Below are 44,761 nucleotides of genomic sequence, written 5' to 3'. Positions count from 1 at the left end.
CGAAGTCAGTAACATATACGTACGGCAAGGCAACGTTGACGCGGTTTGAAGAGATTCTCGAAGAGTTTCAAACATATGCAATTATTTCTGAAAGAGTACAGTTAGGAGAGGGTTATGCCGATTCGAATTGATAGAAAATTACCAGCTGTTGAGATTTTACGGACAGAGAATATCTTTGTCATGGATGATCAACGTGCGGCCCACCAAGATATCCGTCCTTTGAAGATTTTAATTTTAAATCTCATGCCACAGAAAATGGTCACAGAAACCCAGTTGTTGCGCCATTTGGCTAATACGCCCCTGCAATTGGATATTGATTTTCTCTATATGGAGAGCCATCGTTCTAAAACAACTCGTTCAGAGTACATGGAGACCTTTTATAAAACCTTTCCTGAAGTCAAGGATGAGTATTTTGATGGGATGATTATCACGGGTGCTCCAGTTGAGCATTTACCATTTGAGGAAGTGGACTATTGGGAGGAATTTAGCCAGGTGCTTGAGTGGTCCAAGACCCATGTCTATTCGACCCTTTATATCTGTTGGGGGGCTCAGGCTGGTCTTTATCTGCGTTATGGAGTGGAAAAATACCAGATGGACAGTAAGTTATCGGGTATTTATCCTCAGGACACTTTAAAAGAAGGGCACCTTCTTTTAAGAGGCTTTGACGATAGCTATGTTTCCCCTCATTCTCGGCACACGGAGATTTCTAAGGAAGAGGTCTTAAACAAAACCAATCTCGAGATTTTATCAGAGGGTTCTCAGGTTGGGGTTTCGATTTTGGCTAGTCGTGATTTGCGTGAAATTTATAGTTTTGGGCATTTGGAATATGACCGTGATACCTTGGCAAATGAATATTTCCGAGATCGTGATGCAGGTTTGGATCCTCATATTCCAGAAAATTACTTTAAGGATGATGATGTCAACCAGACACCTTGTCTTTGTTGGTCTTCATCAGCAGCCCTCTTTTTCAGTAACTGGGTGAATTATGCGGTCTATCAGGAGACGCCTTTTGACTGGAGAAAAATAGAAGATGATGCATCTACATTTGGGTATTTATAAGAGGAATTATGACATATTTAGACGCTTTTAAATCAGGGAACTTGGTTTTACCGAGTGCCCTTCTCTTGCATTTTAAGGAACTCTTTCCTTCCAGCGATGATTTTCTAGTCTGGCAATTTTTCTATTTGCAAAATACGACAGGCTTAGAAGAAATGTCGCCCAGCCAGATTGCTGAAAGGATTGGCAAGGAAATTTCGGAAGTCAATCAGGCTATTTCCAATCTGACGGAGAGGGGACTGCTTCAGTATCGAACGATCGAATTGAATGGCGAAATTGAATTGCTCTTTGATGCTAGTTTGGCTTTGGAACGTTTGGATGACTTGCTTGGAGCTATTGCTTCGAGTTCAGACCAGTTGATACCTCAAAATCAGCTTAAGGATTTGGTGGAAACCTTCCAGCAGGAGTTGGGACGCTTGTTGACGCCTTTTGAGATTGAGGATTTGATGAAGACACTAAAGGAAGATGGAACCAGTGCTGACTTGATTAAGGAAGCTCTTCGTGAAGCTGTTTTGAATGGAAAACCAAACTGGAAGTACATCCAGGCGATTTTGAGAAACTGGCGACATGAAGGTATCAAAAGTGTGGCTCAAATCGAGGCTAAGCGGGCAGAAAGAGAAGCAAGCAATCCTCAGTTGACACAGGTATCGGCAGATTTCAGAAATGCTATGGATCTCTGGAAGGATTAATCCATGTCAGCAGGCTTGAAATCCGAGTAAGATTTGCAAGCTGTGTCTAATTGTGATAAAATAAATAGAAAATAAATTGAAAAAAGAGGTATGTGAAATGTCACGTAAACCATTTATCGCTGGTAACTGGAAAATGAACAAAAATCCAGAAGAAGCTAAAGCATTCGTTGAAGCAGTTGCGTCAAAACTTCCTTCATCAGATCTTGTTGAAGCAGGTATCGCTGCTCCAGCTCTTGATTTGACAACAGTTCTTGCTGCGGCAAAAGGTTCAAACCTTAAAGTTGCTGCTCAAAACTGCTACTTTGAAAATGCAGGTGCCTTCACTGGTGAAACAAGCCCACAAGTTTTGAAAGAAATCGGTACTGACTACGTTGTTATCGGTCACTCAGAACGCCGTGACTACTTCCATGAAACTGACGAAGATATCAACAAAAAAGCAAAAGCAATCTTTGCAAACGGTATGCTTCCAATCATCTGTTGTGGTGAGTCACTTGAAACTTACGAAGCTGGTAAAGCTGCTGAATTTGTAGGTGCTCAAGTATCTGCTGCATTGGCTGGATTGACTGCTGAACAAGTTGCTGCATCAGTTATCGCTTACGAACCAATCTGGGCTATCGGTACTGGTAAATCAGCTTCACAAGACGACGCACAAAAAATGTGTAAAGTTGTTCGTGACGTTGTAGCTGCTGACTTTGGTCAAGAAGTTGCAGACAAAGTTCGTGTTCAATACGGTGGTTCTGTTAAACCTGAGAACGTTGCTTCATACATGGCTTGTCCAGACGTTGACGGTGCCCTTGTAGGTGGTGCGTCACTTGAAGCTGAAAGCTTCTTGGCTTTGCTTGACTTTGTAAAATAATCAGTAAGTAGCAAAAGCTAGGTGGAACAGCATTCAGATGTCTGTTCCATTTTTTATAGGAGAGGAAAGATTGAAAACAAAATTTGTATGTATAGGGCTAGCAAGCCTTTGCTTACTTGGCGTAAGAGTTTCAGGAATTGCGGCAGATGAAACAAGTGGAAGCACAGTTTCAGAAAAATCTAGTCTATCAACAGGAACTTCATCAACTAGTAGCAATGAACAGAGAAACAGTGTCTCTGCCCACTGGGATGGAGATTATTATGTAAAGGCTGATGGTTCTAAAGCTCAAAGTGAATGGATTTTTGATAATAACTACAAAGCTTGGTTTTATCTCAAATCAGACGGTCGTTATGCTCAAAATGAGTGGCAGGGCAATTACTACCTGAAATCAGGTGGCTATATGGCTCAAAACGAGTGGCTTTATGATAATAATTACAAGAGTTGGTTTTATCTCAAGTCAGATGGGGCTTATGCTCATCAAGAATGGCAATTGATTGGAAATAAGTGGTACTACTTCAAGAAGTGGGGTTACATGGCTAAAAGCCAATGGCAAGGAAGTTATTTCTTGAACGGTCAAGGTGCCATGATGCAAAATGAATGGCTTTATGATCCAGCCTATTCTGCTTATTTTTATCTCAAATCCGATGGAACTTATGCTAACCAAGAGTGGCAAAAAGTGGGCGGCAAATGGTACTATTTCAAGAAGTGGGGCTATATGGCTCAGAATGAGTGGCAAGGCAACTACTATTTGACTGGAAGTGGTGCCATGGCGACTGATGAAGTGATTATGGATGGCGCTCGCTATATCTTTGCGGCCTCTGGTGAGCTCAAAGAAAAGAAAGATTTGAATGTCGGCTGGGTTCACAGAGATGGTAAACGCTATTTCTTTAATAATAGAGAAGAACAAGTTGGAACCGAACATGCTAAGAAAGTTATTGATATTAGTGAGCACAATGGCCGTATCAATGATTGGAAAAAGGTTATTGATGAAAATGAAGTAGATGGTGTCATTGTTCGTCTAGGTTATAGCGGTAAAGAAGACAAGGAATTGGCGCATAACATTAAGGAGTTAAACCGTCTGGGAATACCTTATGGCGTCTATCTCTATACCTATGCTGAAAATGAGACTGATGCTGAGAATGATGCTGAACAGACCATTGAACTTCTGAAGAAATACAATATGAACTTGTCTTACCCTATCTACTATGATGTTGAGAACTGGGAGTATGTGAATAAAAGTAAGCGTGCTCCGAATGATACAGGTACTTGGGTTAAGATTATCAACAAGTACATGGAGACGATGAAGCAGGCGGGTTATCAAAATGTGTATGTCTATAGCTATCGTAGTTTATTACAGACGCGTTTAAAACACCCAGATATTTTAAAACATGTAAACTGGGTAGCGGCCTATAACAATGCTTTAGAATGGGAAAACCCTCATTATTCAGGAGAAAAAGGTTGGCAATATACCTCTTCTGAATACATGAAAGGAATCCAAGGGCGCGTAGATGTCAGCGTTTGGTATTAAGCGATGATTTGAAAGAGGGATGTGATAGTAGCACCCTCTTTTTCTTTGTTTTATGATAGTTTATCCTCGAGTAAATTCAAGAACTTGCTCGGAAATGAATCTTATACTCAATGAAANNAGGTTGTAGATAAGACTGATGAAGTCAGTAACTATATCTACGGCAAGGAGACGTTGACGTGGTTTGAAGAGATTTTCGAAGAGTATTATATAGTAGATTGAATATAGACCAGAACATTGCGGTTGCTAAAACATTTTTAGAAATTCATTTGTCTTTCCTAATCGACTTGGTTACATCTTATTTCAATCTATTATAGTCTTGGGGAATTTCTTCAAACCACATCAGCTTGGTCAGTTCTACCTGCGACCTCAAAACTTGTGCTTTGGTCAAGCTGGGTTTAGTTTCCTAGTTTGCTGATGGATTTCCATTGACTATAAGCATCCAACCCTCTTTTCGTCTTCTAAAGAATTCTTAAATTATCAGTCTATTGCAACTTTTCTCATGTGGGTTATTTTGCTTGCTATTGGTTTTCCTTAGTAGTATACTAAGGTAGTAATCATTAAGAAGTGGTTACATAAAAATAATGAATGAGGTAAAATAAAATGGTAGAATTGAAAAAAGAAGCAGCAAAAGATGTCGCAACATTAACAAAAGCAGCGCCAGTAGCATTGGCAAAAACAAAGGAAGTTTTGAATCAAGCTGTTGCTGATTTGTACGTAGCCCACGTTGCTTTGCATCAAGTGCACTGGTACATGCGTGGACGCGGTTTTATGGTATGGCATCCAAAAATGGATGAGTACATGGATGCTCTTGATGGTCATTTAGATGAAATCAGTGAACGATTGATTACACTCGGTGGTAAACCATACTCTACTTTGACAGAGTTCCTTCAAAACAGTGAAATCGAAGAAGAAGCTGGTGAATACCGCAATGTTGAAGAAAGTTTGGAACGTGTCCTTGTTATCTACCGTTACTTGTCAGAACTTTTCCAAAAAGGTTTGGATGTTACTGATGAAGAAGGTGATGATGTGACAAATGGTATCTTCTCAGACGCTAAAAATGAAACGGATAAAACAATCTGGATGCTTGCCGCAGAACTTGGACAAGCACCTGGTTTGTAAGAAACAAGGCAACATAGATAAATCTGTAGGAAATTTCTTACAGATTTTTTCTATTTTGTAAGCTATTCCAAACCAGTCTTTTTTTGAGTTTTTTGATAAAATAGTACTATCAGTAAAAAGGATGGAAGCATGACTAAGAAAATCGTAGCTATTTGGGCCCAGGATGAAGAGGGTGTGATTGGTAAGGATAATCGTCTGCCTTGGCATTTGCCAGCAGAACTGCAACATTTCAAGGAAACAACTCTGAATCATGCTATCTTGATGGGGCGGGTAACCTTTGATGGGATGGGACGTCGCTTGCTTCCACAACGGGAGACCTTGATTTTGACACGTAACACGGAAGAAAAGATAGATGGGGTTGCTACTTTTCAGGACGTCCAGTCTGTTCTCGACTGGTATCAGGCTCAAGAAAAGAATCTCTACATTATCGGTGGGAAGCAGATTTTTCAGGCTTTTGAGTCCTATTTGGATGAAGTGATTGTCACTCAAATTCATGCTCAGGTGGAGGGAGATACCTATTTTCCTGAAGAGTTTGACTTGTCTCTTTTTGAGACAGTTTCAAGCAAATTTTACGCCAAAGATGAGAAAAATCCTTATGATTTTACCATCCAATACCGCAAGAGAAAGGAAGTCTAATGGAACGGAGTTTATTTGGTTTATTCACGGCTTTTCTGTGTTTCATCTGCCTTCTGGCAGGAGCACAGGCTTTTCGTAAAAAGCGTTACGGGCTTTCTATCCTCCTTTGGTTAAATGCCTTTACCAATCTGGTCAATAGTATTCATGCTTTTTACATGACCTTATTTTAGATAGAATGACAGTATAGAATGGAAGGAAATCATGTCTACAAATAGAAAAAATGATATGATGGTTTATTGCTCATTTTGTGGCAAAAACCAAGAAGAAGTACAAAAAATAATCGCTGGCAACAATGCTTTTATTTGTAATGAATGCGTGGAGCTAGCTCAAGAAATTATTCGAGAAGAATTGGTTGAGGAAGTCTTGGCAGACTTGTCTGAGGTGCCAAAACCAATTGAACTCCTCCATATCTTGAACCACTATGTAATCGGTCAAGATCGTGCCAAGCGTGCCTTGGCAGTGGCGGTTTACAACCACTACAAACGTATCAATTTCCACGATACGCGTGAGGAGTCAGAAGATGTGGATTTGCAGAAGTCAAACATTTTGATGATTGACCCAACTGGTTCAGGGAAAACTTTCCTTGCCCAGACCTTGGCTAAGAGCTTGAATGTGCCTTTTGCGATTGCGGATGCGACAGCTCTGACTGAGGCTGGTTATGTGGGTGAGGACGTGGAAAATATTCTCCTTAAACTCTTGCAGGCTGCTGACTTTAATATCGAGCGTGCAGAGCGTGGGATTATCTACGTGGATGAAATTGACAAGATTGCCAAGAAGAGCGAGAACGTATCGATCACACGGGATGTTTCTGGTGAAGGGGTGCAACAAGCCCTTCTCAAGATTATCGAGGGAACTGTTGCTAGCGTGCCGCCTCAAGGTGGACGCAAACATCCGCAACAAGAAATGATTCAAGTGGATACTAAAAATATCCTCTTCATCGTGGGTGGTGCCTTTGATGGTATTGAAGAAATTGTCAAACAACGTCTGGGTGAAAAGGTTATCGGCTTTGGTCAAAATAATAAAGCAATTGATGAAAACAGCTCTTACATGCAAGAAATCATCGCAGAAGATATTCAAAAATTCGGTATTATTCCAGAGTTGATTGGACGCTTGCCTGTCTTTGCAGCCCTTGAGCAATTAACGATTGATGACTTGGTTCGTATCTTGAAAGAGCCAAGAAATGCCTTGGTCAAACAATATCAAACCTTGTTATCTTATGATGATGTCGAGTTGGAATTTGACGACGAAGCTCTTCAAGAGATTGCCAATAAGGCCATCGAACGGAAGACAGGGGCGCGTGGTCTTCGCTCCATCATCGAAGAAACCATGCTAGATGTCATGTTTGAAGTACCGAGTCAGGAAAATGTGAAATTGGTTCGCATCACAAAAGAAGCTGTCGATGGAACGGATAAACCAATCTTGGAAACAGCCTAGAGGTGACTATGGAAATCAATACACATAATGCTGAAATCTTGCTCAGTGCAGCCAACAAGTCTCATTATCCGCAGGATGAACTGCCAGAGATTGCCCTAGCAGGGCGTTCAAATGTTGGTAAGTCTAGTTTTATCAATACCATGCTGAACCGTAAGAATCTGGCTCGTACGTCAGGGAAACCTGGGAAAACTCAGTTGCTCAACTTCTTTAACATTGACGACAAGATGCGCTTTGTGGATGTGCCTGGCTATGGCTATGCCCGCGTTTCCAAAAAGGAACGTGAAAAGTGGGGGCGCATGATTGAGGAGTACCTAACGACTCGAGAAAATCTTCGTGCAGTGGTCAGTTTGGTGGATCTCCGTCATGACCCGTCAGCAGATGATGTGCAGATGTACGAATTTCTCAAGTATTACGAGATTCCGGTTATCATCGTTGCGACCAAGGCGGACAAGATTCCTCGTGGTAAATGGAACAAGCACGAATCAGCAATCAAAAAGAAATTAAACTTTGACCCAAGTGACGACTTTATCCTCTTTTCATCTGTCAGCAAGGCAGGAATGGATGAGGCTTGGGATGCAATCTTAGAAAAATTGTGAGGAAAAGAAAATGGCAAAAACAATACATACAGACAAGGCTCCAAAGGCTATCGGACCCTATGTTCAAGGAAAAATCGTTGGCAACCTTTTGTTTGCTAGTGGTCAAGTTCCTCTCTCTCCTGAAACTGGAGAAATCGTTGGAGAAACGATTCAAGAACAGACAGAACAAGTCTTGAAAAACATCGGTGCTATTTTGGCAGAAGCAGGAACTGACTTTGACCATGTTGTCAAAACAACTTGCTTTTTGAGCGATATGAACGACTTTGTTCCTTTTAACGAGGTTTACCAAACGGCCTTTAAAGAGGAATTCCCAGCTCGTTCAGCAGTAGAGGTAGCTCGTCTTCCTCGTGATGTAAAAGTCGAAATCGAAGTCATCGCAGAGATTGGATAAGCTAGTTGAAGTTTGGTGTTGCCAAACTTCTTTTGATATAAGGAGAAAAAGATGACAAAGAAACAACTTCACTTGGTGATTGTGACAGGAATGAGTGGTGCAGGCAAAACTGTAGCCATTCAGTCCTTTGAGGATTTGGGTTATTTTACTATTGATAATATGCCGCCAGCTCTCTTGCCTAAGTTTTTGCAGTTGGTGGAAACAAAGGAAGACGATCCTAAGTTGGCCTTGGTAGTGGATATGCGTAGCCGTTCTTTCTTCTCGGAGATTCAAACTGTTTTGGATGAGTTGGAAAACAAGGAAGAACTGGACTTTAAAATTCTCTTTTTGGATGCAGCTGATAAGGAATTGGTCGCGCGTTACAAGGAAACCAGACGGAGTCACCCACTAGCTGCAGATGGTCGGATTTTGGATGGAATCAAGCTGGAACGTGAGCTCTTGGCGCCTTTGAAAAATATGAGCCAAAATGTGGTGGATACAACTGAACTCACTCCTCGTGAGCTACGTAAAACCATTGCAGAGCAGTTTTCAGATCAAGAACAAGCCCAGTCTTTCCGTATCGAAGTCATGTCTTTCGGCTTTAAATATGGAATCCCAATTGATGCAGACTTGGTTTTTGATGTGCGCTTTTTGCCAAATCCCTACTACCTTCCAGAGCTGAGAAACCAAACGGGTGTGGATGAACCTGTTTATGACTATGTCATGAATCATCCTGAGTCAGAAGATTTTTATCAGCATTTATTGGCCTTGATTGAGCCGATTTTGCCAAGTTACCAAAAGGAAGGGAAGTCTGTTTTGACCATTGCCATGGGTTGTACAGGTGGACAACACCGTAGTGTGGCCTTTGCTAAACGCTTGGCGCAGGACTTATCCAAGAATTGGCCTGTTAATGAAGGGCATCGCGACAAAGACCGAAGAAAGGAAACGGTAAACCGTTCATGAGAAAACCAAAGATAACGGTGATTGGTGGAGGGACTGGGATCCCCGTCATTCTTAAAAGTCTGCGTGAAAAAGATGTGGAAATCGCTGCTATCGTAACGGTGGCGGATGATGGTGGTTCTTCAGGTGAACTCAGAAAAAATATGCAGCAGTTGACACCGCCAGGTGATCTTCGCAATGTCCTTGTGGCCATGTCGGATATGCCTAAGTTTTATGAAAAGGTCTTTCAATACCGCTTTTCTGAGGATGCTGGAGCCTTTGCTGGCCATCCATTGGGAAATCTCATTATCGCTGGCCTGTCAGAAATGCAGGGTTCAACCTATAATGCCATGCAGTTATTGAGCAAATTTTTCCACACAACTGGGAAGATTTATCCTTCCAGTGACCATCCCTTGACCCTTCATGCAGTCTTTCAGGATGGGACAGAAGTGGCTGGAGAGAGTCATATCGCAGACCATCCAGGCATGATTGACCATGTTTATGTGACCAATACCCTTAACGATGATACGCCTCTGGCCAGTCGTCGAGTAGTGCAGACTATTCTTGAAAGTGACATGATTGTCCTCGGACCTGGTTCTCTCTTTACCTCTATTTTGCCTAATATCGTGATTAAGGAAATTGGGCAGGCGCTTTTGGAAACCAAGGCAGAAATCGCCTATGTCTGCAATATCATGACCCAACGTGGGGAGACAGAACATTTTACAGATAGTGACCATGTGGAGGTCTTGCATCGTCACCTTGGTCGACCTTTTATCGATACTGTCTTGGTGAATATCGAAAAAGTTCCTCAGGAATACATGAATTCCAACCGGTTTGATGAATACTTGGTGCAGGTGGAACATGATTTTGCTGGTCTTTGTAAGCAAGTTCCGCGCGTGATTTCATCCAACTTCCTTCGTCTGGAAAATGGAGGCGCCTTCCACGATGGTTATTTGATTGTGGATGAATTGATGCGCATTATACAGGTGAGAAAATGAGTTTTACAGTAGCAGTAAAAGAAGAAATTCTAGGTCAGCACCATCTAAGCCGACATGAATTATCAGCTATTATCAAGATGTCTGGTAGCATCGGTCTCTCGACCTCGGGCCTAACCTTGTCTGTTGTGACAGAAAATGCCAAACTGGCTCGTCACCTCTATGAGTCCTTTCTCCATTTCTACGAAATCAAATCGGAAATTCGTCACCACCAACGGAGTAATCTTCGCAAGAATCGTGTCTATACCGTTTTTACAGATGAAAAGGTGCAGGATTTGTTGAGTGATTTGCACTTGGCTGACTCCTTCTTTGGTCTGGAAACAGGCATTGATGAGGCGATTTTATCGGACGAGGAAGCAGGACGTGCTTATCTTTGTGGAGCTTTCTTGGCAAATGGGAGCATTCGTGACCCTGAGTCAGGCAAGTACCAGTTGGAAATCAGTTCTGTTTATCTGGACCACGCGCAAGGGATTGCCTCCCTTCTCCAGCAGTTTTTGCTGGATTCCAAGGTGCTTGAGCGCAAGAAGGGGGCTGTGACCTATCTCCAGCGTGCTGAAGATATTATGGACTTCTTGATAGTCATCGGAGCCATGAAGGCGCGTGACGATTTTGAGCGAGTTAAGATTTTGCGAGAAACCCGTAACGACCTCAATAGAGCCAATAATGCCGAGACAGCTAATATCGCTCGGACAGTTTCTGCCAGCATGAAGACCATCAACAATATCAGCAAAATCAAAGATATTATGGGCTTAGAAAATCTGCCAGTGGATTTGCAGGAAGTAGCGCAGTTGCGGATTCAGCACCCAGACTACTCTATCCAGCAGTTAGCAGATAGCCTCAGCACCCCTCTGACCAAAAGTGGTGTCAACCATAGACTCAGAAAAATCAATAAGATAGCCGATGAATTATAACGATATAAAGCAACCCCTTGAATTATCAATATCTTCAAGGGGTTTTGTTGTGTTGTGAAATCAAAAAGGGGCAACCAAGGGGCAGAATTAAAAAATAGTATCTAATTTATTGACCAGTTTATCCTCCATATCCTCAGTAGTATGAGAATAGATTTCCAAAGTCATCTTTGCATTTGAGTGTCCAACTCGATCCATTATTGATTTTATTGGAAGGCCAGACTCTGCTAAAAACGAAATATGAGAATGCCTAAAAATATGGCTAGATAAGTTTTTTTCTATTTTAGCCTGTTTTCCATATTTTTTTAATATCTGTATGAAGCAAGCTATTGTTGTAGGTTGATTCCATTTTTCAAAACAGAAAATATAATCATCGCTTGACAATGGCTGGAAACGTTCGCTAAGTCGTACTATTTGTCTTTGGATAGCTTCTATGACACTCTCTGATACTTTGATTGTCCGTATTGAATTTGTAGTCTTTGGTAGCGTCTTGATTTTGTTTACTGAATCAAAATTACCTGTGATCTCAATTTTGTTGTTTTCAAAGTCTATATTCTTCAGTTGTAAGGCAGTTAACTCACCATATCTCATACCAGTTAATGCCAGCACAAGAACCATGTCAGCGTACTTTTGGTGATATTCTCGACGATTAAGGACATCGATAAGCGCTTTTATTTCTTGCATGGTGAGAAAGTTGTTACGCTTTTTTTCCAGTTCTTCTAAAGTCTTTGGTTTTTGAGGAATCGTAGTATAATCGACCTCGTTGTTTTCAATGTAAGAGTATTGAACAGCGTAATTAAAGATACCTCTGAGCCTATGCCGTACTTTTTTAGCTGTAATATATCCGTTGCTTTCAATAATTTTTTCAATAGCCTCTTGAAGAAAACGCCTGTCAAGATTAGCAAGTATGGTATCGGATGGTATGATTTCCTTCATCTTCTTATCAACTGATTTACAATTATGTTTTGTTGATTCCTTTACTGTTTGCGCCCATGATTTATAGAAAAGGTTATAGATTTCTTCAAATGTAATGCTTTCTACTTGTTTTGTGCTGAGTTTTTTATTTATCTTCTCTTGCAACAAGATAGCAGCTTGATTTCTTGCCTGGGGAGTTTTCTTCTCCATCGTGACTGAAACTTTTTTTAATTTCTCAGTATATGGATCTTTATATCGCTCAAAAAATTTGTATTTTCCGTTGGGAAGTTCTTCCATCCACATTGTATTTACCTCACTTTTTTGATAAAATGGGTATAGTAAAGAGGGCTTTTAATGCCTTTTACTATACTGGATATCCTCACACTCAGAGTCGCCAAACTTTGCGAGTGTGGGGATTTTTTTGAGTTGTTTCCAAAATGGAAACAGTTGGCAGCTCGTCAGATAATAAAATAAGGTGTACCTCTTAGAAGTACACCAGACGATTTTATCCTTGACGAACAAGGCTTTTTTACATTCTTAGTGTATTTCTTTTTTTAATTTCTGTCAAACGTCAACTTATTTTAACGACTTATGTTTACTAGAATATGAAAAGAAAAGTAGTCGTATCAAATACGGCTACCATCACGTTATGGATCTAAAATCCAAACCTAAACTTTATGGAGCTAAACTCCTGATAGCTGTATTGTAATATAATTTTCAAAAAATATCAATTTTGCACAATAGACCTATGGGATGAGGTTGCTATTGGCGAATATGGGGGTGTTTTTGTTTATTTCAAGTATTTATAACTCAAAAAGGGAAGTAACAATTAAGCTACTTCCCTGGAGCGCAAAGGCTCAAAGTTTAAAAATATGAGGGTAAACCTCTAAGTAACCTAATTATAGAGTAAACTTTTATAAATGTCAATTTTTTAAGTACAATTCTTTTAATTTTTCGTCAATTCTATCTAAAGTTTCGTCACTAACCTTGATTTTTCCGCAAGGATCCAGTTCGTTTATGTAAATAATTCTGTCTTTACTAATCGTTTTTATCTGATCACATTTTGCGTAGGAAATTTTATTAAATCGTTGATAATGGTTAACAAGATCTTTTAATTTTCTATTAGTGTTTTCCACTTTTTCCATCCCTGCACCGTTGTCATAGATTTCTTTAGCTGATTCTGAATTGTAAGCATCTCCGTATTGAATCAAAAATTCCTGATATATTTCTTCTGCACTCCCTAAATCAAAAGGAGTAATTTCTGTAAGTGCATAGTGAATGATCGAAAAATAATCAAAACCAATTTTGTCAAGAATAGGTAATAAGAATCTTTTGGATTTTTGCTGTATAACTTCGTCAATCATAACAGAAAACTTTTTTTCTTTTGAACTAATTGGAAGTACCGTCAGATTCCTTGATTTTGGAGAATCATTTTTATTTAGGACAACAGCCCAGTGTCTATTTGATAATTCAGAGCCAATATTGATTCCAAAATCTACAAAGATTAAAGAACCACGTTTCAGAACATTGTAACTCTTGCTAGTGTTTTGTGTTTCTGACAAGAATAGATTAGATTCTTTTTCTAGCCAATTAGGCAAAAATCGGAATTTATTATTATTTTTAAATGTTGAATGAACTTTCTCAAAGTTTTTTGAAGCCTTTAAAATCTGTTTATTTTGTATTGTCATTTATTCCCCTCTATACACCCCGATAACTGCATAAATCTTGATGTGTGTGTCTTCGGCTGGTGGGAAGTCTAGGGTGATGTCTTCGTACTTGTCATTGAGTGATACGAGGCGTAAGCGTCCGTTTTCGGTATAGATCTTTTTGAAGTAAGAACGGTCTCCGTATGCGATAACTGCTAGGTCTCCGTTGTAGGTGGTCAGTCCTTTGTCTACTAAATAGAGAATATCTCCGTCTTGGTAGTCAGGCTGCATGGAGTCTCCGCTGACCTTAGTCGCAATATCGTGATGTGGTGGTTGCTCGTCGACCTCTATAATCTCTCTGTCTGTATCGTCGTACCCAAATCCATAGTTAAATCCAGAAGCTGCTGCCGTCTCAGATACAACCTCAACTTGGTACAAGTCGATAACTTTCTCCGATACTTCGTTTATCTTCGTTTCTTCTTCGTTTTTCTGCTCGTCCAGTTGCCTCTTTGCATAATTCAGGACTTTGGCTTGTCTTGGAGGTTTTAGTTCGTCGTAGATGGTTTGGATTGGGGAAGTGGCTTTATCAACATGACTTGAAAAATCTTCACCGAGTAGCAGGGATTTTTTGATACCAAAAATAGCAGACATCTGCTCTATATTATTCATTAGAGGCTGGTTTCTACCAACTTCCCACGCCGATATAGCAGTAGGAGCCACTGACAGTTTCTTAGCCAATTCCTTTTGAGTAAGTCCAGATAGTTTACGATAGTACTTTATATTTTGAGCCAATGAATCCATTCGCTAACTCCTTTCTTTCCTTTGTTTTATACCCCTATTGTACACTTAAAGTGTAAAAAAGTAAAATTTTTTTAACAAAAAGGCAAAAAACACTTGCAACTACACTTGAAGTGTAGTATAATATAATCAAGCTTAAGGAAATAACAAAACAAACCGGAGGAAAACACCATGAACACATTAAACGAGAAAGCAATCAACATCTTTAAAGCAGTAGCTAAGGAAACTTTAATCCAAGGTACTTACGAGGGAAACTTCCTCTACAGCCAACTTGAAACATTCTGTACTAACTGCCGTCAATTCGCTTTTGGATGGACAGAGTTAGCAGAGGAGATTGAACGCCAAGAGCGTTACCTTCTTGATGCTGGTTTCACTCAAGAGGAAATCGATGACATTCGTTTTGATGCAGCATTTGCAGGAATGCTTGATAAAATGAATGTAGCCTGATTGGTATCACCAAGGTTCAAATCCTTGGCAGGTTGTTGCTCCAAGAGCAAAATAAAACAGGAGGTAAGGCGAATGATGGAACACATCATAAAAAGCCTAGCAACCAAGGACACCACAACCGTCATCTTGGTACTAGGCTTAGTAAACGAAGCTCGTCTTTGGCATAAGCAGTACTTAGCTTACAAGCTCAAAGACAAAGAGCTTAAGAAAAAGTAGAGAAAGGGGCAGAAGCCCCAACCTCTACTTGATAGTGTACCATCATTTGCCGTGAAAAGCAATGGATGAAAATGTTGGATTGATAATCCTAGCAGGATTTGTGATTGTATCTTTTACTATTCGTCAGATAGTGAAGTATCAATGTGATAAAAAAGATAAGGAGTAGGGAATGGAAAGTGTTGAAATTGTTGAATTGATAAAAATTACATTTAAACGAGGGAAAGGGACAGAAGATGACCCGGTTAGAGTTGTAACTCAGTATTGGGACAAAGAAAATGTATTAATCTTTGAGAAAGATTAATTATCTCTTCTTTCGATAGAATTTCGGTAGGAATCAGGTAATAGGTTATATATGTCTAGAATTTTTTTAGGTTGTGTGATTCGATTATCTACAATCAAGTTGATAAAACTTAACAATGATAAAGCTAACTCTTTGTTATCTTTTATGTCTATTTGACCTGGATGTACAGCATTATTCCCTATTACTCTAACACTGTCTAGCATTTGTTGGATTTCTATTGGCATTCCTTTAGAGACAAGACTTCCAATTTGGGTATTTAAATCTTTACCTTGTGCGTTTAAATGAGCAACAAGCTTTTCAATAGCTAGACGGGATAGAGCTGCAGAAGCTCTAGGCGATATATTTAGAACTTCTCCAGCTTCAATATAGATTTCTTTCACATCATCAGGCATATCATTATTAGGTTTAGGTACTCCTTCGGCAACATTTGGGAAAATTAATGTCGACGTTGCATCGCTTGTGTTTAATACTATCCTGGAGCCATACGTTATTTGGATTTCATTTGTTATCCAAATAGAAAATTGATTACAAGCCTGACATTGTGCAATTATAATAAATTTGATAGATTCTTTGTAATCTCTATTGATATCAATAGGATTATAAGTCCATAAATGGGAAGAGAAACCTGAACATACAGGGCATTGAAATGCTTTTGAATTGCCTGCGAAGCGACTGCCTAGGCTTAATTTAGAAAGATCAAATGACATATTTTTTCTCCAATCGTTTTATTTTGATTATACCACATTTGAAAGGGGGGTGAGAAAATGAGACCAAGACGATATCCGTATAGTGGGAAAAGAAAAAAGCCTATCGGACAATCGATAGACTTAGTAGCGAGACTTTTTAGACTTGAATCGCAAGTCATTAGTTTAGCTAATCATGAAATGTTTAAAATGCCATCTTCACGTTCTTCAACTGTATAACCAGCACTTATGCATTCTGCAATAATTTCGTCTTTAGGGATAGCATAAAGTGCAGGGTCTACGCAACAAACTTTGAACGATGGATCACTTAGAATATCCTGAATAAAACGATCTAAATCATCCCAGTTGTAGTTAGGATAATTCTTTTGAGGTCTAGGTTGTAAACGAGACATATAATTTTCTCCTTTCTATTGGAATTTTGACTAAAACGTGAGAGGTCTTAGTCAAGATATATTATAACCCAAACGTATTTGGTTGTCAACATATTGTATAAGAAAGGATTTAGTGTGCTTGAAAAGCACAACATATGGTGTTTTTTTGATGTGGGATAAAATTGAAAAACAATTAAAAATAAAAGGCTGGTCGATGTATCGTTTAGCTAAGGAATCGGGTGTCCATCCATCTAATTTTTCAAATCTGAAGGCTGGTAGGATGAAAGAGATGTCGTGGACGAATATGTGCAAAATCGCTGATGCACTGGAAGTCAGCTTAGACGAATTAAGATAAGGGGGTGAGTGCGTGCAAAAAATTAGCTTAAAAATGGCGAGAATAAAAACAGGAATGACTCAAGAGGAAATCGCTAAAAAATTAGGAATCTCTAGAAATACATACATGGATTATGAAAGATATGATACACCTATGAGAATAACTACAGCTATAGATTTCTGTCGTATAGTTGATATTCCACTGGATGAAATTTTTTTCGAGAAAAACTACACTTCAAGTGTATAGTTTCTGGGGATTTTTATAAATAGGAGGTGATTTAGTTGAATGGTGATACAAAAAGACGACATCGAAGATTTCCTTGACTTCATAAAAATACCAGTTGTTTTGATTAAAGACAAAGCGTTTTCAGAATTAAGTATGGAAGCAAAAGTTTTGTATTCAATTATGAAAGATAGGCTTAAATTGTCTTTGAAGAATAACTGGATTGATGAAAAAGGAGCATATATTCATTTATCGATTGAAGAGCTACAAAAAGATTATTTTGTTCAGTTATCAAAACCTACAATCATCAAGAGAAAAAAGGAATTAGTTGATTTTGGCTTGATTGAATTAAAAAAGCAATTTAACAAAAGCGACAAGATTTATGTAAATAGGTTATCTAGTTACATAAGTAAAAATTCTTTACCTACGGAAGTAAAAAACTTTGACCACATAAGTAAAAATTCTTTACCTACGGAAGTAAAAAACTTTGATTCTAATCAGAGTTACATTAATCAGAGTTACATAAACAGAATTACTGAACCAGATGGTGCTGGTGCTAATAATCTATATAGTATAGAGGACGCACCCGAAAATGACTTGGGGATTGTTCACGATTGGATTTTTTCAGAGTTTGGCAGATACCCAACACCGTTTGAGATTGAGGATTTGAAATACTTCTTGCAAGACCATAGTAAAGAGGTTATCAAGTTAGCAATCAAGGAATGTGTGGGCAATGGTAAACCTTACTTTAAGTATCTTGAGAGTATTTTGAGAGACTGGAAACAGAAAGGTCTAGTGACTGCTGAGTTGGTAGAGAATAGACAGAGACCGAAGCGGTCAAGTGGGAAGCCAAGCAGTGAGTTAAGATTGTCAGACGACGGTTACAACCCACGACTGGGATTCTAGGAGGGTGCTATGCGAGCAGTATCAAGAGATGAATTGCAGGGTAGATTTTTACAGATTGAAACCTTGAATACCCAATGCCCCAAGCATGAGGGAGTCTATATGTGGCGCTCAGTCAACCCTTGCACGCAGAATGTGCTGACTTATTGCCCTGAATGCGGACAGGAGAAAATCCACAGTCAAGCAGGAGAGCAACTGGCGCAAGCTGAGGCTCAAATTAGAAATACAAGGTCTTACTCTTTGTTTGCTAAGGAGAGTATTATTCCGCCTGATTTGAAGAATGCGACTATCGGCAGCTTTGAGATTCACACAGACCAAGATGCTGAGGCGGTCAATTTCGCTAAACGTGTGACGGTTGACTATGTGAAAGAGCGATATGAAGGGAATACGATTATCAGCGGTCCGCCTGGAGTTGGGAAGAGCCATCTAGCAATTGGAATTGCTAAGACACTGAACGAGAGTTTCCAGAAGTTCCAGTTGAAGCGCTCGGTGGTCTATATTCCCTCCATGGAACTATTCTCACGGATGAAAGACGCTTTTAGATACAAGGATTCCAAGTGGGAAGAAAGACGGACTATCCAGTTCTTGCAGAAAGTGGACTACTTGATTTTGGACGATCTTGGCAAAGAGTCAAGTGTAGGCGATGAAATCAAGCAGGGGAACAACTGGATGCAAAAAGTCCTGTATCAGATACTTGAAAACAGGACGAACACGATTATTACAACCAACTACGGGGGCAATCACTTGGAGAAACTTTACGAGAAAAGCCTCGTAGATAGAATAACGAAAGGAAACATGAAGACCAATGCGTTCAAATTTAGCAATGACACAGAGTCTAGACGCACCTTGTCAGCAAGTGACTATTAAAGAGCGTCAGCAGATTATTGAACAGTTTGAAGAAAAACATTACGGATTGTCTAGCTTGCTGAAAGAGCGGTTGTTGATTACAAGCGACTACCAATTTACAAGAAAGATGAACGAACTACGAGCCTTTGCCAGAAATGGCGGGATTTATACGAGTTAGGAGGTGAGGAAATGAGACCAAGACGATATCCGTATAGTGGGAAAAGAAAAAAGCCTATCAATTTTCAGATAGACTTAGAAAAATTCAATCGTCTTAGCTATGAAGCCATTCATGATACTTCTCAAGTAACTCAATAGGAGGAAGGAATAAAATGATTCACCATTATATAACTCACTATGCCAGCAATGGGAAAGATTACGCCGAAGCATGGATTCAAATTGATTTTTTGGGAATGTGCTTTTGTGTATGGAAAAAGCGTACAACCATTGAACGATTGTACGCAAACGAAGATTAGACTTTTTTCCAACCGTTGCCTTTAGCAGATGTCGGAGGGAGCCGATCACCTTTTCCGATAGTTGCGGTATGACCATTAGTAACTTTTCCGCCACGAGGTCCTACCTCTACATAGCGACCAGGTTTCTGATTATCTGTTCCAGGTTTTATTGGAGTATTTGCCATACTATCTCCTCCTTTCTATTGAAATTTTGACTAAAACGGTGAGAGGTCCTAGTCAAGATGATTATAGCAATCGAGGAGAAAAAAACATCAGTCTCAAGACTGATATAGGAGTCTGAATGGAAGATAAAATCATTGAACTTGCTGATTACTTCATCAGCGAATCTACAACGTACAGAGAAGCAAAAATAGCATGTGAGAAGCTATTTAGACAAGTCAGCCATGAGATAGAACTCAGGGCAATGGAAAGTAGGACAGTATGAAAGAAGCAGTAAAGGAATTTCTAAAATTCAGGAGCCGATTTACAAAAATAGAATGGTTTGAAATTAACCAAGCTATCGAAGCTCGTTTAAATCAAAAAGCCGACCAGTTGAAACTGGACGACTTAGATTTAGAAATCATTTCTAGCAGACTAGAAAAAGTTATCTAGAAACGATTTGAATGAACATTGGATGGATACGATAGTCAGCGCCACGATAGTGAATGTAGATATAATCCTGATGGTACATCGAGTTTGCTTCAGGTTTAGAAATTGGTGAGTAGAGTTCTGCATTTTCTTCCCACCAAATGTAAGGACTAGCCATATTTGGTCCCATTACACAATCGTCGTCGGCTGATAGGTTCACCCAATTTCCGCAAAGACATGCGTGAATTTCAGTCATAATATTACCTCCTTTCTGGTTTCATTATAGCAGAAAAGGAGATAGCAAAAAAGCACCTGACGGCAATCAGGCGCATGACAAAATTATTCAAGAAAATTATACCACGAAAGGAGCAAAAATGGAAACAGTTCAAATCGTGAGAATTAAAGACGTGATCATCGAGAAGATTTCTGCAAACGATGAAGAACTAGAGCACATCTTTGGATGTTCAAAACGACAAGCGGGAGATATGAGGCGAGAGATGAAAAAATTACCTAGTCAACAAAAATACCTTAGAAACGATGGTCAGCTTGTCACAATCAAAGGTTTTGATGCTTATCTGCAATATCGAGGCAGTCAATCATGGAAGAAAGAAATGTCTAAAACCGTTAAGATGACACGATAGCAGAATAATAACTACTAACTTTACAACAAACTACTACTAATCTAAATAAAAGAAAGGGATAACTGAGTTATCCACAGGAGAAAAACAATGATTAACAAAGACCAAATTATCAAAGCGCAACAGGAAAAAATTGAACGCATTGAACAGTTACAAAAAAAGCTACATAAATTATCTACGCTTGGATTGCTAACTACAAAACTTTTGGGGCTACCTAATGAGTTAGAAAAGCCGTTGAAAGTAACCCACGACATCTCACATGTCATCAAGGATGTATTGGATGGCATGAGCCCAAGTGAGGCGATTAAGCAGAATATGGCAGAAGAAGATGATGAAGAGGAAGAATAATGTTTGAACCACCATTAGTTAGCCAGCTTTTAGGAACTGGTGCAGTGATTTTAGGATTTATCGGTGCAGGGCTTCTAGCTCATCAGATGGATAAGCAGGAAGAGGAGAAAATCCGCCAGAAGGAAGAAGAAAGACGAGAAGAGCAAGAATTTGCGTCTATGATTATCCAAGGTTACAACCAAGCATACGAACGTGGTAGAGAGGCACAGCGACAAGAAATCCGCAAGAATATCCGCAGAGAGTTCAAAGGCTTCACCTACGACAACGAACCGCCTCAAGGATTGCGCCCTGAGCCTCTAGCCTTGCCAGAACCACGAAGATCACGCTATGAAAAGTATTTGGGGTAGAGCAAAGGAGACGCTAATGACTAGAATTGAACTTGAAAACCGTGTATGGCTTTTGGCCAATCATGAAGAAAAAAACGAATTGCTGGATCTTGGGCTAACATCAAAGGCTAGATATGTGAAACGAGTGCTGGAACTTGGAAAGGTGTATGCTCATGTTTGATTACGACAGAGATATAATGCAACCGCCTGAAGAACGTGAAGAACTTGACCCAAGCCAGTACATCTATGTTGGCTGTGGGCAGTATCGATACGTGGGGGATGAAGTATGATTCAGGAGCTACACGAAGAAATCGATAATTGGCGAGCTGAATATATTCATCTTGGCCGAGAGCTCGGGGAAATCATCAACGAGCAACAAAATATTATTTTGAAATTGCAAAACGAAAATAGACACTTAAAACGTGAAAATTGGAATTTGAAGAAGACGAAAGGTAGAAAGAAATGGCAAGTTTAACTTTCCCAGAGTTGCAACAAAAAATGCAATTAGAAAAAAAGAAATCAAAAGATGTAAAGTACGCATTTAGAAATGCCGAGGACATCTATACAACTTTCAAAGAGCTAAAAAGCGATCGGTCTGTAATCGTAACTGATGAACTCGTTGAGCTTGTTGGAAAAATCTTTGTAAAAGCAACAGCCGTAGCTTTTAATGACGAGAGAGACGAGAGGTACCAATCAACAGCGTACGCTGAAATGAGTCCAGTTCCAGTATTTAATACCCAAAAAGGACAGATTAAACAAATGCAAGATCCGCAATGGACAGGCGCAGTCAGCTCATACGCTCGAAAATATGCCTTACAGGGGTTGTTTGCGATTGGTGAAAAAGATATTGATGAGTATCCAGTAGAAGAAAGCCAAGAACAAGGGCAGAATAATCAGCAACAGAAACCAAACAACCAGCAAGCTCAAGAACAAAATCAAGTAAGGTACATTGACAACATTCAGTATCAAGAAATCATCAAGAACGTTGAAGAAATTGCGACGATTAAGGGAGCGCCATTTGATACAGTTGCAAATTTTGTATTGAGAAAGTATCAAATAGACGATTTCCACAAAGTACCAGTTGATGGCTATAACATAGTGATAGACTATCTCACTAAACAAATTCAAAAAGCATACGAAAAACAAGGAGTATAAGACATGGTAAAAGATGTAACTAATAGCTTGACAGAAATTAAGGTAGATTTCCAACCAGCAGTAATCAATGTTGATTATGATAGCGTTGAGAAACAACTTGCAGCAATCGTTGCACAGTACACGGATTATGAGGTGACGGCATCCACTTATAAGATTGATTATGATGAGCGTACACGCCTTAATAAATTAAAAGAGGCGTTGGAAACTCGGCGTAAGGAAATCAAAAATAACATCAATAATCCATACAAGGAATTTGAGAAGTGGTATAAGAAAACAGTTGAGCCATTGGATAATGTTATCTCAAACATCACAGCAGGACTTAATGTGATTGATGAACATGAACGATTGATGCGCGTGGATGTCGTGCGTGCCATATTTGAGGATAAGTGTATGGTTGCAGGGATTGAAAAATCCACATTCGCTGACAAATACGATGAGTACAGCCTCAAGAAATATTTTAAAACAGATAAGTACGAACTGAAAAAGACAACACTTGATGAAATGGATGCCTTAGTGCTTTCAGAATTTGATGCCCTGGAAGAATATAAGGCCAACAAGCAAGCTATCCAAGAGCAAGCTCAAGAGTACGATTTGCCAGCTGATAGCTATATCAGACATCTTGAAGATGGTAAGAGCCTTGTTGGTGTTTTCAAGATGATGAAAACTGATCGTGATGCTGAGATTGCACGCAAAGAGCAGAAAGAGGCTCAAGAAAAAGCAGAAGCTGAACGACTTGCAGAGATTGAACAATTGGCCAAAGAAAATGCAAATGCGCATATCAAGGCTTACGATGCTGAAACAGGCGAGATTTTGGAGCAGGGTATAATTACACCAGAACCTCAAAATAATGCGCGAGAGGTGGCAAAATTTGAACCTAGCGAGCCTTTAACAATTGACTTGCGTTTGACATTGCATGGTGGTTTAGAACAGTGGGAAAATACACAAGAATATTTTGAGGATAACTTTATCGGTTTTGAATCTTTGGAGGATTAAGTAGAATAAGGAGTCAGACCTATGAGATGTTTTTATGTCAGCGGTAAAATTGCAGATCTTGATTTGGGGTCAGAAATCAATGCAGAAAATTCATTTATGGCCGCTATTGAGTTTGTGAAACGATATACCAGCTTATTAAAGTTTGGTTCAAATGAAATCAAGGTATCAGAAGTAGAGGAGGTGCAAAATGATAAATAACGTTGTTTTAGTAGGGCGGCTTACAAGAGATGCCGATCTAAAATATACGCAATCCAATATTGCGGTTGCTACGTTTACTCTTGCTGTAAATCGTCCATTTAAGAACGAGGCTGGAGATCGTGATGCTGATTTTATCAATTGCGTTATCTGGAGACAGTCAGCTGAAAATCTTGCTAATTGGGCTAAAAAAGGCTCATTGATTGGTATCACAGGAGTAATTCAAACACGCAGCTATGATAACCAGCAAGGTCAGCGTATTTATGTCACAGAGGTTGTTGCTAGTAATTTCCAATTGCTAGAAAGTCGTAATAGTCAGCAAAATAATCAAGGTTATCAACAACAGGGTCACAGTAACCAGGGCAGTTCTTTCCAAAATGGAAATAGTTACGGGCAACAAGGTAGTTTTTTTGAGTGGAACACAACAAATCCAGTTCCTGATTTCACCCGAGACAATAATCCATTGGATATCAGTGATGATGATTTGCCATTTTAATGTTTGATAGATTGGAAAAATATGACTGAATTAGTAAAAGTAGATGTGCAGTGTCCATTTTGTGGGGAATGTTACCACAGAATGGTTAAGATTAAACCTTCATCAATTCGTTGTAGAGCGTACAGTAAATTCCTGCATTTGAAATGGACAGGTAACACACCAACAAGCACGAATAAAGCAGGCTTTGGGAGATTAGCGTATGATCCGTATAACAACAATGAGGAGATTATGGAATTGAATGAGGTGTTCGCAAAGACATGAAAGAACGATTGATTTTGAAATTTGAGTTGAACAGGAAGCAGATGATTAACTCAAATGATAGACCGCACTTTCATCAAAAGGCTAAAACAACTAAGTTCTTACGGCAGTTAGCCGAATACGAGGGCAAGAATGTACTGAGAGATTACTTTGGCTTACCTTACAGCGAGGACAAACCTTGCAAGGTTAAGGTTCGGATATATCCTCCGACAAATCGGAAGTATGACCCACCGAACTGGTCGCCCACAAGCAAGGCTTTGTTTGATGGTTTGACGGACGCTAAGATTTGGACAGATGATAATTACAACGTGATAGTATCGACTGAGTTCATGCACGGTGGCAAGTCCGGAAATAAGAATTATAGGATTGAGCTGGAGATTTACGAATATCACGAGATATTGCAGAGGATAGTTGATGGGATTTGATAGGAGGATAGAAATATGATTGGAGTAACCTATCAGGAAATTCATCTCTTTGTTGAGTTTTTGAAAAAGCAGTATGGGCAAGGGCGTCCAGACTATATTGAAGCCCTGAACGACTTAGACGGTATGGTGGAAGTCTCCTATAGAGAAGCTATTGAAAGATTTTTAGACGATGAAGTACGATAAACAAACAGTAATCGACGGATTGAAACGCACAATCGAGCAAAACGAAGAGAAGATAATCGAGTATTCGAAGCCGTGCGATGCACGCAAGAGACGGATTAGAGCGCTGGAGCGCTATTCGTTGAGGAAAAAGAATAAAGAATTGAGGAAAAAAGTGGAGGAGTTGGAAGATGAAAGTACAGCGATTAATTGAGAAGTATAAAAAACTTGAGGGTGTATGGAATGCTGAAGGAGCAGAACTAGCTCGTCAAATTTTTCTGCAAGACTTGGAACAACTAGATAAACCGCAACCAGTCAAAGTTAAGAAGTTTGTGGCTGAATTTATCACAGAACAGAAAAAACTGGGGCATACACTGTCCTACTCAATAGACGCAAGCATGTCTGACATAGTAGCAGAATGGTACTGGGATAATTCCGAACTCTTCGCACTCGCTTGGATTTTCGGCTACGAGATCGAGGAAGAGAAGCGGTATCGGGTAAAGATGAAAGGTATCGTAAACGCACTGAGCTTTTTGAGCTATCACAAAAATGCTGATATATGGACGGTCACAGATAAAAATAATTCAGACGGACACAGAGCACACCACACCCGCAAAGAACTAGAAGAAGCTGGCTTCGGCTGGGTATTCGATTGTGAAGGTATTGAAGTTGAGGAGGTGGAATAATGGGAGATATACGAATACTAGACGCTTGTTGTGGCAGTCGTATGTTTTGGTTTGATAAAAATGAGAGTCATACAACTTTCATGGACATCAGACAAGAAAAATTTGAAATACATGGGAAAAAGGTAAACGTAAACCCTGACGTTGTCGGAGATTTTCGTGATATGCCATTCGATGATGAAACATTTAATCTAGTAGTATTCGATCCGCCACATTTGAAATGGGCAGGTCAAAACTCAATTATGCGATCACAATATGGCCAGTTGGATAAAGTTACCTGGCCGGAAGATTTAGCCAAGGGTTTTGAAGAATGCATGAGAGTTCTAAAAGTTGGAGGTACTCTAGTTTTTAAATGGTCTGATTGTCAAATCAACGTTAAAGAAGTTCTTAAATCTGTACCTTTTAAACCATTGTTTGGGCAACAAAGAGGTACTACGCATTGGATGACGTTTATGAAATTTAAGGAGGTCACATATTGAAACGTTTTATCGCAATCTGGATTCTGGTATCTGCTGGACTAAACATCTGGCAGATGGACAGGATTCGAGATTTGGAAGAAAAGAAGCCGCTGGTTATCTATAAGGCGGATAACGCAGGCGATGAGATATTTGGTAAGGTCGTCGAGAAGGGGCGGCACGGCAAGTTATACACGCTTACTATTCGTGACTACGGCATTTTCGTAGTTACTAAGGACGTGTATGAGAAGATTAGAGTAGGGGATGAGGTACTACTATGAACACACTAGAAAAAGTCAAACAATGGTTTATTGACCGTGATTTAGAAAACGGTGGACGACTAGACAAGCAGTCATTAAAACTTAGCGAAGAGTTCGGTGAGTTGTGCGCAGGCTATCTCAAGAAGAATGAGAAGCTGACCAAGGATAGTATCGGAGATTGTGTAGTCGTGATTGTCGGTCTTGCCTTGCTCATAAAAGCGGATGTGCATAAGATTTTTGAGGAATCAGGGTTCGCAGAAAGCAAAGATGTGATGGAAAATTTAAAATGGCTAAATGTTAACATTTGTAATTTTCAATTACGTCATGGTTCAAGGCAAAAAAAATATTGTCGATATAACCTAGTACGATCAATTGGTTATCTAAAATCAATCAGCAAAATACTCGGTTATAGCTTTGAGGAATGTTTCGAACTGGCTTACCAAGAAATCAAAGACCGCAAAGGTCGTTGGATAGACGGAATTTTCGTAAAAGAGGAGGATTTGGGATGATACCGAAATTTAGAGCGTGGGATGTGTTATCAGAAAAAATGATTGATGAAATACTGATGATTTCATTTGTCAGAAAGGAAATCATAGGGAAGTTTAGCGATGGCTCTACATCAGTTCCGTTAAAATTTAAAGATGAGCGAAACGGGGAAGACGTTATCCTCATGCAATCAACAGGACTCAAAGATAAGAACGGCAAGGAAATCTTTGAGGGGGATGTTCTTGAAATTGAAGATGAAGGAGAAGTCCTTGGGAATGCAAAATTGACTTGGGATAATGAGCAAGCTGTCTTTATGATAGAAGCAGTAAGTGTAGATGATATTGCGCCCTTTCATGAAATTCTTAGCGATGAAAGTTACTCTTATAGAGTCGTTGGCAACGTCTACGAAAACCCTGAACTTTTGGAGAACTAAAAAAGCCCAATCCATAAGGACTAGGCTTCAAAGATGAAGTTGTAGAGTTGGACAACCTTCTGAAAACTGGTTGTATCCATGGTTGTGATTTTTTGAGCCCTGCGCTCTCTAAAGTCAAAAGTATAGAGTTGGAGTGGATTGACAGAGCCATCTACCTTATTGGAACGCACAGGAACGAGCAGGCCTTGTTCTTCTAGTCTGCTTTGACCGTGTGTAATAGGGCATACAGCAACAAATCCCGTCCGCTCCGAATATTCTCTACGCGAGACGACAATAGCAGGACGGCGTTTCTGAATCTCACGTCCAACAGACGGGTCAAAGTCAATCCAGATGATGTCCTGTTTTTCTGGAATGTAATCATATTTCGCTGTCAAGGAATTTCACCCCCTCAAAGTCATCTTCCATGCGTAGGTCTGCATCGCCGCTAAATGGGTCTGGAATTTTTGGAGCAAGGACAATGACATTATCTACACCCTTGTAGACAAACATTTCCTGACCTTCTGGAACATTGAGTGTTTTGGGAATGGTCACAGTGACAGAGTTCCCAACCTTACGAGTTTTAACAGTATTCATTTGTTTCTCCTTTATTTTGTATACATACAGTATACATATAAAAACGGAACAAAGCAAGAAAAAAGCCAGCACAGCTGACTCCTTTGTGATATTCCGATAAAAATATTATATCATAAAGGAGCGATGTTGTGAGGTTATTAAAAAAAGTTGACGTGCAATTCACCAAGAAAAATGTCTATGACGTCCTAGAGAGTTATCGCTCGTATGTCCGAATGGCAGGCGCTGAGTATTTGCCTAAAATCACAACGACCTACTCATTTGAACCAAAGACATTTACTGGTAAGAACACAGCTACTGAGAATATGGTTATCGAACATGTGGATGCAGAGGCAGAGGTTTTGGAGATTGAAAGAGCAGTGAATTGCATTATGGATCCATACGTTCGGCAGGTTATCGCAAAGAAGTACATGGATATGAAAATCCAATTATCAGACAAGGCTATCTATATGGACTTAGGCTATTCTGAAAGTGAGTTCTACCGCATGCTTAGCAGAGGTGCTTTGGAATTTGCGGAAGCCTATCGAAAAGGTAAGCTGATTGTCTTTCGTAAATTTTTGGGAGATATTTGCAAGTAAATTGCTAGGAAATGGCTTATTTTACATGGTAGAATAGTATTGTCAAGTGATAGGTCAATTGACGTCTCCTTTATAATTTATTATATTTTTCCGAGGTTTCGGCCTCTTAGACAGTAAGGACAGGTTAGCAGGTTGTTTGGGTCTCCTTGAAACTTTTACCAAACGTGCGTTTTACTGCTAGACCAGTTGGTTCGATTCCAGCTGCTGTCATTTGAGTGTTTGTGTCCCAGAATGGGGTAGGCAGTAGGCTTAGCATTCATATATCACTCATTAACTTACAAATGGTTGCGGAGCGACTAGACCTTGCATGATTGCGTAGCTAATTATACTCCGGATAAGTTATAAGCTAGAGGGTTTGATTCCCTCAGAGGTTGTAAAGACTACAAAAAATAAAAAAGAAGTCAAAATTTAATACACACGCAAGGTAGTAGTCGTCTTGCAGGAAGGTCGCACATCGTGTGACTTTTTTTATTGTGAAAGGAGGTGATGGAAAATTGAATGAAAGACAAAGACGATTCGCAGATGAGTACATCATCTCAGGTAATGCTTATCAATCAGCTTTAAAAGCAGGGTATAGTGAGAAATATGCTAAAGCAAGATCTTCTGAATTGTTGGATAATGTCGGAATTTCTGATTACATCAAAAATCGAATGGAGGAATTGCAAGATGAAAAAATCTTAACTCAAAAACAAATTCTTGTGATGCTGTCAGAAATCGCGTCGGGACAAGCGAAAGAAACAACAGTAGTCACGACGAAAGTAGCTGAGTTGATGACTGATCCCGTGACTGGTAAGTCTGTAAAAGTCTACAATGAAATCCCTCAACTTGTCGAATACCCAACAAAGAACAGCGATAGGAATAAAGCTCTTGAATTGTTAGGTAAGCGACATAAGATGTGGACAGACAAAGTAGAGGCAGACGTTTCTGGAACGGTGGTGTTTGCGAATGAGTCAGACATACCAGATTAAACAGAACGATATTGTTGTTGACCTACCTAAGACGGTAGGAGTTGGATATGGTCAGTTTTGGCGATCAAGAAATCTTTATCGTGTTGTAAAAGGTTCCCGTGGTTCGAAGAAGTCTAAGACGACTGCTTTGAATTTTGTTGTCCGTCTTTTGAAATATCCTTGGGCTAACTTGCTTGTCATTCGTAGATATTCGAATACAAACAAACAATCTACCTATACGGATTTTAAATGGGCGTGTAATGTGTTAGGTGTGACTCATTTATTTAAATTCAACGAGTCTTTGCCTGAAATAACAATAAAAGCGACTGGGCAAAAGATTCTGTTCCGTGGTTTGGATGATGAACTCAAAATCACATCTATCACGGTCGATGTCGGCAGTCTTTGTTGGGCATGGTTCGAGGAAGCGTATCAAATTGAGACTGAAGACAAGTTCAGTACGGTTGTTGAGTCAATCCGTGGTAGCTTAGACGTACCTGATTTCTTTAAACAAATCACAGTCACATTTAACCCGTGGAATGAGAGGCACTGGCTCAAACGTGTGTTTTTTGATGAAGAAACGAGACGAGCTGATACATTCGCTACTACGACTACTTATAAATGCAACGAGTGGCTTGATGAAGTCGATATCAAACGCTATGAGGATTTGTATCATACGAACCCTAGACGTGCTAGAATCGTCTGCGATGGCGAATGGGGAGTTGCTGAAGGTTTAATATACGAGAACGTGACTGTCAAAGAGTTCAATAAAGATGAATTGCTACAAGATTCAGCTAATAAATTATGTATCGGTCTTGACTTTGGTTTCACTCATGATCCAACTGCTTTGTGTTGTTCGTTGATAAATGACACGACGAAAGAGATTTATGTCTTTGATGAGGCGTATAAAGTCGGTCTTATAACCAAAGCAGTTGCTAAGATGATAAAGGACAAAGGTTATCATCGCTCACAAATCATTGCTGATAGCGCTGAATTACGACTGATTGAGGAATTAAGGTCAGAACATGGTATAACTCGAATTAAAGAGAGTCGTAAAGGTAAGGATAGCATTATGGCTGGCGTGTCCAAGTTACAAGGATACGCTATTTATGTGCATCCAGACTGTAAAAACATCATGGATGAATTTTACAGCTATTGTTATCAACAAGACAAAGAAGGAAATTGGCTGAATAAACCAGAAGATAAAAACAACCACTTGATGGATGCTCTACGTTACAGCCTTCAATGTATCGAAGGTGGGAAAGCAACCGTCCGCAGACGTTCTGATTATGGTCTATAGAGAGGAAAGACATGTACCAATATTTAACCTATCCACGGGATGGATATGATGAGGGTTCTTTGAAGAAAGACCTGATTTACAAATTGATAACGATACATAGCACTGAAGGCTCGCATTTGAAGAAGCTTAAAAGCTACTATTTGGGTGAGCATGCTATCTTAGAACACACGAGACGCAACGTGAACGCACCTAATTACAAGACGGTAGCCAATCATGCCAAGGATATCGCAGACACGGCTACGGGCTATTTTATGGGCAATCCTATCAAGTATAACAATACTGCTGACGGTGATATCGATGAACTACTTACAGTCTTTGATGGTGCTGAAATTGACCAAGTAGATGCTCAGAATGCTTTGAACATGGCTATCTATGGTCGTGCTTACGAGTACATCTATGCTAAAGAGGGTATGGCTGAGTTGGATTCAACTAGTATTGATCCGGAGAATACTTTCATGGTCTACGATGATAGTATTGAGCGGAAGCCTTTGTTTGCGGTCTATTACTATGAAGTAAAAGACGATACGAAAGACACTACCAAGTACCAGGCTGAGGTTTTTACCGAAAATCTGCACTATCACATGGTGCTGAGAAGTACAGATTCAGGAACAACTCAGAATGAGCAGGTAACCCCTCACAACCTTGGGCAAATCCCAATTATCGAATATCGCAACAATCACTTTGCAATTGGTGACTATGAGCAACAAATTAGCTTGATAGACGCTTATAATTCCTTGATGGGGAATCGTGTCAATGATAAGGAACAGGCTGTAGAGTCTATACTTGTCTTGTATGGCACGCAGTTAGCAGACACTCCAGAAGACGCTAAGGTAGCAATGAAGATTCTTTCTGAAGAAGGTCTTTTGGAATTGCCGGGCGATAGTGCAAGGGCTGAGTTCTTGAAGAATACGCTGGACGAAAGTGCTACTGAAATCTTGCGTACAGCTCTTAAAGAGGACATCTACACATTTAGCCATGTGCCTAATTTGACTGATGAGAATTTCGCAGGGAATACTTCGGGGGTGAAATAGTTGCCCTCCTCAAAGGTAACTTTGAGGTAATAAATCGGGTTAAAATTGGAAGGCGCAAAACAGTAATAACCTAGATATTTATATTCTGTTATGGTATAATAAGAGTATAATAATCTAGGAGAAGATGAATGATAAAAGATAAAATGCACAAACATCTAAATCAAGTTTATTACTCTATGTTAGCAAGGTGTTATGATGAAAAACATTGGGCTTATAAATGGTATGGGAAACGTGGAATAGGTGTTTCTGATGAATTTAGTGATGTAGCTAAGTTCAGAAGTTGGGCAATGCAAAACGGAGTAGAATTTGGTTTGCAATTAGATAGGATAGATAATGACAAAGACTACTCACCAAGTAATTGTAGGTGGGTTCCTGAACATACAAATAAACGTAATCGTTCTGATAACGTTAAGTATAAGGGATATATCTTGAGAGACTATCTAAAAAAATTATCTGAAGAAAACAACATTTCTTTTTCAACTCTTGTCTACAGATATTATCGTTCCATAAAACGAGATGATATAATCGTTAATGATGAAACAATAGATGATATCTTATTGAATTATAAAAAATACGATTTAAGACAATTTTCAAAAGGTGTGGACATGTCTGGTAAGACAATTGTTCGAGATGAAAAAGGGAGATTTGTGACATATTACTGAAGCTAATCAATTACCACTGCTGGTAGAAATATCAGTAAGGTTTAACGACTAGATAGAGTAAGCTAAGTGAGAAACGGTACATAGTATCGTTTTTTTTATATGCAGAAATATCCACGAAATCCGACACCCTGATAAGGGTGAAGAGATAGTCTGAACTTACGGGAAACCGTAAGAAGTAGAGGATAAAGAGCCTCTACGGTAACAAAATTGAGCTATGGAATTCAAGCTAATGGGCCTTGAGATGATTACCAAGACCAAGGAAGCGAACTACAAGCGTGGATTAAGACAGCGTATTGCGATTTTTGCTCATTACTTGGGTATGAAACAGATTGCACTAGAGTCTCATTCAATCGTTCCACAATTCAGCCGTGGTTTGCCTAAAAACTTGCTGGAAATCTCTCAGATTGTGAACAATTTGGAAGGTAAAGTGACCAATAGGCAGCTTATTTCTCTCTTGCCGTTTGTGGAAGACCCTGACGCTGAACTGGAAGCCTTGGAAGAAGAAAAAAAGAAGAACATGGAAGACATGCCGATGTTCAACAAAGACAACACGAAACCCGAAGACGAGGTAGAGGATGAAGAATCAGGAGTATTGGGCGAAGAGGAAAGCCAATCTGATTTACCAGCAGATGGACAAGGCCGAAAAGCAGGCAGACCAGTTCGATAAGGTCTATCAGGAAGCCAAGACTTACTTGGATAAGGAAGTCAATAAGATTTTTGATAAGTTCCAACGTGATTATGGTCTAAGTCAGGTAGATGCTAGACAAGTCTTGAAGAACATGAAAGACAAGAAAAATCTGAATGAACTTCGTAAAGTACTTGAAGCAAGACCGAATGACCCGAACATCCAAAGATTACTAGCTGACTTAGACAGCCCAGCTTATTCTTTTCGTATGAAGCGCCTAGAGCGTTTGAGTGATGATTTAGATCGTATGCGTGAATCTATCTATCATTCAGAGAAGACAGGCTCAGACGCCTTCTATAGCGACTTGATGAAGGATAGTTACTACAAGGCTAGCTTTGACCTGCAGCAGCAGACAGGACTAGCATACGGCTTTTCTGGGCTTCCTGAGAGCGAGATTAAACATCTACAGTCTTTTAGTTGGGTAGGAGATGGAAGTACCTACTCAACAAACATCTGGAAGAATACGGGGAAGCTTACTTCTAGCATAAAAGATGAACTACTCATGAGCCTCATGACAGGAAGAGGAACACGAGAAACGGCACAAGCAATTGCTGAACGATTCGATGTCGGTCAGAATGATGCGAGGCGTTTGGTTCGGACAGAATCAGCCTTTTTTCATAACCAAATGGAACTACTCAGCTATGAAGAAGCAGACATAGAGAAGTATATCTTTGTAGCCGTCTTAGACAAGCGTACATCACATATCTGCCAAGAGCACGATAATAAGGTCTATGATAGGGATAAGGCTACCCCTGGCGTCAATTGTCCGCCTATGCACCCTTGGTGTAGGTCTACTACTGTCGCATACGACGAGGACGCAGACTACAGCAAGTTGAAGCGCAGAGCAAGGAATCCAGAGACAGGTAAGACCGAGCTAGTACCTGCTGATATGACTTATAAAGAGTGGTATAGCAAGTATGTTGCGAAAGATGTAAAAAATGAAATACAAGATTACAAGAAAAGTGACCAAACCGTTTCAAGATATAATACCCAAAAATTGTTTTCTGATGTTAGTAACGCATGGGATGAAATTGGGAAGGGTGGATTATCGAAAGAACAACTCGTAGGCTTACTAAAATCTGAATATGAATTAGGTAATTTTTCGAGTGATATAACCAAATTGATAGGAGTAAGTTCTGCTTATATAGATGTTAGCAGTTTAGCTACTTCATTAGTGAGACATGGACAACAGTATTCCTTAGATGAGTTTATGTTAATAAAAGAGGCAGTTCAAAAACCTTATTTGATTCTAGATAATTCAGAGAGGGTTGAAAAATCAATTATTTCATATGTAAAAATACCTAACAAAGATAAGGTCATTATGGAAGCGGTGATGGTGCCACGAGATGAAATGCTAGTCATTCACTTTAACAAGGTGGGGATTCGTCAAGTTAAAAAGAATGGAAAAAATATGTTGACGCTTTACAAAAAGGAAAAATAGTGCTATACTTTTGGTAAAGATAGAGGTTGAGAATCTGTCACCAACGCGCCACTTATAGTGGGTCGAGAAATGCAGGAGCCCCGACAGTCCTGCCTATCTTGCGCTTAGATAGTAATCTAGGCGCTTTTTTGTTGCAATAAACCACTATAAACCGCATCGAAATCGAGGCGGTTTTCTTATGCCCTAACCGTATGGAATCCCGTACGGTTTTTATATTGTCCAAGCATTGAAGACACTAAAAGCTATGGAAATTACAGTCGGGGACGACTTTAAAAATAGGAGGTTCGCAATGAACGAAGAAACACAAACAGTCGAAACGGTTGAAGAACAAAAGGTACCTGCAGAACCTGCACAACAACCGCAAGACGAGAAGAAGTACACAGACGCAGACGTCGACGCTATCATCGATAAGAAGTTTGCCAAGTGGAAATCAGAGCAAGAAGCTAGAGAAAACGAAGCTAAGAAACTTGCCAAGATGAACGCTGATGAAAAACAGAAATATCAGTTGGATCAGCGTGAGCAAGAACTAGCTGACCGTGAAAAGGCTATTGCTCGTAAGGAATTGACCGCAGAGGCTAAAGCAATGCTAAGTGAACGTGACTTACCTGTTGAGTTAGTGAATGTAGTTGATTTGACAAGCGCAGAGACGGTATCGCAGTCTGTCGCTGTATTACAGAAATCATGGGAACAAGCCGTGCAAAAAGGCGTACAAGAAAAGCTAAAAGGCGGAGCTCCAATGAAGCAAGCACCAGTCGATAGTGACGGTATCACAAAAGAAGAATTTGCTCGCATGGGTTATCAGAGTCGAAATGAACTCTATCAAAAGAACCCAGAACTCTATAAGAAATTGAAAGGTTAAAATAAATGACAGCAGGACAAACTAAACTAGCCACTATGGTTAACCCAGAAGTGATGGCGGACATGGTTTCCGCTAAACTACCTAAATTGATTAAATTCACTCCACTGGCTTATGTGGAAACAGCACTTCAAGGCCAACCAGGGAACACTTTAACAGTTCCAGCGTGGGAGTATGCAGGAGATGCGACTGAGGTTGGAGAAGGTCAAGCTATTTCTCCAGACAAATTGACTACTAAAAAGACTACTATGACCATCAAAAAGGCTGCTAAAGGTTATGAAATTACCGATGAAGCTCTTTTGTCAGGTCTTGGTGACCCACTAGGTCAAGCCACTTACCAGCTTGGTTTGGCTATTGCTAACAAGATTGATGATGATTTGGTCGCAGTAGCTAAAACTGCAACACAACATATTACAGAAACTCCTACAACTCTTGCAGCAATTGATAAAGCTCTTGAGATTTTTGAGGACGAAGAAGATGCGCGATATGTTGCTATCATCAACCCTAAAGATGCTATCAAGCTAAAAACTGACGTAGCAAAAGAATGGACTAAAGGTTCAGAGCTTGGTGCAGATATGGTTGTTTCTGGAACCTTTGGTGAAGTTGCCGGTGTGCAAATCGTCCGTTCTAAAAAAGTTGATGAAGGTAAAGGATTTATCGTCAAAGTCTCTCCTAGCCAAACTCAGACAGACGATGCCAACAAATATGGTGCGTTTGTTATCATGCTAAAACGTGATGTGGCTATCGAAACAGACCGTGACATCCTTAAAAAGACAACAGTCATCACTGGTGATGAACACTATGGTGTTTACCTTTACGACCCTACACGAGTTGTAAAATTCGGTGAGTAAGAGGTGATGATATGAGCTTATTGCTACGACGTCATTATATCCAAGAGGAGCAAGCTGGCCAGTATTCTGATTTAGAAAATAAGACTTTAGAAGAGTTGAAGAATCTAGCTAAAGAAGCTGGCATAACTGGTGCCTATAAGTTATCAAAAGCTGAAATTGTAGAGGTGTTGGAGGATTTAAAAAGTGAAATTTAAAATCAAACAAGATTTCTATGACTGGGAATTAAATGTGAAACGACTGGCAGGAGAGGAACTTGAGATTACTGAGGAGCGCTATGCCGAGCTGGCAGATAATTTCGCCAGCAATGGTGTCGCTATCTCAGACGTTCTTGAGGAAATTCTCCCTGAGCCTGAGTTTTTAGAAGAGGATTGATATGTCTATAGAGTTGCTGAAGAAATTAACAGGCGAAGAAGATACTCAGCTTCTCATGTTGCTCCAAACGAGGGCTACAAATCTTATCTTGTCAGAGACGAATCGCACATCTTTGACACCTGCTTTAAGTCGCTTAATACCTGAGGTTGCTATCGAACTCCACAACCGCTCAGGAGCGGAAGGAGAGCATTCAAGGACCGAAGGTGGTATAGCAGTAGTCTACGGAGAAAACGGCCTGTCTACGGGCCTTTTACAGCGTATACGTATGCATAGACTAGCAAGGGTGGCAGGCCATGTTTTTGAAGCAGAGTAGACTGAAACCTTATCCAATGCGACGGTTTGAAAAGACTGTCACTGAGGAAGGTGTCGCAAAAGAAGGATATGTCAAGGAAGCTGAGACAATCCGTCTTGAGTTGTGGCCAGCTAGTAGTAAACTACAGTCTGAATTGTATGGCGAGCGTGTCAATGATATTTTGAACGCAAATGCCAACAAGTCAGCTACTATCAAAGTGAAAGATGGTGTGTGTATCGATAGCCAGACAGAAGTGACTCACAGGGTTATTTCTAAAAAGGTCTACACACATCATCAAGTTTTGGAGTTAGAGCGTGTCAGGGCTACTAGGGGCAGATAGGCTTATAGCTAAATGTAGACGATTGGCTAGTAAAAAAACTGGCGAGGATATCGTCTTACGTGCGGTACACAATGCTACTATAAAGGTTGTCCAAGCTGATGCTAAAAGACTAGCACCAGGCAACAATGGAGAACTTAGAAACAGTATCAAGACTAGGGTTAAAATGGACGGAGATAAGGCTATAGGTGAGGTTTACACAAATCTACACTATGCTCCTTATGTTGAGTTTGGAACAGGACCCAAGGGTCAGGCTAGCCATTCTGGTATCTCTCCAGAAGTCAGCGTGACTTATCGCTCTAGTCCGTGGTATGTGCATGAAGACCAAATCAATGTAGGGCCTTACCACTTTCAAAAGATTGGGGAGTTCTACAAGATGTATGGTCAACCTGCTCAGCCTTATCTTTATCCAGCTTTGAGAGACAATCAAGAGCGTGTGTCTAAGAATATTTCGGATTATGTCCGTAGAAAGATAAGAGAACAAATAAAATGATTAATATCAAGCCTGTTATTTATAAAGAATTGCAAAAGGTTGCAGATAATGTGACTGATACGTATCCTAGCGATTGGGAGACTTTTCCAGTCGTTATTTTTTTGGAAGAACAAAACAAGCCGGGTGATTGGTTTGATGACCAGGAACAAAAATCCTCTATCCGCTACAAGGTGGATATCTTTGATGATACAAGCACTAGTGAGTTAGCTGTTAAAATCAATCAGATTTTTGAGTCTTTAGGTTTACGAAGAACCGACTGCCAAGACGTGCCAGACCCGTCCCATTTGAGACATAAGGTCATGCGTTTTGAAGGGGTTGTTGACTTACACTCAGAGCTTGTTTTTCAATTTAGAATGGAGAATTAAACATGTTAGCAAACGGAATTACGCTTTCTTATAGCGAAACCAAAGGTAGCTATACTAAGCTTGTTGGATTGAAAGAAGTACCAGAGTTTGGTATCGAACCTGAAAAAGTAGAGAACACTACTCTTGAAGATAAAGTTAAGAAGTACGAATTTGGTATTGGTGATGCAGGGGAATTGGAATACAAGTTCTCTTATAACAATTCAAGCGAAACTGCTCCTTACCGTGTATTGCGTAAGGCAGCAGACGACAAGAAGAAACTCTACTTTGAACAAGCTTATCCAGACGGTACTAAGGTCAATTTTGAAGGCCAAGTATCTGTTAAACTGGGCGGTGGCGGTGTCAATGCCGTTATCGAGTTCACACTTAAGATTGCATTGCAGTCAGAATTGGAATTTACAGACGGTCTTGGAGGTTAATTAAATGGCGTTACCTTACTCAATTTGGAAGATTAGCGATGAGAAAGAGTTAAAACTACGACTTTCATCTCATCAAGCAGCAAAAGTTGAAGAAAAAATCGGTATGAACTTACTGAAAATCTTCATGCCTGAAGCTGGCGAAGAGTTTCCTTTGCCTCTTTTAAAAGTTGTATTGCTCTTGATTCATGGAGCTTTGCAAAAGTATGAGAATGGGTATTCTCTTGAGGATGTCTACGATCTATACGATGAATACGTGGATAATGGTGGAGACCAAACAACCTTCATGACAGAGGTTTTAATGCCACTCTTTGAAGTGTCGGGTTTTACTCCACGAGGAAGCAAGGGCAAGAAAACTTCCAAGAAGAAAATGACAGTAGTCGAGTAATCTTAACGGTAACGCAGATTATTGAGAGGCTTTATCCTATGTTTTTGGACATCGGGGGTAAGCCTCTTGATTTTTGGGATTTAACGGTGCTTGAAATCAGGGAAATGATTGAAAGCTACAACCGTGTCAAAATCCAAGAGCGTAAAGAGAAGATTATTGACTCGTACAGACTTTCGCAGATGATATCCAACCACGTTTCTTTATTCTTATCCAAGGATGCCAAGGTCTTTGAGTTCTGGGAATATGCGCCTGAGTTGTTTGTAGAAGAACAACAAGCGGTAGAACAGGAGCGGCAGAGACAAGCGCTTTTGTTGCATAAGGAACGGATGCGTGAATTTGCAGAAAGACATAATCGCAAAAGGAAGGAGGAAATGAATGGCAACTCTTGACGAATTGAAAGTCATGATTGACGCTGAGATAGCGCCTTTCAGGAAGAAGATGAAAGAAGTCGAGAATCAGGTCAAGGGAACATCTGACCAAGTGAAGAATGCCACTGCCAAAGTTCGTGAACAGTCGAATTCTATCGGTAGTGCGTTTGGTAAGCTAGCTAAGTTCGCTGGTTTTGCAATCCTTGGTAAGAAATTGCTTGATGTTGGGATGTATTCAACGCAGACAGCTCTTGAAGTATCAGCGGCTATGAACCAAATTAAGCGCCAGATGGGTGAGAGTTCGCAATCTTTCTTAAAATGGGTTAACGATAACGCTAATGCCATGAATATGGGTGTGGGCGAGGCTACTAACTATGGTGCAGTCTACTCAAACTTATTTTCTGGATTTATCAAAGACACCAACAAGCTAAGCGCTTATACTGCTAAGATGTTGCAGACGTCGGCAGTTGTTGCTGAAGGTTCTGGGCGCACGATTACAGACGTTATGGAGCGGATTCGCTCAGGTTTGCTAGGGAATACGGAAGCGATAGACTTTTGTCGCACCGCTTAGAAATAGGCGGATTAAGAACTTACCAAAATCGGTAAAACTCTAAATTTTAAGTAATTAAAACATGACGATACCGAGGTAAACTAAGCAATTAAAAAGGCTTGGTCACCGTAGAGCATAGGGATTGAACCTGTGCTTTTTGTTTTGTCAAAAAGTATAGAATAAAATATCCCCACGAGTGGTGAGCACCTAGACAATTCGGTTGTAGGTGAAAATATATGCCGAACTTACAAGAAATTGTAAGAAGTATGGATAAAAAGCCATGCGATAACATTATTGAGAAGACCTAGGAATCAGCGTCAATGTGGCTATGATTGAGTCCACTGAAGCCTTTAAGAAGTTCGCAAACGGACAGAGCTGGCAACAATTAGACTACCAAACCCAGCAACAAATCCGCCTTATGGCTATTCTGGAACAGGCTACAGCCAAGTATGGGAATACCTTGTCTAATTCTGTAAATGGTCGTATCAGCCTGTTTAAGTCGCTGATGAAGGACGCAGCATTGAACCTTGGTAACTCTATGTTGCCGATTATCAATGCCATTATGCCTGTCTTGAACTCTTTTGCCATGGTATTGAAGAACGTGACGGCTAAACTTGCGGAGTTTATCGCTTTGATGTTCAACAAGAAAGCAACAGTGAAAGATGGTGTTGGTGGAGCGGTTGGAGACATGGGTAACGCCATGAAGGATGCTGCAGGAGGTGCAGGAGATCTTGCTGATGCAGTAGACGACGCTGGAGATTCAGCAGGAGGACTTGCTGATAATCTTGGAGACTCAGCCAAAAACGCTAAGAAGGCCGCTAAAGAGTTGCTAGGTCTTTTGGGATTTGATGAGATTAACATCTTACAAAAACCAAAAGACGATGATGCAGGCGGTTCTGGCGGTGGCAAAGGTGGTAAAGGAAAGGGAGGCGGTGGCGGACCTTTCAAAGACATCTTGCCAGAAGTCGAGTTGACCGACATGGACAACCAGTTCAAGAGCATTTTTGATGGACTTGGAGATAAGCTCAAAGGGTTGTTTGACCTCTTCAAGAAAGGTTTTGATGCAGCATTTAGACCAGAAGGTATTGAACGCATTAAGACCGCCTTAGACCAAATAGCTAAGACAATGGGAGAAATCGCTACTGATCAAAGAGTTGTGAATGCCTTTAACCGAATGGCTGAGAAAATCGCTTATGCTTTAGGGCAAGTGACAGGCTCAATAGCTACTATCGGTCTAGGTATCGGTGTTTTCCTTGCCGAAAGTATTGCAAATGGTCTTGGAAGGCAAAAAGAACGCATTACCAGGGCGCTAGTCGCTTTGTTTGATAATATTGGTAACATTGCAGAGGCTGTAGGAAACATCGCTCAGGCCTTTTCTAGTGCTTTCTACGACGTCATTACCTCAACCGGTGCGGTTCGTATCGGTAGCGCTATTGTGTCAACTCTATTAAGCTTGACATCTACCATTGTTGAAGTCGGTAGCAAATTAGCAGGAAGTTTGTTTAAAGGTTTTGAAAAAGTCGTTGTGACAAGCGCTCCTAAAATTTCATCAGTCTTCCAAAGTTTATTAGATACTGTTGCGCCTGTATTTGAGAGCATTGAAAGGTCTGTTAACAAATTTGGCGATGGCTTAAGTCGTGTTTATGATGAACATGTAGTCCCTGCTATTAACTCTATTGCTAATGCTTTTAATGGGCTAATTGATATTATTCAAATACTTTGGGAGAATTCTTGGCAACCTTTTGCTGAGTTTTTATCAGGAGTATTCGGTGTTAGTATTGAAGGAATTTCAGATTTATTGGGAGGTGGCCTTTTAGCCACTTTGGGACTATTGGCGGATGCTATTAAGTTAGTGGCAGATGGTTTCGCCGTTTTTTCTGACTGGTGTAAAGAAAACAAAGAACCTATCTTGGCTTTGATAACAGCTTGGCAAACAATTAATTTCTTATCATGGGCTGAACAAGCTGGAGGACTTGCAGGGGCATTCGAATTATTAAGTGGCAAGGTTTCCTTTATTGTTAGCGGAATTAAAAATCTTGGACTAGCTTTGAAAGCTTTGACATTTGATAAATTGGTCAGCTTCGGAGAAACCATCTATTTGAATGCGTTGTACGCAAAAGATTTTGTTGTCAATTCAGGTAAAACAATTGCACAGCTAGGGAAAACTGCTTTAGAACTTGGTAAATCAGCTCTAGCATGGACTGCTCATACAGCGAAAATGGGATTAGCAACCGCGGCGGAATTTGCACATTCTGTGGCAGCAGGAGTCGCTACAGCTGCAACATGGGCTTTTAATGCAGCGTTAGCAGTTTTGACAAGTCCAATAACCTTAGTTATTGCAGCAATCGCAGCCTTAATTGCTATTGGTGTCTTGCTCTACCAAAATTGGGACACTGTTGTTGAGTTTGCTAAAACAGCATGGCAAGGACTATGTGATTTTATCAGTGGTATTTGTCAAGCGATTGGCGAATTTTTCAGCGGTCTATGGACGAAGCTACAAGAAATCTTTGAGCCAATAGGTCAATGGTTTGGCGAGAAGTTCCAGCAAGGATGGGGTGCAATAAGCAATACATTTAGCAAGTTGGGCTCTTGGTTTGGTGACCGTTGGAACGAATCTAAAGATGCGCTTGCCGAAGCAAACACTTGGTTAGGTGATAAATTCAAGTCCGGTAGGGATAAAGTGAACTCAGCTTTTGAAAAAGTTGGCTCTTGGTTCGGTGACCGTTGGAATGATATCAAAGATGGAGTAAAAGAAGCTGATACATGGTTTGGAGAGAAATTTGAGAGTGCAAAAAAGAAAACTCAGAATCCTTTCCAAAAAATCGGTTCTTGGTTTGGTGATAGATGGAAAAATATGCAAGATGCCTTGAAAGAAATCCCCAACTGGTTCAAGAATCTGTTTAATGATGCAATGGATAATGCTAAAAACATCGTTAAAAGTGGTATCGATAAACTAAAAAGCTTCTTTAACTTTGATTGGAGCTTACCAAAAATCAAACTCCCTCACTTTAATATATCTGGTAGCTTCAGCTTGATGCCTCCTAGAATTCCATCATTCTCTGTAGATTGGTATGCACGAGGCGGTGTATTCAACTCTCCTAGCATCATTGGGGTCGGAGAAGCTGGTCAAGAAGCGGTAATGCCTCTTGAACGGAATACAGGATGGATTTCTATCTTGGCTCAAAAACTGGCTGAAAGAATGCCTGCTAATAATGTACCTACAGGTTATTCATTACCGGCTGGCGACATCGTTATTCAAATCGCAGGCCATGAGTTCGGACGGGTAGCCATCCAAGAAATTAACAAGGAACATGAACGAGCAGGTCAAACCTTGCTCAAGATTTAGGAGGTTAAATGGCACAATTGACAATCAATGGGGTGGCTGTGAAGCCTCCCAAATCTTTTCAAGTCGGTATTCAAGATATCGATGGAGAGACAGGGCGTAATGCCAATGGCGACATGGTGCGTGACCGTATCACGACCAAACGCAAACTAGACTGTGAATGGGGTATGATGACTCAGGGAGAATTAAGTCAGCTTTTACATGCTGTATCATCTGAATTTTTTGAGGTGTCTTATCCAGACCCCATGGATGGCCAAGTCACAAAGACTTTCTATGTCGGTGATAGGACAGCTCCTAGCTATACCTTTACTGAGAAGTTTAAACCTTGGTCTGGCGCTAAATTTAATCTGGTAGAGAGGTAAGAAAATGGACGCTTTAACTAGACGACAATTTGACAGAGCCATGTTTGCCAAGGAAAGGACGCTGGCTATTCGTGTTGGTGATTATACTTCACGGGATATCAAAGAGGCTAGTTTTGAGTATGGCTACATCAAGGGCGATACTTATAAGCCTGGTGGAACCTGCGCTGGTAGCGGTAAAATTACCTTTACCAGTATCATTACCACGTTCAATAAGCTGGATACCCTGCACCTTGAGATTGGTCTACTGGTTGGGGATACCTACCAGTGGGTCAAGATGGGGGAATACTTCATCAACGATATTGAGATTGACCGAAACCGCAACACAACCACACTTGAACTTATGGATGGTATGTTTAAGCTCAATCGTGAGTATGTGACAGATTTGCATTTCCCAGCTGAAGTACGAGAGGTTATTCAGGAAATCTGCCTGAAAACAGGCATTGAGTTAGCGAATGACTATTTCGGAATCAGCGCGATGCGTTACCATGTCGAGCAAGTTCCTGAAGGAAAGAAACTTTCATTTAGGGATATGCTGAGCGCTATGACTCAGATGATAGGGATGTCTTGTTTCTTCAACCGAGAAGGGAAGATGGAAATCCGTGATTTAACTGAGTCAAATATCACGATAAACGCAGACAGTTACTTCCTACATGGTTTAACCAAGAGTGAGATTGAGTATCAGATAGCTGGTATTACTTGTAAGACAGATAAGAAGCCTCTTACGGTTGGTATGAAGACAGGTCGGTCTTTGGAACTAGACAATGTCTTCATGACCCAGAGCGCTTTAAATGACCTGTATTACAAGCTGAAAAACCTGACTTACTATCCGTATAATCTCAACTACCAAGGGCATTTACTGCTTGAGGTTGGGCAGTGGGTAACCATTCAGACCAACAAGAAAGAAACCTTTAAAGTTCCTGTCTTAAGTCAGAGCTTTACTTTCAAAGGTGGTCTAAGAGGTCGTATCAGCGCAGATAGTAAAGCTGGAAATGATACGCAGTATTCTTACGAGGGTACGATTACCAAGCAGATTAAGCAACAAGATGGCATTGAAGCCAAAATCCAAGCGCAGATAGAAGCAGCAGACGCAGCCTTTGACGCTGAATTTACTAAGCGTGAGAAAGCTATCACGGATGCCATCGAACTTGCCAAGGCTAAGGCGGAAGAAGTCAAGCAAGAAGTGTCTGACACTATCAATCAGCGTTTCAATAGCTTTCATGATGAACCTTTACGAGAATCAAGGCGCAAGGCTGAGGAAGCTTTGAGACAAGCTGGCGCAAGTAGCTCTCTTGCTCAGGAAGCCAAGCAGATTGGGCTGGATTCTGTTGCTAGACTTGAAGCGTTTAAGTCGCAGACTAGGAGTGCTCAGACGGCTTTGTCG

The 44,761-nt window shown here is 40.2% G+C and carries 68 protein-coding genes and 4 pseudogenes; 63 read left to right on the top strand and 9 right to left on the bottom strand.

The window, feature by feature from the left end; all coding sequences use genetic code 11:
* Positions 1 to 114 precede the first annotated feature (114 nt).
* The 13 genes from metA (at position 115) to whiA (ending at position 11,129) form a co-directional block, all read left to right on the top strand.
* On the top strand, positions 115 to 1,059 hold the full coding sequence (gene metA, locus HT699_RS02725) for a homoserine O-succinyltransferase (protein ID WP_023937474.1): 945 nt from the start codon (positions 115 to 117) through the stop codon (positions 1,057 to 1,059).
* 8 nt (positions 1,060 to 1,067) lie between these two features.
* Positions 1,068 to 1,745, top strand: coding sequence for a DnaD domain-containing protein (locus tag HT699_RS02720; RefSeq protein WP_138706753.1), 678 nt, complete (start codon positions 1,068 to 1,070; stop codon positions 1,743 to 1,745).
* 97 nt (positions 1,746 to 1,842) lie between these two features.
* Positions 1,843 to 2,601 (top strand): triose-phosphate isomerase, encoded by a 759-nt coding sequence (gene tpiA / locus HT699_RS02715; RefSeq protein WP_000087893.1) that lies wholly within the window; start codon positions 1,843 to 1,845, stop codon positions 2,599 to 2,601.
* Between the two features lie 37 nt (positions 2,602 to 2,638).
* Entirely contained in the window at positions 2,639 to 4,129 is a 1,491-nt protein-coding gene (lytC, locus tag HT699_RS02710) for a choline binding-anchored murein hydrolase LytC (protein WP_007284876.1), read from the top strand.
* A 600-nt stretch (positions 4,130 to 4,729) separates the two neighbouring features.
* Positions 4,730 to 5,248, top strand: coding sequence for a Dps family protein (locus tag HT699_RS02705; protein WP_023937471.1), 519 nt, complete (start codon positions 4,730 to 4,732; stop codon positions 5,246 to 5,248).
* A gap of 129 nt (positions 5,249 to 5,377) precedes the next feature.
* Positions 5,378 to 5,884, top strand: a complete 507-nt coding sequence (locus tag HT699_RS02700; RefSeq protein ID WP_138699539.1) for a dihydrofolate reductase — start codon at positions 5,378 to 5,380, stop codon at positions 5,882 to 5,884.
* Entirely contained in the window at positions 5,884 to 6,054 is a 171-nt protein-coding gene (locus HT699_RS02695) for a hypothetical protein (RefSeq protein ID WP_000442276.1), read from the top strand. The genes HT699_RS02700 and HT699_RS02695 overlap by 1 nt, the downstream gene beginning before the upstream one ends.
* Before the next feature lie 31 nt (positions 6,055 to 6,085).
* Positions 6,086 to 7,318 carry an ATP-dependent Clp protease ATP-binding subunit ClpX gene (gene clpX, locus HT699_RS02690; RefSeq protein ID WP_172934083.1) on the top strand — a complete coding sequence of 411 codons (1,233 nt, stop codon included), beginning with the start codon at positions 6,086 to 6,088 and terminating at the stop codon, positions 7,316 to 7,318.
* Between the two features lie 8 nt (positions 7,319 to 7,326).
* Entirely contained in the window at positions 7,327 to 7,914 is a 588-nt protein-coding gene (gene yihA, locus HT699_RS02685; protein ID WP_000405202.1) for a ribosome biogenesis GTP-binding protein YihA/YsxC, read from the top strand.
* A 10-nt stretch (positions 7,915 to 7,924) separates the two neighbouring features.
* On the top strand, positions 7,925 to 8,305 hold the full coding sequence (locus tag HT699_RS02680) for a RidA family protein (RefSeq protein ID WP_001140420.1): 381 nt from the start codon (positions 7,925 to 7,927) through the stop codon (positions 8,303 to 8,305).
* Positions 8,306 to 8,356: 51 nt separating this feature from the next.
* The gene (gene rapZ, locus HT699_RS02675; RefSeq protein WP_023937468.1) at positions 8,357 to 9,247 is read left to right on the top strand and encodes an RNase adapter RapZ; all 891 of its coding nucleotides are present in this window, start codon (positions 8,357 to 8,359) and stop codon (positions 9,245 to 9,247) included.
* The gene (locus HT699_RS02670; RefSeq protein ID WP_138706973.1) at positions 9,244 to 10,221 is read left to right on the top strand and encodes a YvcK family protein; all 978 of its coding nucleotides are present in this window, start codon (positions 9,244 to 9,246) and stop codon (positions 10,219 to 10,221) included. Before rapZ ends, HT699_RS02670 begins: the two co-directional genes overlap by 4 nt.
* The gene (gene whiA, locus HT699_RS02665; RefSeq protein WP_138706972.1) at positions 10,218 to 11,129 is read left to right on the top strand and encodes a DNA-binding protein WhiA; all 912 of its coding nucleotides are present in this window, start codon (positions 10,218 to 10,220) and stop codon (positions 11,127 to 11,129) included. Before HT699_RS02670 ends, whiA begins: the two co-directional genes overlap by 4 nt.
* An 87-nt stretch (positions 11,130 to 11,216) precedes the next feature.
* Here the strand turns inward: whiA and HT699_RS02660 are convergent, their stop codons facing one another.
* The 3 genes from HT699_RS02660 to HT699_RS02650 form a co-directional block, all read right to left on the bottom strand.
* On the bottom strand, positions 11,217 to 12,344 hold the full coding sequence (locus tag HT699_RS02660; protein WP_000266843.1) for a site-specific integrase: 1,128 nt from the start codon (positions 12,342 to 12,344) through the stop codon (positions 11,217 to 11,219).
* A gap of 620 nt (positions 12,345 to 12,964) precedes the next feature.
* The gene (locus HT699_RS02655; RefSeq protein WP_000155204.1) at positions 12,965 to 13,729 is read right to left on the bottom strand and encodes a type II toxin-antitoxin system PemK/MazF family toxin; all 765 of its coding nucleotides are present in this window, start codon (positions 13,727 to 13,729) and stop codon (positions 12,965 to 12,967) included.
* On the bottom strand, positions 13,730 to 14,488 hold the full coding sequence (locus tag HT699_RS02650; protein WP_083022293.1) for a S24 family peptidase: 759 nt from the start codon (positions 14,486 to 14,488) through the stop codon (positions 13,730 to 13,732).
* Positions 14,489 to 14,656: 168 nt separating this feature from the next.
* On the opposite strand from HT699_RS02650, the gene HT699_RS02645 reads away from it, so the two are divergent.
* The 3 genes from HT699_RS02645 (at position 14,657) to HT699_RS11985 (ending at position 15,449) form a co-directional block, all read left to right on the top strand.
* Positions 14,657 to 14,932, top strand: coding sequence for a hypothetical protein (locus tag HT699_RS02645; RefSeq protein WP_172934082.1), 276 nt, complete (start codon positions 14,657 to 14,659; stop codon positions 14,930 to 14,932).
* A 72-nt stretch (positions 14,933 to 15,004) separates the two neighbouring features.
* Positions 15,005 to 15,148 (top strand): hypothetical protein, encoded by a 144-nt coding sequence (locus HT699_RS02640; protein ID WP_000969964.1) that lies wholly within the window; start codon positions 15,005 to 15,007, stop codon positions 15,146 to 15,148.
* A 169-nt stretch (positions 15,149 to 15,317) separates the two neighbouring features.
* Entirely contained in the window at positions 15,318 to 15,449 is a 132-nt protein-coding gene (locus HT699_RS11985; protein ID WP_000446473.1) for a hypothetical protein, read from the top strand.
* Here the strand turns inward: HT699_RS11985 and HT699_RS02635 are convergent.
* Together HT699_RS02635 and HT699_RS02630 are read right to left on the bottom strand one after the other, a co-directional pair.
* Positions 15,446 to 16,156, bottom strand: a complete 711-nt coding sequence (locus tag HT699_RS02635) for a DUF4145 domain-containing protein (protein WP_000006951.1) — start codon at positions 16,154 to 16,156, stop codon at positions 15,446 to 15,448. The two genes, HT699_RS11985 and HT699_RS02635, sit on opposite strands and share 4 nt — an antisense overlap.
* Positions 16,157 to 16,326: 170 nt before the next feature.
* The gene (locus HT699_RS02630; protein ID WP_000088810.1) at positions 16,327 to 16,545 is read right to left on the bottom strand and encodes a hypothetical protein; all 219 of its coding nucleotides are present in this window, start codon (positions 16,543 to 16,545) and stop codon (positions 16,327 to 16,329) included.
* 148 nt (positions 16,546 to 16,693) lie between these two features.
* Between HT699_RS02630 and HT699_RS02625 the strand changes: the two genes are divergently transcribed.
* The 5 genes from HT699_RS02625 to HT699_RS02605 are packed head-to-tail and all read left to right on the top strand — an operon-like array spanning position 16,694 to position 19,007.
* Entirely contained in the window at positions 16,694 to 16,879 is a 186-nt protein-coding gene (locus tag HT699_RS02625; protein WP_000263488.1) for a helix-turn-helix transcriptional regulator, read from the top strand.
* Positions 16,880 to 16,891: 12 nt separating this feature from the next.
* Entirely contained in the window at positions 16,892 to 17,104 is a 213-nt protein-coding gene (locus HT699_RS02620; protein ID WP_001169630.1) for a helix-turn-helix transcriptional regulator, read from the top strand.
* A gap of 39 nt (positions 17,105 to 17,143) precedes the next feature.
* Positions 17,144 to 17,986, top strand: a complete 843-nt coding sequence (locus HT699_RS02615; protein ID WP_000236631.1) for a replication initiator protein A — start codon at positions 17,144 to 17,146, stop codon at positions 17,984 to 17,986.
* Positions 17,987 to 17,995: 9 nt separating this feature from the next.
* On the top strand, positions 17,996 to 18,850 hold the full coding sequence (locus HT699_RS02610; RefSeq protein ID WP_001203053.1) for an ATP-binding protein: 855 nt from the start codon (positions 17,996 to 17,998) through the stop codon (positions 18,848 to 18,850).
* On the top strand, positions 18,840 to 19,007 hold the full coding sequence (locus tag HT699_RS02605) for a hypothetical protein (protein ID WP_000152772.1): 168 nt from the start codon (positions 18,840 to 18,842) through the stop codon (positions 19,005 to 19,007). Before HT699_RS02610 ends, HT699_RS02605 begins: the two co-directional genes overlap by 11 nt.
* Positions 19,008 to 19,298: 291 nt before the next feature.
* Here the strand turns inward: HT699_RS02605 and HT699_RS02600 are convergent, their stop codons facing one another.
* A complete protein-coding gene (locus HT699_RS02600; RefSeq protein WP_000024181.1) occupies positions 19,299 to 19,466 on the bottom strand; it encodes a YjzC family protein in 168 nt (55 codons plus the stop codon).
* A 116-nt stretch (positions 19,467 to 19,582) separates the two neighbouring features.
* On the opposite strand from HT699_RS02600, the gene HT699_RS02595 reads away from it, so the two are divergent.
* The gene (locus HT699_RS02595) at positions 19,583 to 19,726 is read left to right on the top strand and encodes a hypothetical protein (RefSeq protein ID WP_165852417.1); all 144 of its coding nucleotides are present in this window, start codon (positions 19,583 to 19,585) and stop codon (positions 19,724 to 19,726) included.
* Positions 19,723 to 19,893 carry a hypothetical protein gene (locus HT699_RS02590; protein ID WP_000656630.1) on the top strand — a complete coding sequence of 57 codons (171 nt, stop codon included), beginning with the start codon at positions 19,723 to 19,725 and terminating at the stop codon, positions 19,891 to 19,893. Before HT699_RS02595 ends, HT699_RS02590 begins: the two co-directional genes overlap by 4 nt.
* On the opposite strand, the gene HT699_RS02585 is transcribed toward HT699_RS02590, so the two are convergent.
* A complete protein-coding gene (locus HT699_RS02585; protein WP_237701456.1) occupies positions 19,886 to 20,047 on the bottom strand; it encodes a hypothetical protein in 162 nt (53 codons plus the stop codon). The two genes, HT699_RS02590 and HT699_RS02585, sit on opposite strands and share 8 nt — an antisense overlap.
* A 196-nt stretch (positions 20,048 to 20,243) precedes the next feature.
* On the opposite strand from HT699_RS02585, the gene HT699_RS02580 reads away from it, so the two are divergent.
* The 18 genes from HT699_RS02580 to HT699_RS02500 all read left to right on the top strand — a co-directional run bounded on the left by HT699_RS02580 (position 20,244) and on the right by HT699_RS02500 (position 27,179).
* Positions 20,244 to 20,510 carry a hypothetical protein gene (locus HT699_RS02580; RefSeq protein ID WP_000450963.1) on the top strand — a complete coding sequence of 89 codons (267 nt, stop codon included), beginning with the start codon at positions 20,244 to 20,246 and terminating at the stop codon, positions 20,508 to 20,510.
* Between the two features lie 87 nt (positions 20,511 to 20,597).
* The gene (locus HT699_RS02575) at positions 20,598 to 20,855 is read left to right on the top strand and encodes a hypothetical protein (RefSeq protein ID WP_000608473.1); all 258 of its coding nucleotides are present in this window, start codon (positions 20,598 to 20,600) and stop codon (positions 20,853 to 20,855) included.
* Positions 20,855 to 21,202: a hypothetical protein gene (locus tag HT699_RS02570; RefSeq protein ID WP_000462836.1), complete on the top strand. Its 348-nt coding sequence runs from the start codon at positions 20,855 to 20,857 to the stop codon at positions 21,200 to 21,202. Before HT699_RS02575 ends, HT699_RS02570 begins: the two co-directional genes overlap by 1 nt.
* Before the next feature lie 16 nt (positions 21,203 to 21,218).
* Positions 21,219 to 21,362, top strand: coding sequence for a hypothetical protein (locus HT699_RS02565; protein WP_000196747.1), 144 nt, complete (start codon positions 21,219 to 21,221; stop codon positions 21,360 to 21,362).
* Positions 21,349 to 21,471, top strand: coding sequence for a hypothetical protein (locus HT699_RS11980; protein ID WP_000928478.1), 123 nt, complete (start codon positions 21,349 to 21,351; stop codon positions 21,469 to 21,471). The genes HT699_RS02565 and HT699_RS11980 overlap by 14 nt, the downstream gene beginning before the upstream one ends.
* Positions 21,468 to 21,656 (top strand): hypothetical protein, encoded by a 189-nt coding sequence (locus tag HT699_RS02560; protein ID WP_138706934.1) that lies wholly within the window; start codon positions 21,468 to 21,470, stop codon positions 21,654 to 21,656. Before HT699_RS11980 ends, HT699_RS02560 begins: the two co-directional genes overlap by 4 nt.
* Positions 21,644 to 22,336, top strand: coding sequence for an ERF family protein (locus HT699_RS02555; RefSeq protein ID WP_172934081.1), 693 nt, complete (start codon positions 21,644 to 21,646; stop codon positions 22,334 to 22,336). Before HT699_RS02560 ends, HT699_RS02555 begins: the two co-directional genes overlap by 13 nt.
* Positions 22,337 to 22,339: 3 nt before the next feature.
* A complete protein-coding gene (locus HT699_RS02550) occupies positions 22,340 to 23,329 on the top strand; it encodes a DUF1351 domain-containing protein (RefSeq protein ID WP_172930578.1) in 990 nt (329 codons plus the stop codon).
* A 21-nt stretch (positions 23,330 to 23,350) separates the two neighbouring features.
* A complete protein-coding gene (locus tag HT699_RS02545; protein WP_001203351.1) occupies positions 23,351 to 23,527 on the top strand; it encodes a hypothetical protein in 177 nt (58 codons plus the stop codon).
* The gene (gene ssb / locus HT699_RS02540; protein WP_138706937.1) at positions 23,517 to 24,020 is read left to right on the top strand and encodes a single-stranded DNA-binding protein; all 504 of its coding nucleotides are present in this window, start codon (positions 23,517 to 23,519) and stop codon (positions 24,018 to 24,020) included. Before HT699_RS02545 ends, ssb begins: the two co-directional genes overlap by 11 nt.
* A 257-nt stretch (positions 24,021 to 24,277) precedes the next feature.
* Positions 24,278 to 24,703 carry a hypothetical protein gene (locus HT699_RS02535; protein WP_138706938.1) on the top strand — a complete coding sequence of 142 codons (426 nt, stop codon included), beginning with the start codon at positions 24,278 to 24,280 and terminating at the stop codon, positions 24,701 to 24,703.
* A 15-nt stretch (positions 24,704 to 24,718) separates the two neighbouring features.
* Entirely contained in the window at positions 24,719 to 24,886 is a 168-nt protein-coding gene (locus HT699_RS02530; RefSeq protein WP_078929772.1) for a hypothetical protein, read from the top strand.
* A complete protein-coding gene (locus tag HT699_RS02525; protein ID WP_138706939.1) occupies positions 24,873 to 25,076 on the top strand; it encodes a hypothetical protein in 204 nt (67 codons plus the stop codon). Before HT699_RS02530 ends, HT699_RS02525 begins: the two co-directional genes overlap by 14 nt.
* Complete coding sequence (locus HT699_RS02520) at positions 25,054 to 25,548, top strand: DUF1642 domain-containing protein (RefSeq protein WP_138706940.1); 495 nt, start codon at positions 25,054 to 25,056, stop codon at positions 25,546 to 25,548. Before HT699_RS02525 ends, HT699_RS02520 begins: the two co-directional genes overlap by 23 nt.
* Positions 25,548 to 26,024 (top strand): class I SAM-dependent methyltransferase, encoded by a 477-nt coding sequence (locus HT699_RS02515; RefSeq protein WP_172930577.1) that lies wholly within the window; start codon positions 25,548 to 25,550, stop codon positions 26,022 to 26,024. The genes HT699_RS02520 and HT699_RS02515 overlap by 1 nt, the downstream gene beginning before the upstream one ends.
* Entirely contained in the window at positions 26,021 to 26,281 is a 261-nt protein-coding gene (locus tag HT699_RS02510) for a DUF1372 family protein (protein ID WP_138706942.1), read from the top strand. The genes HT699_RS02515 and HT699_RS02510 overlap by 4 nt, the downstream gene beginning before the upstream one ends.
* Positions 26,278 to 26,769, top strand: coding sequence for a MazG-like family protein (locus HT699_RS02505; protein ID WP_138706943.1), 492 nt, complete (start codon positions 26,278 to 26,280; stop codon positions 26,767 to 26,769). Before HT699_RS02510 ends, HT699_RS02505 begins: the two co-directional genes overlap by 4 nt.
* A complete protein-coding gene (locus HT699_RS02500) occupies positions 26,766 to 27,179 on the top strand; it encodes a YopX family protein (RefSeq protein WP_138706944.1) in 414 nt (137 codons plus the stop codon). The genes HT699_RS02505 and HT699_RS02500 overlap by 4 nt, the downstream gene beginning before the upstream one ends.
* Positions 27,180 to 27,199: 20 nt before the next feature.
* Here HT699_RS02500 and HT699_RS02495 read toward each other — a convergent pair whose 3' ends face one another.
* Together HT699_RS02495 and HT699_RS02490 are read right to left on the bottom strand one after the other, a co-directional pair.
* On the bottom strand, positions 27,200 to 27,553 hold the full coding sequence (locus HT699_RS02495; protein ID WP_112445311.1) for a type II toxin-antitoxin system PemK/MazF family toxin: 354 nt from the start codon (positions 27,551 to 27,553) through the stop codon (positions 27,200 to 27,202).
* A complete protein-coding gene (locus HT699_RS02490; protein WP_001098945.1) occupies positions 27,537 to 27,752 on the bottom strand; it encodes an AbrB family transcriptional regulator in 216 nt (71 codons plus the stop codon). Before HT699_RS02490 ends, HT699_RS02495 begins: the two co-directional genes overlap by 17 nt.
* Before the next feature lie 128 nt (positions 27,753 to 27,880).
* On the opposite strand from HT699_RS02490, the gene HT699_RS02485 reads away from it, so the two are divergent.
* From HT699_RS02485 to HT699_RS02380, 22 genes and pseudogenes are all read left to right on the top strand, one after another.
* Positions 27,881 to 28,327, top strand: coding sequence for an ArpU family phage packaging/lysis transcriptional regulator (locus HT699_RS02485; protein ID WP_054392814.1), 447 nt, complete (start codon positions 27,881 to 27,883; stop codon positions 28,325 to 28,327).
* Between the two features lie 458 nt (positions 28,328 to 28,785).
* Positions 28,786 to 29,295 carry a terminase small subunit gene (locus tag HT699_RS02480; protein ID WP_023933896.1) on the top strand — a complete coding sequence of 170 codons (510 nt, stop codon included), beginning with the start codon at positions 28,786 to 28,788 and terminating at the stop codon, positions 29,293 to 29,295.
* Positions 29,273 to 30,571 carry a PBSX family phage terminase large subunit gene (locus tag HT699_RS02475; protein ID WP_023933894.1) on the top strand — a complete coding sequence of 433 codons (1,299 nt, stop codon included), beginning with the start codon at positions 29,273 to 29,275 and terminating at the stop codon, positions 30,569 to 30,571. Before HT699_RS02480 ends, HT699_RS02475 begins: the two co-directional genes overlap by 23 nt.
* A gap of 11 nt (positions 30,572 to 30,582) precedes the next feature.
* Positions 30,583 to 31,596 (top strand): annotated as a pseudogene (locus HT699_RS02470) (phage portal protein); the annotation flags it as partial.
* Positions 31,597 to 31,730: 134 nt separating this feature from the next.
* The gene (locus tag HT699_RS02465; RefSeq protein ID WP_000588570.1) at positions 31,731 to 32,264 is read left to right on the top strand and encodes a hypothetical protein; all 534 of its coding nucleotides are present in this window, start codon (positions 31,731 to 31,733) and stop codon (positions 32,262 to 32,264) included.
* Between the two features lie 211 nt (positions 32,265 to 32,475).
* A pseudogene (locus HT699_RS02460) lies at positions 32,476 to 32,931 on the top strand (phage portal protein); the annotation flags it as partial.
* Positions 32,840 to 34,390 carry a minor capsid protein gene (locus HT699_RS02455; RefSeq protein ID WP_172930558.1) on the top strand — a complete coding sequence of 517 codons (1,551 nt, stop codon included), beginning with the start codon at positions 32,840 to 32,842 and terminating at the stop codon, positions 34,388 to 34,390. The pseudogene HT699_RS02460 and the gene HT699_RS02455, both read left to right, overlap by 92 nt.
* Before the next feature lie 289 nt (positions 34,391 to 34,679).
* Positions 34,680 to 35,249 carry a DUF4355 domain-containing protein gene (locus HT699_RS02450; RefSeq protein ID WP_166727497.1) on the top strand — a complete coding sequence of 190 codons (570 nt, stop codon included), beginning with the start codon at positions 34,680 to 34,682 and terminating at the stop codon, positions 35,247 to 35,249.
* 5 nt (positions 35,250 to 35,254) lie between these two features.
* Complete coding sequence (locus HT699_RS02445; protein ID WP_138700886.1) at positions 35,255 to 36,097, top strand: N4-gp56 family major capsid protein; 843 nt, start codon at positions 35,255 to 35,257, stop codon at positions 36,095 to 36,097.
* A gap of 11 nt (positions 36,098 to 36,108) precedes the next feature.
* Positions 36,109 to 36,291, top strand: a complete 183-nt coding sequence (locus HT699_RS02440; RefSeq protein ID WP_000054933.1) for a Rho termination factor N-terminal domain-containing protein — start codon at positions 36,109 to 36,111, stop codon at positions 36,289 to 36,291.
* On the top strand, positions 36,281 to 36,469 hold the full coding sequence (locus tag HT699_RS02435) for a hypothetical protein (RefSeq protein ID WP_000669344.1): 189 nt from the start codon (positions 36,281 to 36,283) through the stop codon (positions 36,467 to 36,469). The genes HT699_RS02440 and HT699_RS02435 overlap by 11 nt, the downstream gene beginning before the upstream one ends.
* Before the next feature lies 1 nt (position 36,470).
* Positions 36,471 to 36,782 carry a phage head-tail connector protein gene (locus tag HT699_RS02430; protein ID WP_050971545.1) on the top strand — a complete coding sequence of 104 codons (312 nt, stop codon included), beginning with the start codon at positions 36,471 to 36,473 and terminating at the stop codon, positions 36,780 to 36,782.
* The gene (locus HT699_RS02425) at positions 36,763 to 37,101 is read left to right on the top strand and encodes a hypothetical protein (RefSeq protein ID WP_000478945.1); all 339 of its coding nucleotides are present in this window, start codon (positions 36,763 to 36,765) and stop codon (positions 37,099 to 37,101) included. Before HT699_RS02430 ends, HT699_RS02425 begins: the two co-directional genes overlap by 20 nt.
* Entirely contained in the window at positions 37,076 to 37,591 is a 516-nt protein-coding gene (locus tag HT699_RS02420) for an HK97-gp10 family putative phage morphogenesis protein (RefSeq protein ID WP_172930557.1), read from the top strand. Before HT699_RS02425 ends, HT699_RS02420 begins: the two co-directional genes overlap by 26 nt.
* A complete protein-coding gene (locus tag HT699_RS02415; protein ID WP_000608236.1) occupies positions 37,588 to 37,956 on the top strand; it encodes a hypothetical protein in 369 nt (122 codons plus the stop codon). The genes HT699_RS02420 and HT699_RS02415 overlap by 4 nt, the downstream gene beginning before the upstream one ends.
* Before the next feature lie 2 nt (positions 37,957 to 37,958).
* Positions 37,959 to 38,372, top strand: coding sequence for a phage tail tube protein (locus tag HT699_RS02410; RefSeq protein ID WP_000880679.1), 414 nt, complete (start codon positions 37,959 to 37,961; stop codon positions 38,370 to 38,372).
* A 4-nt stretch (positions 38,373 to 38,376) separates the two neighbouring features.
* Positions 38,377 to 38,757 (top strand): DUF6096 family protein, encoded by a 381-nt coding sequence (locus HT699_RS02405; protein ID WP_172930556.1) that lies wholly within the window; start codon positions 38,377 to 38,379, stop codon positions 38,755 to 38,757.
* A 38-nt stretch (positions 38,758 to 38,795) separates the two neighbouring features.
* Positions 38,796 to 39,146, top strand: a complete 351-nt coding sequence (locus HT699_RS02400; protein ID WP_000478009.1) for a hypothetical protein — start codon at positions 38,796 to 38,798, stop codon at positions 39,144 to 39,146.
* Positions 39,133 to 39,678, top strand: a pseudogene (locus HT699_RS02395) (hypothetical protein); the annotation flags it as partial. The gene HT699_RS02400 and the pseudogene HT699_RS02395, both read left to right, overlap by 14 nt.
* 319 nt (positions 39,679 to 39,997) lie before the next feature.
* The gene (locus HT699_RS02390; protein WP_345789792.1) at positions 39,998 to 43,021 is read left to right on the top strand and encodes a hypothetical protein; all 3,024 of its coding nucleotides are present in this window, start codon (positions 39,998 to 40,000) and stop codon (positions 43,019 to 43,021) included.
* A gap of 8 nt (positions 43,022 to 43,029) precedes the next feature.
* Positions 43,030 to 43,380, top strand: coding sequence for a DUF6711 family protein (locus HT699_RS02385; RefSeq protein ID WP_000068028.1), 351 nt, complete (start codon positions 43,030 to 43,032; stop codon positions 43,378 to 43,380).
* A gap of 4 nt (positions 43,381 to 43,384) precedes the next feature.
* Positions 43,385 to 44,761: pseudogene (locus HT699_RS02380) on the top strand (tail fiber domain-containing protein); the annotation flags it as partial.

It is taken from the genome of Streptococcus sp. 1055 (assembly GCF_013276815.1).
Lineage (GTDB): Bacteria > Bacillota > Bacilli > Lactobacillales > Streptococcaceae > Streptococcus > Streptococcus pseudopneumoniae.
This window is presented reverse-complemented; position numbering and strand designations above follow the sequence as displayed.

Coding starts and splice junctions, on each gene's coding strand:
- HT699_RS02530 (WP_078929772.1), top strand. CDS start 24,719: ATGATTGGAGTAACCTATCAGGAAATTCATCTCTTTGTTGAGTTTTTG.
- HT699_RS11985 (WP_000446473.1), top strand. CDS start 15,318: ATGGAAAGTGTTGAAATTGTTGAATTGATAAAAATTACATTTAAACGA.
- HT699_RS02590 (WP_000656630.1), top strand. CDS start 19,723: ATGAAAGAAGCAGTAAAGGAATTTCTAAAATTCAGGAGCCGATTTACA.
- HT699_RS02410 (WP_000880679.1), top strand. CDS start 37,959: ATGTTAGCAAACGGAATTACGCTTTCTTATAGCGAAACCAAAGGTAGC.
- HT699_RS02505 (WP_138706943.1), top strand. CDS start 26,278: ATGAACACACTAGAAAAAGTCAAACAATGGTTTATTGACCGTGATTTA.
- HT699_RS02430 (WP_050971545.1), top strand. CDS start 36,471: ATGTCTATAGAGTTGCTGAAGAAATTAACAGGCGAAGAAGATACTCAG.
- HT699_RS02575 (WP_000608473.1), top strand. CDS start 20,598: ATGATTAACAAAGACCAAATTATCAAAGCGCAACAGGAAAAAATTGAA.
- HT699_RS02695 (WP_000442276.1), top strand. CDS start 5,884: ATGGAACGGAGTTTATTTGGTTTATTCACGGCTTTTCTGTGTTTCATC.
- HT699_RS02525 (WP_138706939.1), top strand. CDS start 24,873: ATGAAGTACGATAAACAAACAGTAATCGACGGATTGAAACGCACAATC.
- HT699_RS02635 (WP_000006951.1), bottom strand. CDS start 16,156: ATGTCATTTGATCTTTCTAAATTAAGCCTAGGCAGTCGCTTCGCAGGC.
- HT699_RS02585 (WP_237701456.1), bottom strand. CDS start 20,047: ATGGCTAGTCCTTACATTTGGTGGGAAGAAAATGCAGAACTCTACTCA.
- tpiA (WP_000087893.1), top strand. CDS start 1,843: ATGTCACGTAAACCATTTATCGCTGGTAACTGGAAAATGAACAAAAAT.
- HT699_RS02425 (WP_000478945.1), top strand. CDS start 36,763: ATGTTTTTGAAGCAGAGTAGACTGAAACCTTATCCAATGCGACGGTTT.
- HT699_RS02440 (WP_000054933.1), top strand. CDS start 36,109: ATGAGCTTATTGCTACGACGTCATTATATCCAAGAGGAGCAAGCTGGC.
- HT699_RS02650 (WP_083022293.1), bottom strand. CDS start 14,488: ATGGATTCATTGGCTCAAAATATAAAGTACTATCGTAAACTATCTGGA.
- HT699_RS02455 (WP_172930558.1), top strand. CDS start 32,840: ATGAAGAATCAGGAGTATTGGGCGAAGAGGAAAGCCAATCTGATTTAC.
- whiA (WP_138706972.1), top strand. CDS start 10,218: ATGAGTTTTACAGTAGCAGTAAAAGAAGAAATTCTAGGTCAGCACCAT.
- HT699_RS02640 (WP_000969964.1), top strand. CDS start 15,005: ATGATGGAACACATCATAAAAAGCCTAGCAACCAAGGACACCACAACC.
- HT699_RS02720 (WP_138706753.1), top strand. CDS start 1,068: ATGACATATTTAGACGCTTTTAAATCAGGGAACTTGGTTTTACCGAGT.
- HT699_RS02630 (WP_000088810.1), bottom strand. CDS start 16,545: ATGTCTCGTTTACAACCTAGACCTCAAAAGAATTATCCTAACTACAAC.
- HT699_RS11980 (WP_000928478.1), top strand. CDS start 21,349: ATGCTCATGTTTGATTACGACAGAGATATAATGCAACCGCCTGAAGAA.
- HT699_RS02565 (WP_000196747.1), top strand. CDS start 21,219: ATGACTAGAATTGAACTTGAAAACCGTGTATGGCTTTTGGCCAATCAT.
- HT699_RS02700 (WP_138699539.1), top strand. CDS start 5,378: ATGACTAAGAAAATCGTAGCTATTTGGGCCCAGGATGAAGAGGGTGTG.
- HT699_RS02500 (WP_138706944.1), top strand. CDS start 26,766: ATGATACCGAAATTTAGAGCGTGGGATGTGTTATCAGAAAAAATGATT.
- HT699_RS02405 (WP_172930556.1), top strand. CDS start 38,377: ATGGCGTTACCTTACTCAATTTGGAAGATTAGCGATGAGAAAGAGTTA.
- HT699_RS02465 (WP_000588570.1), top strand. CDS start 31,731: ATGATAAAAGATAAAATGCACAAACATCTAAATCAAGTTTATTACTCT.
- HT699_RS02595 (WP_165852417.1), top strand. CDS start 19,583: ATGGAAGATAAAATCATTGAACTTGCTGATTACTTCATCAGCGAATCT.
- HT699_RS02555 (WP_172934081.1), top strand. CDS start 21,644: ATGGCAAGTTTAACTTTCCCAGAGTTGCAACAAAAAATGCAATTAGAA.
- HT699_RS02655 (WP_000155204.1), bottom strand. CDS start 13,729: ATGACAATACAAAATAAACAGATTTTAAAGGCTTCAAAAAACTTTGAG.
- HT699_RS02400 (WP_000478009.1), top strand. CDS start 38,796: ATGTTTTTGGACATCGGGGGTAAGCCTCTTGATTTTTGGGATTTAACG.
- HT699_RS02475 (WP_023933894.1), top strand. CDS start 29,273: ATGAGTCAGACATACCAGATTAAACAGAACGATATTGTTGTTGACCTA.
- HT699_RS02560 (WP_138706934.1), top strand. CDS start 21,468: ATGATTCAGGAGCTACACGAAGAAATCGATAATTGGCGAGCTGAATAT.
- HT699_RS02670 (WP_138706973.1), top strand. CDS start 9,244: ATGAGAAAACCAAAGATAACGGTGATTGGTGGAGGGACTGGGATCCCC.
- HT699_RS02645 (WP_172934082.1), top strand. CDS start 14,657: ATGAACACATTAAACGAGAAAGCAATCAACATCTTTAAAGCAGTAGCT.
- clpX (WP_172934083.1), top strand. CDS start 6,086: ATGTCTACAAATAGAAAAAATGATATGATGGTTTATTGCTCATTTTGT.
- yihA (WP_000405202.1), top strand. CDS start 7,327: ATGGAAATCAATACACATAATGCTGAAATCTTGCTCAGTGCAGCCAAC.
- HT699_RS02680 (WP_001140420.1), top strand. CDS start 7,925: ATGGCAAAAACAATACATACAGACAAGGCTCCAAAGGCTATCGGACCC.
- lytC (WP_007284876.1), top strand. CDS start 2,639: ATGTCTGTTCCATTTTTTATAGGAGAGGAAAGATTGAAAACAAAATTT.
- HT699_RS02490 (WP_001098945.1), bottom strand. CDS start 27,752: ATGAATACTGTTAAAACTCGTAAGGTTGGGAACTCTGTCACTGTGACC.
- HT699_RS02660 (WP_000266843.1), bottom strand. CDS start 12,344: ATGTGGATGGAAGAACTTCCCAACGGAAAATACAAATTTTTTGAGCGA.
- HT699_RS02550 (WP_172930578.1), top strand. CDS start 22,340: ATGGTAAAAGATGTAACTAATAGCTTGACAGAAATTAAGGTAGATTTC.
- HT699_RS02580 (WP_000450963.1), top strand. CDS start 20,244: ATGGAAACAGTTCAAATCGTGAGAATTAAAGACGTGATCATCGAGAAG.
- ssb (WP_138706937.1), top strand. CDS start 23,517: ATGATAAATAACGTTGTTTTAGTAGGGCGGCTTACAAGAGATGCCGAT.
- HT699_RS02570 (WP_000462836.1), top strand. CDS start 20,855: ATGTTTGAACCACCATTAGTTAGCCAGCTTTTAGGAACTGGTGCAGTG.
- HT699_RS02625 (WP_000263488.1), top strand. CDS start 16,694: ATGTGGGATAAAATTGAAAAACAATTAAAAATAAAAGGCTGGTCGATG.
- HT699_RS02545 (WP_001203351.1), top strand. CDS start 23,351: ATGAGATGTTTTTATGTCAGCGGTAAAATTGCAGATCTTGATTTGGGG.
- HT699_RS02445 (WP_138700886.1), top strand. CDS start 35,255: ATGACAGCAGGACAAACTAAACTAGCCACTATGGTTAACCCAGAAGTG.
- HT699_RS02415 (WP_000608236.1), top strand. CDS start 37,588: ATGATTAATATCAAGCCTGTTATTTATAAAGAATTGCAAAAGGTTGCA.
- HT699_RS02535 (WP_138706938.1), top strand. CDS start 24,278: ATGAAAGAACGATTGATTTTGAAATTTGAGTTGAACAGGAAGCAGATG.
- HT699_RS02450 (WP_166727497.1), top strand. CDS start 34,680: ATGAACGAAGAAACACAAACAGTCGAAACGGTTGAAGAACAAAAGGTA.
- HT699_RS02615 (WP_000236631.1), top strand. CDS start 17,144: ATGGTGATACAAAAAGACGACATCGAAGATTTCCTTGACTTCATAAAA.
- rapZ (WP_023937468.1), top strand. CDS start 8,357: ATGACAAAGAAACAACTTCACTTGGTGATTGTGACAGGAATGAGTGGT.
- HT699_RS02610 (WP_001203053.1), top strand. CDS start 17,996: ATGCGAGCAGTATCAAGAGATGAATTGCAGGGTAGATTTTTACAGATT.
- HT699_RS02600 (WP_000024181.1), bottom strand. CDS start 19,466: ATGGCAAATACTCCAATAAAACCTGGAACAGATAATCAGAAACCTGGT.
- HT699_RS02520 (WP_138706940.1), top strand. CDS start 25,054: ATGAAAGTACAGCGATTAATTGAGAAGTATAAAAAACTTGAGGGTGTA.
- HT699_RS02385 (WP_000068028.1), top strand. CDS start 43,030: ATGGCACAATTGACAATCAATGGGGTGGCTGTGAAGCCTCCCAAATCT.
- HT699_RS02515 (WP_172930577.1), top strand. CDS start 25,548: ATGGGAGATATACGAATACTAGACGCTTGTTGTGGCAGTCGTATGTTT.
- metA (WP_023937474.1), top strand. CDS start 115: ATGCCGATTCGAATTGATAGAAAATTACCAGCTGTTGAGATTTTACGG.
- HT699_RS02705 (WP_023937471.1), top strand. CDS start 4,730: ATGGTAGAATTGAAAAAAGAAGCAGCAAAAGATGTCGCAACATTAACA.